Annotated in this window: 55 protein-coding genes (2 of these 55 only partly in view); 33 read left to right on the top strand and 22 right to left on the bottom strand. The window is 63.6% G+C overall.

Annotation, left to right across the window (positions count from 1 at the left end):
* On the top strand, nt 1–349 hold the final stretch of the coding sequence (locus AC25Z0_RS07260; protein WP_488132721.1) for an HAD-IC family P-type ATPase. It extends 2,078 nt beyond the left edge of the window; only the last 349 of its 2,427 coding nucleotides appear in the window; its start codon lies beyond the left edge, outside the window; it ends in the stop codon at nt 347–349.
* Here AC25Z0_RS07260 and AC25Z0_RS07255 read toward each other — a convergent pair.
* The 3 genes from AC25Z0_RS07255 to AC25Z0_RS07245 form a co-directional block, all read right to left on the bottom strand.
* Complete coding sequence (locus tag AC25Z0_RS07255; RefSeq protein ID WP_488132720.1) at nt 330–2,696, bottom strand: arylsulfatase; 2,367 nt, start codon at nt 2,694–2,696, stop codon at nt 330–332. The genes AC25Z0_RS07260 and AC25Z0_RS07255 overlap by 20 nt on opposite strands.
* A 16-nt stretch (nt 2,697–2,712) precedes the next feature.
* Nucleotides 2,713–3,114, bottom strand: a complete 402-nt coding sequence (locus tag AC25Z0_RS07250) for a DUF7144 family membrane protein (protein WP_488121448.1) — start codon at nt 3,112–3,114, stop codon at nt 2,713–2,715.
* 146 nt (nt 3,115–3,260) lie between these two features.
* Nucleotides 3,261–3,743 carry an NINE protein gene (locus AC25Z0_RS07245; protein ID WP_488121449.1) on the bottom strand — a complete coding sequence of 161 codons (483 nt, stop codon included), beginning with the start codon at nt 3,741–3,743 and terminating at the stop codon, nt 3,261–3,263.
* Nucleotides 3,744–3,842: 99 nt separating this feature from the next.
* Between AC25Z0_RS07245 and AC25Z0_RS07240 the strand changes: the two genes are divergently transcribed.
* Nucleotides 3,843–4,499, top strand: a complete 657-nt coding sequence (locus AC25Z0_RS07240; RefSeq protein ID WP_488121450.1) for a pyridoxine/pyridoxamine 5'-phosphate oxidase — start codon at nt 3,843–3,845, stop codon at nt 4,497–4,499.
* Nucleotides 4,500–4,567: 68 nt separating this feature from the next.
* Here the strand turns inward: AC25Z0_RS07240 and AC25Z0_RS07235 are convergent, their stop codons facing one another.
* Nucleotides 4,568–5,506, bottom strand: coding sequence for an NAD(P)/FAD-dependent oxidoreductase (locus AC25Z0_RS07235; protein ID WP_488132719.1), 939 nt, complete (start codon nt 5,504–5,506; stop codon nt 4,568–4,570).
* Between the two features lie 50 nt (nt 5,507–5,556).
* Between AC25Z0_RS07235 and AC25Z0_RS07230 the strand changes: the two genes are divergently transcribed.
* Entirely contained in the window at nt 5,557–6,147 is a 591-nt protein-coding gene (locus AC25Z0_RS07230) for a helix-turn-helix domain-containing protein (RefSeq protein ID WP_488121452.1), read from the top strand.
* A gap of 29 nt (nt 6,148–6,176) precedes the next feature.
* Here the strand turns inward: AC25Z0_RS07230 and AC25Z0_RS07225 are convergent, their stop codons facing one another.
* Complete coding sequence (locus AC25Z0_RS07225) at nt 6,177–6,752, bottom strand: TetR family transcriptional regulator C-terminal domain-containing protein (protein WP_488132718.1); 576 nt, start codon at nt 6,750–6,752, stop codon at nt 6,177–6,179.
* A gap of 123 nt (nt 6,753–6,875) precedes the next feature.
* On the opposite strand from AC25Z0_RS07225, the gene AC25Z0_RS07220 reads away from it, so the two are divergent.
* Complete coding sequence (locus AC25Z0_RS07220; RefSeq protein WP_488132717.1) at nt 6,876–7,634, top strand: CPBP family intramembrane glutamic endopeptidase; 759 nt, start codon at nt 6,876–6,878, stop codon at nt 7,632–7,634.
* A gap of 114 nt (nt 7,635–7,748) precedes the next feature.
* On the opposite strand, the gene AC25Z0_RS07215 is transcribed toward AC25Z0_RS07220, so the two are convergent.
* Nucleotides 7,749–9,617 carry a DEAD/DEAH box helicase gene (locus AC25Z0_RS07215; protein WP_488121455.1) on the bottom strand — a complete coding sequence of 623 codons (1,869 nt, stop codon included), beginning with the start codon at nt 9,615–9,617 and terminating at the stop codon, nt 7,749–7,751.
* Between the two features lie 181 nt (nt 9,618–9,798).
* Here AC25Z0_RS07215 and AC25Z0_RS07210 point away from each other — a divergent pair, with 181 nt between their 5' ends.
* From AC25Z0_RS07210 to AC25Z0_RS07170, 9 genes are all read left to right on the top strand, one after another.
* On the top strand, nt 9,799–10,452 hold the full coding sequence (locus AC25Z0_RS07210; protein ID WP_488132716.1) for an IMPACT family protein: 654 nt from the start codon (nt 9,799–9,801) through the stop codon (nt 10,450–10,452).
* An 84-nt stretch (nt 10,453–10,536) separates the two neighbouring features.
* The gene (locus tag AC25Z0_RS07205; RefSeq protein ID WP_488132715.1) at nt 10,537–11,508 is read left to right on the top strand and encodes an NAD(P)-dependent alcohol dehydrogenase; all 972 of its coding nucleotides are present in this window, start codon (nt 10,537–10,539) and stop codon (nt 11,506–11,508) included.
* Nucleotides 11,509–11,658: 150 nt separating this feature from the next.
* A complete protein-coding gene (locus AC25Z0_RS07200) occupies nt 11,659–12,009 on the top strand; it encodes a cupin domain-containing protein (RefSeq protein ID WP_488132714.1) in 351 nt (116 codons plus the stop codon).
* A gap of 89 nt (nt 12,010–12,098) precedes the next feature.
* The gene (locus AC25Z0_RS07195) at nt 12,099–12,584 is read left to right on the top strand and encodes a DUF6325 family protein (RefSeq protein WP_488121459.1); all 486 of its coding nucleotides are present in this window, start codon (nt 12,099–12,101) and stop codon (nt 12,582–12,584) included.
* A gap of 1 nt (nt 12,585) precedes the next feature.
* The gene (locus AC25Z0_RS07190) at nt 12,586–12,747 is read left to right on the top strand and encodes a hypothetical protein (protein ID WP_488121460.1); all 162 of its coding nucleotides are present in this window, start codon (nt 12,586–12,588) and stop codon (nt 12,745–12,747) included.
* A gap of 50 nt (nt 12,748–12,797) precedes the next feature.
* On the top strand, nt 12,798–13,235 hold the full coding sequence (locus tag AC25Z0_RS07185) for a DoxX family protein (RefSeq protein WP_488121461.1): 438 nt from the start codon (nt 12,798–12,800) through the stop codon (nt 13,233–13,235).
* A gap of 96 nt (nt 13,236–13,331) precedes the next feature.
* Entirely contained in the window at nt 13,332–14,396 is a 1,065-nt protein-coding gene (locus AC25Z0_RS07180) for a diguanylate cyclase domain-containing protein (protein ID WP_488132713.1), read from the top strand.
* A 38-nt stretch (nt 14,397–14,434) separates the two neighbouring features.
* Nucleotides 14,435–16,129, top strand: a complete 1,695-nt coding sequence (locus tag AC25Z0_RS07175; RefSeq protein WP_488132712.1) for a long-chain-fatty-acid--CoA ligase — start codon at nt 14,435–14,437, stop codon at nt 16,127–16,129.
* A 48-nt stretch (nt 16,130–16,177) separates the two neighbouring features.
* The gene (locus AC25Z0_RS07170) at nt 16,178–16,759 is read left to right on the top strand and encodes an NADPH-dependent FMN reductase (RefSeq protein ID WP_488121464.1); all 582 of its coding nucleotides are present in this window, start codon (nt 16,178–16,180) and stop codon (nt 16,757–16,759) included.
* Nucleotides 16,760–16,817: 58 nt separating this feature from the next.
* On the opposite strand, the gene AC25Z0_RS07165 is transcribed toward AC25Z0_RS07170, so the two are convergent.
* A complete protein-coding gene (locus tag AC25Z0_RS07165; protein WP_488132711.1) occupies nt 16,818–17,456 on the bottom strand; it encodes a phosphoribosylanthranilate isomerase in 639 nt (212 codons plus the stop codon).
* Between the two features lie 287 nt (nt 17,457–17,743).
* On the opposite strand from AC25Z0_RS07165, the gene AC25Z0_RS07160 reads away from it, so the two are divergent.
* Nucleotides 17,744–17,935 (top strand): DUF2795 domain-containing protein, encoded by a 192-nt coding sequence (locus AC25Z0_RS07160; protein ID WP_488132710.1) that lies wholly within the window; start codon nt 17,744–17,746, stop codon nt 17,933–17,935.
* 144 nt (nt 17,936–18,079) lie between these two features.
* Nucleotides 18,080–18,253, top strand: a complete 174-nt coding sequence (locus tag AC25Z0_RS07155) for a CsbD family protein (RefSeq protein WP_488121467.1) — start codon at nt 18,080–18,082, stop codon at nt 18,251–18,253.
* A 174-nt stretch (nt 18,254–18,427) separates the two neighbouring features.
* Here AC25Z0_RS07155 and AC25Z0_RS07150 read toward each other — a convergent pair whose 3' ends face one another.
* Entirely contained in the window at nt 18,428–19,378 is a 951-nt protein-coding gene (locus AC25Z0_RS07150) for an MBL fold metallo-hydrolase (protein WP_488132709.1), read from the bottom strand.
* Nucleotides 19,379–19,645: 267 nt separating this feature from the next.
* Nucleotides 19,646–20,125 carry a GNAT family N-acetyltransferase gene (locus tag AC25Z0_RS07145; RefSeq protein ID WP_488132708.1) on the bottom strand — a complete coding sequence of 160 codons (480 nt, stop codon included), beginning with the start codon at nt 20,123–20,125 and terminating at the stop codon, nt 19,646–19,648.
* A 414-nt stretch (nt 20,126–20,539) separates the two neighbouring features.
* Between AC25Z0_RS07145 and AC25Z0_RS07140 the strand changes: the two genes are divergently transcribed.
* Entirely contained in the window at nt 20,540–21,895 is a 1,356-nt protein-coding gene (locus AC25Z0_RS07140; protein WP_488132707.1) for an HNH endonuclease signature motif containing protein, read from the top strand.
* Nucleotides 21,896–22,030: 135 nt separating this feature from the next.
* Here the strand turns inward: AC25Z0_RS07140 and AC25Z0_RS07135 are convergent, their stop codons facing one another.
* Nucleotides 22,031–22,702 carry an alpha-ketoglutarate-dependent dioxygenase AlkB family protein gene (locus tag AC25Z0_RS07135; RefSeq protein ID WP_488132706.1) on the bottom strand — a complete coding sequence of 224 codons (672 nt, stop codon included), beginning with the start codon at nt 22,700–22,702 and terminating at the stop codon, nt 22,031–22,033.
* Entirely contained in the window at nt 22,699–23,259 is a 561-nt protein-coding gene (locus tag AC25Z0_RS07130; protein ID WP_488132705.1) for an NUDIX hydrolase, read from the bottom strand. Before AC25Z0_RS07130 ends, AC25Z0_RS07135 begins: the two co-directional genes overlap by 4 nt.
* A 120-nt stretch (nt 23,260–23,379) precedes the next feature.
* Here AC25Z0_RS07130 and AC25Z0_RS07125 point away from each other — a divergent pair, with 120 nt between their 5' ends.
* The 7 genes from AC25Z0_RS07125 (at nt 23,380) to AC25Z0_RS07095 (ending at nt 33,994) form a co-directional block, all read left to right on the top strand.
* Entirely contained in the window at nt 23,380–24,882 is a 1,503-nt protein-coding gene (locus AC25Z0_RS07125; protein ID WP_488132704.1) for a DUF3375 domain-containing protein, read from the top strand.
* On the top strand, nt 24,875–25,693 hold the full coding sequence (locus AC25Z0_RS07120; RefSeq protein ID WP_488132703.1) for a DUF4194 domain-containing protein: 819 nt from the start codon (nt 24,875–24,877) through the stop codon (nt 25,691–25,693). The genes AC25Z0_RS07125 and AC25Z0_RS07120 overlap by 8 nt, the downstream gene beginning before the upstream one ends.
* On the top strand, nt 25,690–29,079 hold the full coding sequence (locus tag AC25Z0_RS07115; RefSeq protein WP_488132702.1) for an ATP-binding protein: 3,390 nt from the start codon (nt 25,690–25,692) through the stop codon (nt 29,077–29,079). Before AC25Z0_RS07120 ends, AC25Z0_RS07115 begins: the two co-directional genes overlap by 4 nt.
* 230 nt (nt 29,080–29,309) lie before the next feature.
* Entirely contained in the window at nt 29,310–30,749 is a 1,440-nt protein-coding gene (locus AC25Z0_RS07110; RefSeq protein WP_488119486.1) for a lipase maturation factor family protein, read from the top strand.
* The gene (locus tag AC25Z0_RS07105; protein ID WP_488119485.1) at nt 30,742–32,184 is read left to right on the top strand and encodes a phytoene desaturase family protein; all 1,443 of its coding nucleotides are present in this window, start codon (nt 30,742–30,744) and stop codon (nt 32,182–32,184) included. Before AC25Z0_RS07110 ends, AC25Z0_RS07105 begins: the two co-directional genes overlap by 8 nt.
* Nucleotides 32,185–32,269: 85 nt before the next feature.
* Complete coding sequence (locus AC25Z0_RS07100; protein WP_488119484.1) at nt 32,270–32,626, top strand: zinc ribbon domain-containing protein YjdM; 357 nt, start codon at nt 32,270–32,272, stop codon at nt 32,624–32,626.
* 456 nt (nt 32,627–33,082) lie between these two features.
* Nucleotides 33,083–33,994, top strand: a complete 912-nt coding sequence (locus AC25Z0_RS07095; RefSeq protein WP_488132701.1) for an aggregation-promoting factor C-terminal-like domain-containing protein — start codon at nt 33,083–33,085, stop codon at nt 33,992–33,994.
* A 108-nt stretch (nt 33,995–34,102) separates the two neighbouring features.
* On the opposite strand, the gene AC25Z0_RS07090 is transcribed toward AC25Z0_RS07095, so the two are convergent.
* The 3 genes from AC25Z0_RS07090 to AC25Z0_RS07080 all read right to left on the bottom strand — a co-directional run bounded on the left by AC25Z0_RS07090 (nt 34,103) and on the right by AC25Z0_RS07080 (nt 38,031).
* A complete protein-coding gene (locus tag AC25Z0_RS07090; protein WP_488132700.1) occupies nt 34,103–36,538 on the bottom strand; it encodes a penicillin-binding protein in 2,436 nt (811 codons plus the stop codon).
* Nucleotides 36,539–36,878: 340 nt separating this feature from the next.
* Nucleotides 36,879–37,364, bottom strand: coding sequence for a hypothetical protein (locus AC25Z0_RS07085; protein WP_488119481.1), 486 nt, complete (start codon nt 37,362–37,364; stop codon nt 36,879–36,881).
* Nucleotides 37,365–37,428: 64 nt separating this feature from the next.
* Nucleotides 37,429–38,031, bottom strand: coding sequence for a hypothetical protein (locus AC25Z0_RS07080; protein WP_488132699.1), 603 nt, complete (start codon nt 38,029–38,031; stop codon nt 37,429–37,431).
* A 156-nt stretch (nt 38,032–38,187) separates the two neighbouring features.
* Between AC25Z0_RS07080 and AC25Z0_RS07075 the strand changes: the two genes are divergently transcribed.
* The 3 genes from AC25Z0_RS07075 (at nt 38,188) to ligD (ending at nt 40,757) form a co-directional block, all read left to right on the top strand.
* Nucleotides 38,188–38,691 (top strand): MarR family winged helix-turn-helix transcriptional regulator, encoded by a 504-nt coding sequence (locus AC25Z0_RS07075; protein WP_488132698.1) that lies wholly within the window; start codon nt 38,188–38,190, stop codon nt 38,689–38,691.
* A gap of 5 nt (nt 38,692–38,696) precedes the next feature.
* Nucleotides 38,697–39,557: a 3-hydroxyacyl-CoA dehydrogenase gene (locus AC25Z0_RS07070; RefSeq protein ID WP_488132697.1), complete on the top strand. Its 861-nt coding sequence runs from the start codon at nt 38,697–38,699 to the stop codon at nt 39,555–39,557.
* Between the two features lie 177 nt (nt 39,558–39,734).
* On the top strand, nt 39,735–40,757 hold the full coding sequence (ligD, locus tag AC25Z0_RS07065) for a non-homologous end-joining DNA ligase (protein ID WP_488132696.1): 1,023 nt from the start codon (nt 39,735–39,737) through the stop codon (nt 40,755–40,757).
* A 54-nt stretch (nt 40,758–40,811) separates the two neighbouring features.
* Here ligD and AC25Z0_RS07060 read toward each other — a convergent pair whose 3' ends face one another.
* Together AC25Z0_RS07060 and AC25Z0_RS07055 are read right to left on the bottom strand one after the other, a co-directional pair.
* Complete coding sequence (locus AC25Z0_RS07060; protein WP_488119476.1) at nt 40,812–41,480, bottom strand: TetR/AcrR family transcriptional regulator; 669 nt, start codon at nt 41,478–41,480, stop codon at nt 40,812–40,814.
* 75 nt (nt 41,481–41,555) lie between these two features.
* Entirely contained in the window at nt 41,556–42,134 is a 579-nt protein-coding gene (locus AC25Z0_RS07055; RefSeq protein ID WP_488119475.1) for a TetR/AcrR family transcriptional regulator, read from the bottom strand.
* Nucleotides 42,135–42,197: 63 nt separating this feature from the next.
* Between AC25Z0_RS07055 and AC25Z0_RS07050 the strand changes: the two genes are divergently transcribed.
* The gene (locus AC25Z0_RS07050; protein ID WP_488132695.1) at nt 42,198–43,085 is read left to right on the top strand and encodes an oxidoreductase; all 888 of its coding nucleotides are present in this window, start codon (nt 42,198–42,200) and stop codon (nt 43,083–43,085) included.
* Nucleotides 43,086–43,090: 5 nt separating this feature from the next.
* Here AC25Z0_RS07050 and AC25Z0_RS07045 read toward each other — a convergent pair whose 3' ends face one another.
* From AC25Z0_RS07045 to AC25Z0_RS07035, 3 genes are all read right to left on the bottom strand, one after another.
* On the bottom strand, nt 43,091–44,107 hold the full coding sequence (locus AC25Z0_RS07045; RefSeq protein ID WP_488132694.1) for an LLM class flavin-dependent oxidoreductase: 1,017 nt from the start codon (nt 44,105–44,107) through the stop codon (nt 43,091–43,093).
* Nucleotides 44,108–44,206: 99 nt separating this feature from the next.
* A complete protein-coding gene (locus AC25Z0_RS07040) occupies nt 44,207–44,509 on the bottom strand; it encodes a hypothetical protein (protein WP_488119472.1) in 303 nt (100 codons plus the stop codon).
* 114 nt (nt 44,510–44,623) lie between these two features.
* Nucleotides 44,624–45,112, bottom strand: coding sequence for an FBP domain-containing protein (locus tag AC25Z0_RS07035; RefSeq protein WP_488119471.1), 489 nt, complete (start codon nt 45,110–45,112; stop codon nt 44,624–44,626).
* A 530-nt stretch (nt 45,113–45,642) separates the two neighbouring features.
* Between AC25Z0_RS07035 and AC25Z0_RS07030 the strand changes: the two genes are divergently transcribed.
* From AC25Z0_RS07030 to AC25Z0_RS07020, 3 genes are all read left to right on the top strand, one after another.
* Nucleotides 45,643–46,128 carry a CarD family transcriptional regulator gene (locus tag AC25Z0_RS07030; RefSeq protein WP_488119469.1) on the top strand — a complete coding sequence of 162 codons (486 nt, stop codon included), beginning with the start codon at nt 45,643–45,645 and terminating at the stop codon, nt 46,126–46,128.
* 235 nt (nt 46,129–46,363) lie between these two features.
* Nucleotides 46,364–47,677 (top strand): threonine/serine exporter family protein, encoded by a 1,314-nt coding sequence (locus tag AC25Z0_RS07025; protein WP_488119468.1) that lies wholly within the window; start codon nt 46,364–46,366, stop codon nt 47,675–47,677.
* 152 nt (nt 47,678–47,829) lie between these two features.
* Complete coding sequence (locus AC25Z0_RS07020; RefSeq protein WP_488119467.1) at nt 47,830–49,077, top strand: coiled-coil domain-containing protein; 1,248 nt, start codon at nt 47,830–47,832, stop codon at nt 49,075–49,077.
* Here AC25Z0_RS07020 and AC25Z0_RS07015 read toward each other — a convergent pair.
* The 3 genes from AC25Z0_RS07015 to AC25Z0_RS07005 form a co-directional block, all read right to left on the bottom strand.
* Nucleotides 49,074–50,831 carry a collagen-binding domain-containing protein gene (locus AC25Z0_RS07015; RefSeq protein WP_488119466.1) on the bottom strand — a complete coding sequence of 586 codons (1,758 nt, stop codon included), beginning with the start codon at nt 50,829–50,831 and terminating at the stop codon, nt 49,074–49,076. The two genes, AC25Z0_RS07020 and AC25Z0_RS07015, sit on opposite strands and share 4 nt — an antisense overlap.
* Nucleotides 50,832–51,033: 202 nt before the next feature.
* A complete protein-coding gene (locus AC25Z0_RS07010) occupies nt 51,034–52,674 on the bottom strand; it encodes a collagen-binding domain-containing protein (protein ID WP_488119465.1) in 1,641 nt (546 codons plus the stop codon).
* Nucleotides 52,675–52,726: 52 nt separating this feature from the next.
* The gene (locus AC25Z0_RS07005) at nt 52,727–53,806 is read right to left on the bottom strand and encodes an FUSC family protein (RefSeq protein ID WP_488119464.1); all 1,080 of its coding nucleotides are present in this window, start codon (nt 53,804–53,806) and stop codon (nt 52,727–52,729) included.
* Between the two features lie 120 nt (nt 53,807–53,926).
* Between AC25Z0_RS07005 and AC25Z0_RS07000 the strand changes: the two genes are divergently transcribed.
* From AC25Z0_RS07000 to AC25Z0_RS06990, 3 genes are all read left to right on the top strand, one after another.
* On the top strand, nt 53,927–54,400 hold the full coding sequence (locus AC25Z0_RS07000) for a VOC family protein (protein ID WP_488119463.1): 474 nt from the start codon (nt 53,927–53,929) through the stop codon (nt 54,398–54,400).
* A gap of 73 nt (nt 54,401–54,473) precedes the next feature.
* Nucleotides 54,474–54,881, top strand: a complete 408-nt coding sequence (locus tag AC25Z0_RS06995; protein ID WP_488119462.1) for a hypothetical protein — start codon at nt 54,474–54,476, stop codon at nt 54,879–54,881.
* Nucleotides 54,882–55,049: 168 nt separating this feature from the next.
* Nucleotides 55,050–56,352 carry the 5' portion of a transglycosylase domain-containing protein gene (locus AC25Z0_RS06990; RefSeq protein ID WP_488119461.1) on the top strand. Its footprint extends 878 nt past the window's final position, so only the first 1,303 of its 2,181 coding nucleotides appear in the window; the start codon lies at nt 55,050–55,052; the stop codon falls past the right edge of the window.

The raw sequence follows: 56,352 nt of genomic DNA, 5'->3' as shown, positions 1-56,352 counted from the left end.
AACATCGATCGCTGAGATTCGCACCGGCACGACGCTGCTCCTCACCGTCATCGGATTGTGGATTCTCGTGGTGTTGTCACGGCCCATCACCCTGTTCAAAGCTGTCATCATCGCTGCCATGGTGATCGGGCTGGTGCTCATCTATGTGGTGCCCCTCATTGCGAACTTCCTGCAGCTCGTTCACCTCTCGACGCAGACCCAGGTTCTCGTGGCCAGCGTTGCGGCGGCATCCGTTGCCCTGCTCGAGGTCGTGCGCTTCGTGCACAGGCGCGTGGCACGAGAAGACCGCGCCAGCCGAGAGCGGGCGCGGTCCCTCACGAACGGCAGGCCTACTGCCGGGCCATCGTGATGCGGAATTGCTCCTCTGGGTCGATGAAGTGGTCGTGGTCGTCGTCGCCGAGGTCTATCTGCACCCAGCCGATCTTGCCCGTGAAACGGCTGCGTGCCGGCGTGTAGTCGGCGGAGACCGCGGTACCGGACTCGAAGCCGACATCGGTCGTCTCATCGGCGGAGAAGATCATGGCTTGGGTGGCGCCGACGCGGCCAGACCCGACAAGCGTGCCGTCGTAATACAGCGTGACGTCCCCGCCCTTGCCCAGCCCTCCGCCGTCATAGACGAACTCCATCCGCACCTGATGCTTGCCGGCAGGAATCGCTTTCTCAGCTTCCGTTGCAAACTCCTGGATGCCGAGAACGTTGTAGACGAATTTCGCCTTCCCCTCTGTGGCGTAGAGGCTCCACCCGCCAAAACGGCCGCCCTGGGCAATGATCACGCCCTCAGCTCCGCCCTCTGGCACAGTGATCTCCGCCGTCACCGAGAACGACTTGTTCTTGATGCTCACCACGCTGTTCTCCGACAAACGGCCCATGCCGGCGAACAGCAATTGGGTGTTCCCCCTGATGAGCGTTGGTCGACCTGCGACCTCCGGAGTTGCGCGTTCCACCCCGCGGTCATCGATCGGAAGCACGTTGTACTTGGTGGCTTCAATGAGCCAGAGCCGCTGCAGCTGCGCGAGCCGTTCCGGATTCTCTGCGGCCAGGTCGCGGGCCTGACTGAAGTCGGAATGACCGTCGTAGAGCTCCCACACGTCGTCGTCGAATGCCGGAAGCTTTCCGCCGACCATCACCCACGGAGTGCGGTGCTTGGTGACGGCGCTCCAGCCCTTGTAATACAAGCCACGGTTGCCGAACATCTCGAAATACTGCAGGTCATGCCGCTCAACGGCCTCCTTGTCATCGAAGGTGTACAGCATGCTGGTGCCCTCCATCGGGGACTGCTGCACGCCGTTGACCATTGTCGGTTCCGGAAGTCCTGCTGCCTCAAGAACGGTGGGGGCGATGTCGATGACGTGGGTGAACTGCGAGCGCAGCCCGCCCTTGTCCGTGATTCCATTCGGCCAGGTCACGATCGTGCCGTTTCGGGTACCGCCCCAGTGCGATGCGACCTGCTTGGTCCATTGGAACGGGGTGTCCATCGCCCAGGCCCAGCCGACCGCGTAGTGGTTGTACGAGGTCGGGCTCCCGAGTTCATCTATTTTGGATGCCATGAACTCCGGTGTTTCAAGCGCGGCCATTCCGTTGAAGTTGGCCATTTCATTGAACGCTCCATTGAGCGTTCCCTCTGCTGAGGCGCCGTTGTCACCGACGATGTAGTAGATGAGCGTGTCATCGAGAATGCCGAGGTCTGTGATCGTGTCGATCACGCGGCCGATCTGGTAGTCGGTGTGCTCCATGAACCCGGCATACACCTCCATTTCACGCTCAAGCACGGGCTTCAACTCGGCGGGCATCTCATCCCAGGCGGGAATCTCCGCGTGGCGCGGGGTGAGTTCTGCGTCAGCCGGGATCACCCCGAGCTCCTTCTGCCTGGCGAACGTGCGCTCACGCAGCGAATCCCAGCCATCGGCGAATGCGCCAGCGTACTTGTCGGCCCATTCCTTGGGAACGTGGTGCGGCGCGTGGGTTGCGCCTGGGGCGAAATAGACGAAGAAGGGCTTGTCGGGCATGAGGGCCTTCTGCGTGCGCATCCAGTTGGTGGCGTGGTCGGCGAGGTCCTCTGTCAGGTGATAGCCCTCCTCGGGGGTCGCCGGCGGTTCGACAGGTGTCGTTCCGTCGTAGAGCGCCGGATCCCACTGGTTGTTCTCGCCGCCGATGAAGCCGTAGAACGTTTCGAATCCGCCGCCGGCTGACGGCCATGCGTCAAACGGACCCATGGGGGAGGACTGCCAGACCGGCACCTCGTGGCATTTGCCGAACTGGGCGGTGGAATACCCGTTCAGTTTCAGGGTCATCGCCAGCGGCGCCTTCGTGTTCGGGCGCACAGAGCTGTTTCCCGGCGCAGAGGTCGCTGTCTCAGTGATGCTGCCCATGCCGACGGAGTGGTGATTGCGGCCGGTGAGCAGCGCTTGTCGGGTGGGGGCGCAGAGCGCTGTGGTGTGGAACCGGTTGTAGCTGAGACCGCCGGCGGCGAGTTTCTCGGCGTTGGGGGTCGCGCAGGGCCCGCCGAACGCGCTCGAGGCACCAAAGCCCGCATCATCGATGAGGATGACGAGCACGTTGGGCGCACCGGCCGGTGGGCGGAGGGGCTCGATCGGCGGGTAGTGAGTGTCGGGATCCTTAGCGTCATAGGTCGTGAGACCAGGCGCTGGTCGGTCAGGAATCGGCAGCATGGAGCGCGCGTGGCGATCAGGATTCATGTCAGGTTCTTCCCGGCTAGATGTCGGACTCGAGTTCACGGCCGTGGGCCGTGAGCGCATAAATGACGAGGATGTCAACGGCGATGATGATCAACGCCCACCATGGCTGCACCGGGATGAGAAGCAGCTGCGCGATCGCGCTCAGAGAAGCGAGGATGATCGCGATGACGCGTGCCCACATCGCTCCGGTGAGGAGCGCGGCTCCCGTGGCGATGAGCAGAATGCCGATGATGAGCGACCACCACCCCCACCCATCGAGATCCAGGATGAAGAGAGCGCCCCCGCCAGTCGCGAAGTAGCGGTCGGGGGCCAAAATCGCCACGATTCCGTGCATCAAACTGAATGCGCCATTCAGGAGCAGGATGACGGCCGCGAACCGACCCCAGCCCACCCAGCCCGTTTGCTTGACTGTGCTCATTTCTCTGTCCTCCACCTGCCTGTGCGTCGGCGTTGCGTCGTGAATGCGTCGCACACCGTAGCGCGGGCTGGTGGAGTCGGCGTCATCCTATTCGGATGAAGTGCGTGTGGCTGATGAAGTCGGTGTGGCTGATGAAGTCGGTGCGGTTAGTGCGGCACCATGTCATACCAGCGATCGAACCCGGCCTGCAGCGCGGTGGAGATACTGGAGAAGATAATCGACACGGCGATTCCGACAGCGGTGACGATCCAGGCGACCTTCTTGTTCTCTTCGTAGCCGACGAGCGGTCGGCCTTGCTTGTCATGCTGGCTCCCAGCCAAAACGAGGATCAGGTCGACAAGCCACCACACGCCGAGCCCGGAGAGCGTGATCAGTTTGAGTATGCCGGTGCCGATCTTGCCCAGATAGAAGCGATCGACAGCAATGAAGCCGAGTAGCCAGGCGAAGAGCCAGGTAGCCACGAACGACTTCTGTGGCGTACCAGCGGTCGATTCACCCGGGCGGGCGGCGTGGCCGGCCCGTGGTGACGTGTGCTCCGTCCACTGGGTGCCGTCCCAGTAACGCCACAGTGCTGCGTTGAATGGGTCGGTGTACCATCCGGCGGGGGGAAGATGCGAAGTGTCAGACATGTGAACCTCCCAGGGTGGGACTACCCCGAGGCACGAGGTTTACCCACGTTGCGGCTAGCCCCGACTGTAGTCGCCTACGGCGTGTGCGACTATCAAGAAATGACGGATTTGCGAGCAGAACTGAGCGCTGTGAAGAGCCTGGTTGGAACCGCGCCAGCCTTTGATGTGGAGAGCATTCCAGCGGATCCCCTTGAGCTGTTCGTCGCCTGGTTCAGGGAAGCCGTTGCCGCTGGAGTGCCGGAGCCTCATGCGATGACGCTCTCCACCGTTGGGACCGACGGCATGCCAGATGCTCGAGTCCTGATACTGAAGGACGTGACGGATGACGGACTGTGGGCATTTGCGAGCGGACGAAACAGTGAGAAGGGGCGGCAGCTCCAGGCGCATCCGTCGGCCGCTCTGACGTTCTACTGGTCGCAACAGGTGCGATCAGTCCGTATTCGCGGGCGGGTCGAAGCCGCGCCGCAGGCCGAAAGCGCTAAGGACTTCCGTGAGCGTGGAACGACGGCCAAAGCGCTTGCGCTCGCTGGAACGCAAAGCGAGCCCTTCGGCGATGCCGCAGAGCGTCATGATTTGCTGGAGGCCGCCCGTGACCGCCTGGAGCGAGAGCCCGATCTGGCTGTCGGGGACTGGGTCGTGTGGCAGCTCCGGCCGGAGTCCATTGAGTTTTGGCAGGGTGACCAGAGTCGCAACCACCTTCGGGTGCACTACCAGCGTGGTGACGATGGATGGGCCTCGCGTCGCCTCTGGCCGTAGACGCCCCTGTCGGCATCCGCTGCATTCTTCAGACCCGGCTTGCCGCCGCCCTGCACCACAGTCTCAGGTCAGGCGCTGACCAGCCGAAGCGCGGCCTCGATGTCATCGGCGACGAGTGACATATTGAGCCCGGCCCCTGCCGTGACGCCCTCGGCGATCGCCGAGGCAACGGCCCCGGCCGGGTTCGTCACATTGCCGGCGGCGTAGACGCGATCGACGCTCGTCTTTCCCATTCGGTCGACGGCGATGAACGTGTCGAACGGCGCTTCCGCGCGCTCGACATCCAACCGTGCCAGAAAACCGTCGTTTGGAACGAAGACTCCAACCGTCGCAATGGCGTCGACGTCGATGACCCGCCCGCCGTCGACTTCGAGGCCCACCAGGATGTCATCCCGCACGATGACCTGCACGGCCGGCTCCGTCTCAATTGTGATCCCGCGCGCAACGAGCGCGGCTCGGTCGTCATCCGAGAGATCCCCGCCGCGGCTGCTGAAGTAGGTGATCCGGTCGCTCCACTGGCGGAGCAGTTGCGCGTGATGCACGCTGGCAGGGCTCGTGGCGATGACGCCGATCCGCTGGTCGCGCACCTCATAGCCGTGGCAGTACGGGCACTGGAACACATCCCTTCCCCAGCGAGCGTCAAGGCCACGGACATCCGGAAGCCGGTCGCTCAGCCCGGTGGTGATGAGCACCCGGCGAGCAATGAATCGCTCACCGCCCTCGGTGAGCACCGTCGCGTGCGTGTCGTCGATCGTCACGTCGCGCACAGTGCCCGGGTGGATCTCCACACCGTACTCGGCCACTTCCTTGCGTCCTCGGCTGAGCAACTCCGAGGGCGGCAATCCGTCATGACCCAGCACTCCGTGCATGTGTGCGGCGAAGCGGTTGCGCGGGTATCCGGCGTCGATCACGACGACGCGTCTGCGTGCGCGTCCCAGGGTCAGGGCCGCGCTCAGCCCTGCCGCTCCGCCACCGATGATTACGACGTCCCATGTGTTTGATTCCATGTCACCAACTTTGCGCATAGGATTACGAATGAGCAAATAGGTTTGCGGAAATGGCAACAGGAGGACCGGTGGATGCTGTGCTGGAGCAAGTCGGACCGCGTCTCCGTGCTGCCAGGGTCAAGCAGGGTCTCACCCTGGCGGAGCTCGCGACGAGAGCCGGGCTGTCGGTCAGTACCCTGTCTCGGTTGGAGAGTGGAAAGAGACAGGTGAACCTGGAACTGCTGCTGCCCATTGTGCGCGAGCTGCGTATCAGCCTCGACCAGTTGATCCCCGCCGCTGTTCCTGACCCGCGGGTACTCCAGAAGCCGGTCCGGCGTGATGGTGTTCAGTTCACGGCGCTGTCGCCGGCGAGTTCTCCGGCACACACGTACAAGATGGTCTTTCCCGCTCAGGAGCACCCGCCTGAACGCCGGGTGCACGACGGATACGATTGGATCTACGTCATTTCTGGCCGCCTTCGGCTGAGGCTTGCTGAACACGACCTCATCCTCGAGCCCGGGGAGGCGGCTGAGTTCGACACCCGCGTTCCGCACTCGCTGAATGGCGCGGGGCCAGGCTCAACCGAGATTCTGGGCATCTTCCATAAGGATGGCGTGCGCATCCATACCAAGGCGACGTCGGGTGCGGCCCACTCCGACTAGCTGCAGCTGCCTGAGCACCCGGCCAGCGCCTACGCCGACAGCAGCGCGCCGATCGTCTCTGAGACGAGTTCCTCCACCTCCGGAGCCGGCTGCGGGTCATAGAGGAGCTGCCCGGCCAGTCCCGCCGCGAAGGCCAGGATGGCACGGGAGAGGGAGAGGTCATCCAGCCGTGCGGTGAGCTCTCCCTCGGCCCTCCGCCAGGCGAAGAGCCGAGCGAGCAGAGCGCGAATAGCCTCATCCGATGCCGTCAAACGCTCGGCGATCGTCTGGTCGAACGGTGCCCGGTCAGCGAATGCGGCGCCAACGATCACAGCAGCGCGCCTCTCGGCGTCAAGCGGGAGGGTCGCGGTGACGAGGCCGACGAGCCAGCGCTCGAGCGTCGGCTTCGCCGGTTCAGCGGATGCGACGCTCGTGACCTGTTCCTGCGCGCGTTCGAGCGTGGCCAGCAAGAGCGCACCCTTGGTGGCGAATGCCTTCTGCACGGCGCCAAGTGACCAGCCCGATTCGCTCGCCACCGCTCGGAAGGACAGCGCCGCAAGGCCGTCGCGCGCAACGATTCGGAGCGCGGCATCGGCAAACTCCGTCTGGCGGGGACTGCTCGTCATCTGTGCCTCCGAGAAATGTGCGGGGTGGATCGCGGCAAAAAACTGGGGGTTGCAGCGACGTGAATACAACTGTATCTTCTCAATTGCTGAATACAGTCGTATTCGCAGAATTTAGGAGTTCAGTTGTCTCACACGCGCAGCACGGCCAGGCCATACCTTCTGCTTGTTGGCATCACGCTTGGCCTCGTGGTTCTCATGGGACTGGTCGGCACCGTCTGCTACCTGATCGGTCTCGACGGATACGCGCCACTCGCCTTCGGCTTCGTCCCGGTTGCCATCGTCATCGCGACCGTCCTCACCCGGCGTCGCGCCTGGGGAGCCGTCGGGTTCCGGCCCGTGCAACGGAACCGGACCGCGCTCGTCGCGATGGCACTGGCTGCCGCTCTGCCCCTGAGCGTGCTGGTCACCGCCGGCGGCGTGTCTGCGCGAGGCACGGAGATCCTCATGTTCGCGGGATTCGCGATCCTGGTGGCCTTCGTGGAAGAGACGCTGTATCGCGGTGTGCTGTACAACGCATTCCGTTCACGCAGCGCGCTCGTGTCTGTGCTCGTGCCATCGGTGGGGTTCGCCGTCGCGCACGTTGTGACGGCGTTGGCTCCCGATCAGGACTCCATGGCCATTGCCCGCACCGTGCTCTTCGCGCTGCTGTTCGGCATTGTGGCGTCGCTCGTCGTGCGACTCACCTCCAGCATCTGGCCGGCCATCGTGCTGCACGCCGTCTTCGACTTCGCCGGATTCATCCTGATCCCGCGCTCTGCCGCCGCCGGTGACATTGTCAGCATCGTCGTGGCACTCATCGTGGTCGTCGCCCTCGTAGTGCTGGCGCGCCGTATCGCACAGCCTCGCACCAGCACGCTGGTCGCGGCGGCACCTGCCGCATAGGGCGCCCGGCGACAGGATGCCGCGCCGAACCGCCACGACGACAAAAAACCGCTCCCGGACAATCCCGGGAGCGGTTTCTGTGGTGCGCCTAGCTGCGAACCCTAGCTTCGAGCGCTAGTTGCGGTCGTACTCGCGACGCGGTGCGCGCTCGGTGCGCTCTGCACGCTCTGCGCGCTTCGGCCCACCGGTGGTGTCTGGCTGCATCTCAATGAGCTTGCCGCTGATGCGGGTGTTCTCCAGCTTGGAGAAGACGTCCTTCGGCATGTCGACGGGCAGCTCAACGAGCGAGAACTCAGGGAGGATCTGAATCGCTCCGAAGTCTTCGCGGCTCAGGCCACCCTCGTTCGCGAGCGCTCCAACGATCTGGCGCGGCTCGACCTTGTGGCGCTTGCCGACCTCGATGCGGTAGGAGGCCATGGGACGTGAGTGGTCGCGCGAGCGACGCTCAGGACGCTCGGCGCGCTCTGGGCGTCCACCGCGGTCACCGCGGTCACCGCGGTCTGATCCACGGTCGTTGCGGTCTCCCCAGCGGTCGTCGCGGCTGCGAGCCGGGCGGTCGTCGCGTGCTTCGCGCTGACGGTCGCGCTCTTCGCGGTCGACGCGCTGTGCGGCGCGTACGTCCTCAGCAGACAGCAGCAACGGGGTCTCACCCTGTGCGACGAGCGCGAGGGCTGCGGCCACATCGGCCTCAGGAACATCGTGGTGCTGGATGTAGTGATTGACGATGTCGCGGAACATGTCAAGGCGCTCGGACTGTCCGAGTGCCTCGGTGATCGCGTCATCGAAACGAGCCAGGCGGGTGACGTTCACGTCTTCGACGCTCGGCAGCTGCATCTGCGTCAGCGGCTGGCGGGTTGCCTTCTCAATAGCGGTGAGGAGGCGACGCTCGCGCGGCGTGACGAAGCTGATTGCAGCACCACTGCGGCCAGCGCGGCCGGTGCGGCCGATGCGGTGCACGTACGACTCGGTGTCGATCGGGATGTCGTAGTTGACGACGTGGCTGATGCGCTCGACGTCGAGGCCGCGAGCTGCGACATCCGTTGCGACCAGGATGTCGAGCTTGCCGTTCTTGAGCTGCTCGACGGTGCGCTCGCGCTGCACCTGGGGAACGTCACCGTTGATCGCGGCAGCAGAGTAGCCACGCGCACGCAGCTTCTCGGCGAGCGTCTCTGTCTCGTTCTTGGTGCGGGTGAAGACGATCATGCCCTCGAAGTTCTCCACCTCGAGGATGCGGGTCAGCGCATCGACCTTCTGCGGGTACGACACCATCAGGTAGCGCTGGGTCGTGTTTGCAGAGGTCGTGGTCTTGTTCTTGACCGTGATCTCTTCTGGATCGTGCAGGTACTGCTTGGAGATGCGGCGGATCTGTGCCGGCATGGTTGCCGAGAACAGTGCGACCTGCTTGTCTTCTGGGGTGTCGGCGAGAATGGTTTCGACATCCTCGGCGAAGCCCATCTTGAGCATTTCGTCGGCTTCGTCGAGCACCAGGTACTTCAGCTGCGACAGGTCGAGCGTGCCCTTTTCGAGGTGGTCCATGATGCGGCCGGGCGTACCGACGACAATGTGGACTCCGCGACGGAGGGCCGACAGCTGAACGCCGTAGCCCTGTCCGCCGTAGACCGGCAGCACGTGGACGCCCTTCATGTGTGACGCGTACTTTTCGAACGCCTCACAGACCTGGAGTGCGAGTTCGCGCGTAGGTGCGAGCACGAGAGCCTGAGGGCTCTTCTGTGCCATGTCGAGGCGCGACAGGATCGGCAACGCGAACGCTGCAGTCTTGCCGGTTCCAGTCTGGGCGAGTCCTACGACATCGCGGCCAGACAGAAGGGGAGGAATAGTGGCGGCCTGAATGGCCGAGGGGGTCTCGTAGCCGACGTCTTTAAGCGCCTTCAATACTGCGTCGGAGAGCCCGAGTTCGGAGAAGGGCTTCGCTTCGCGGGCAGTTTCTGCCTCGCTCTGCGGGGATGTTTCGGGTGACGTCATCCTCTAACGGTAGCCGACGCAGGTGCGCGTATACCTCCTAATGACCAACATCACAACATATTCCCCGAAATAAGCACGAAACACCCCCTCTATTCGGGTGATTTTGGCCGAGATTCGCCGTCGAATCGGCCGGAGCGGTGGGGCCAGCACTCGGTGAGAGCGGATGCGCGAGACTGGGACGATGGCAGACCTGACACTTTTCGGTGAAATTGGCAGCCGGGTCGACGCCGAAATCGAGATCAAGCGCTCACGGTTTCTGTGCCGGCTGGTGCGGGTGGACACAGAGGACGCCGCCCGTGCCGCGATCGACGACGCGCGCAAGCAACACTGGGCTGCGCGGCACCATTGCTCTGCCTTCGTGATCGGTCCGTCATCCGCCCCAGAACAGGTCCGACGCTCCAACGACGACGGCGAACCGTCAGGCACCGCTGGCCGACCCATGCTCGAAGCGCTCACCGGTCGCTCGTTCGTGGACTGCGTCGCGGTGGTCAGCCGCTATTTCGGGGGCACGCTCCTTGGCGCAGGGGGCCTGGTTCGGGCGTACTCCGAGGCCGTCCTCACGGCGATCGACACCGCGCAGGCTGACGGGCTGGTGGTGGCGCGAGAGCGGCGGGAACTCTTCACACTCTCACTCGGCCACGCGGATGCCGGTCGTATCGAGTCAGAGTTGCGACAGCGTGGCGTGCTGGTGCTCGGCACCGAGTACGGCAGCGACGCCGTACTTCAGCTGGCCACAGCGGATGCCGGCCAGCTGGCCACGATCGTCGCCGGCGTCACGGCCGGGGGAGCGTCGCTCGAGGCCGCCGGGTACGAGTGGATCGACGTCCCGGCGTAGGTTCGTGCCGCAGTGAGTGGCGCTCACTCACACGCGTTCCCTCTGGCGCTGCCCTGCGAACGCTGGCCGCAGTAGATTGTGCGCATGCGAGCAGCGATTCATACGCGGTACGGGTCACCCGATGTGCTTCGGGTCGAGGATGTCGAGATCCCGAGTCCGCAATCCGGTGAGTTGCGCATCCGGGTATTCGCGGCATCCGTCAACCGCACCGATTGCGGATTCCTGCGGGGCAAGCCGGCGATCGTCAAGCTGTTCAGCGGCCTCACAGCGCCGAAGCAGCAGACGCTCGGCAACGAATTTGCCGGTCGCATTGACGCGGTGGGGGATGGCGTGACCGAATTCTCGGTCGGCCAGGACGTCTTTGGCTACGACGGGGTGAACTTCGGCGGCCAGGCCGAGTACACCACGATCCGCGAGACCGGCATGGTGGCGCTCATCCCCGCAGGCATGACCTACCTCGAGGTCGTTCCCAGTACCGAGGGCGCCCACTATGCACTGAACATCATTCGAGCAGCCGGCATCGTCGCTGGGCAGAACGTGCTCATCTACGGTGCGACCGGCGCCATCGGAACGGCGGCGGTGCAACTCGTCAAGCACCTCGGTGCGCGCGTCACTGCCGTCTGCGACACGAAGAACCTCGACCTGGTGACGTCGCTCGGTGCAGACCGGGTCATCGACTACACCCGGGAGGATTTCACCCGTATCGACGAGCAGTTCGACGCGGTGCTGGATGCCGTCGGCAAGAGTTCATTCGGCCGGTGCAAGGCATTGCTGAAACCGCGCGGTTACTACGTCTCAACGGATCTCGGCAGAGGGTGGCAGAACCCAATACTCGCACTCAGCACCCCACTGTTCAGGCGCAAACAGGTGCTCTTTCCGATCCCGAAAGACACAAGGGACGACATCGTTTTCCTGAAGGGTCTGATGGACATCGGCGCATTCAGGCCGGTCATCGACCGCGCATACTCACTGGATGAGATCGCCGAGGCCTACCGCTACGTGGAGTCGGGAGTGAAGGTCGGCAACGTCGTCATCCGGGTGGCTGACCCAGGCTAGCCAGGCTGCCCCAGGCAGACAGGCATCGGCAATCTCACCCGATGCCTGCGCGTGATGATTGACGACGCCCATTGTTTGCCTGATTGTGTCTGCTCAGAACTGCTGCGCCGGATCTAGGCCCGGCGGCCAGGTGGCGAGTAGTGTCATCGCATGATCAGCGACGATCCGACGGTGACGAACCCCGACCACTGTCGGATGCTCTGGGAGAACGAATTCGTGCGGGTATTGGAGTACACCGATGACCCGGGCGACAAGACCAGCCCGCACGAGCATCCGAACAGCGTGATGGTAACGCTCTCCGCGTTTGATCGGCGGCTTTCATTGGACGGTCGCGAGTTCGAAACCTCACTCGCTGCCGGCCAGGCCGTGTGGCTTCCTGCCCAGCGCCATACGGGTGAAAACATCGGCCAGACGCCCACGCACACCATTTTCATAGAACTCAAGGGCGCTGCGGCCGGTGAGCCGACGGGGATCGCGCTGGGTCCCATTACCGATGATTGACTTTTTCGGCCTCGCGCCGGCGATCCCGGCGTACTGTGGCCCGCAGACTCGGCCAACCAGCGTGAGTCACCCAGGCGAAGGGACGAATCATGGCGGAGAAATCACTGGATGAGTTGGGGCCGATTGACTTCATCATTGTTGAGTTTCCGGCGGGCGAGTCCCGTTTCAGCGGTGAAATGGCGGCCGAACTCCTCCGTCTTGTCGACGCCGGAATCATCCGAGTCATCGACCTCCTGATCGTTGCCAAGGACGCAGACGGCGGCATTGAGGTCACCGAGCTCGCTGACCTCGAGGAGCTAGAGGGTCTTGAAGTCCTGGAAGCCGAGCTGGGGGACATGCTGGCAGAAGCAGACATCGATCACCTTGCAGCTGCGCTTGAACCAGGTAGCGTCGGCGGCGTTCTGGTGTACGAGAACCAGTGGGCAGCGCCATTCGCATCCGCCGCGCGCCGCGCAGGCGGCCAGCTGATCGCCAACGGCCGAATTCCCATCCAGGCCATCATCGCCGCCGTCGAAGCGGATGAAGCTGATGAAGCGGATGACGTCCTCACGGGCACCGAGAGCAGAGGAGACTGAGATGCCATTGAGAGCTGCACGAGTAGGCCGCGTCGGAGTCATTGGTGCGCCCGTCGCACGCGCGGCAGTAGTGGGAGCGGCTGTGAGCCCAGGGCCATCGCCGATCGCCAAGACCGCTGTCGTCGCGGCGGCTGTCACGCCGGGGCGACGACGTCGTTTTTAGATCCCTCGCTTGGCTATTCCCTCGAGCAAGTGCGGTGTTACCCTCCGTAGATGAGTCGAACGCACCGTACGACAGCCCCCGCACGCTCAGTCCCGCGCACCATTGGCCGGGTGGTCCTCGGCGTGTTCCTGGTGTTCGCAGGGATCAGCCACCTCACCTTCGCTCGGCAGGAGTTCACCGCTCAGGTACCAGAGTGGCTTCCGGCCAACGATGACGTCGTCGTGGTCGGGTCGGGTGTCGTCGAGATCTCGCTCGGGGCAGCCCTCCTGTTGCTCCGGCAGCGCCGGATTGGCGTTGGCTGGGTGGTGGCTGCCTTCTTCGTTGCGGTGTTCCCCGGCAACATCTCGCAGTACGTCACGCACAGCGATGCGTTCGGTCTCGACTCTGACCGCGCTCGCGGCATCCGCTTACTGTTTCAGCCTCTTCTCGTAGCGTGGGCGCTCTGGAGCACTGGGGCATGGAAGGCCTGGCGCACCCGCAAGCACTGAGCGCGCCCGGCATCTGTGCTCCGGCACCCGTGCTCCGGCATTCGGGGCGGCGGGGTCTCATCGCGGAGTGGGTGAGGATTGAGCCAGAATGGAAAGATGGATTCACTGCTCGCCCAGATTTCTGAAACTGTCTCTGCTGCACAGTCGCTGGAGGACCTCACCCGCCCGATGCTTGAAATGCTCGAGGCGGTGACCGGGCTCGAATCCACCTACCTCACCACGATCGATCGCAGCGCTGGCGTGCAACACATCCTGTACTCGCGGAACGTCGGACTCGTGCAGATCGCCGAAGGCCTTGATGTGCCGTGGGAAGACACCCTGTGCAGCCGCGCCTATGACGAGAGGCGCGTGTACTGCGATGACGCAGCGACGCGGTGGGCCGATGCCGGCCTGGCCGTGGCGCTGAACATCCAGACCTATTTCAGTATGCCGATCACCACCGAGAACGGTGACCTCTACGGAACCCTGTGCGGGGTCAGCACCTCGGTGCTGCCAGAACAGTCCAATGCTGAGCTTGTGCTCACGCTGTTCTCCAAACTGATCGCCCAGCACATTGAGCGCGAGCACCTCATGCAACGGCTGCAGGACGCCAACGCTGAACTGGCGTCGCATGCCTCAACTGACATGCTCACAGGCCTGGCGAATCGACGGTCACTCCTCACTGCCCTGCGACGGATGCTGGCCATCGGTGAACGAGACGCTCGATGCATTCTCGTCGGCTTCATCGACCTCGATGGCTTCAAGTCGATCAACGATCGGCACGGGCACGAGGCCGGCGACGACTTCCTCGTGTCGATGGCGCAGCGACTCGGCACGATCCTTCGCGAGGGCGACCTGCTGGCCAGGATCGGCGGCGACGAGTTCGTCGTGATCGGGTTCGGTCCGATGCCAGGCGGCGCAGAAACCTCCGATCAGGAGGCCGCGGCAGCACTGGCCACGCGCCTCGAGGATTGCACCATTGGTGTGTACGAGCTGAACAGCCACACCGTCGACTACTCCGGAGCCAGCGTTGGCGTTGTCGCGGTGAACTCGGGGACGGCGGAAGACGCACTCCGTCTCGCGGATGCGGAGATGTACCTGGTGAAGCGAGCACGGCAGGCACGGCAGGCGCAGCAGGCGTATGAGACGCAACAGGCGGAACAGGCTCTCGCTGAGGCGTAGCCGGAGTCACCCGTCCCGGCAAGTGGCAGGATATAACAATGGCGATTACAGATGAGCGGCCCTGGCTGAAGAACTACCAGCCGGGTGTCCCCGCCGATATTGAGCTGCCGACGGAGTCACTGGTTGACATGCTGGAACGGTCAGTGGCCGAGGCTGGCGACCACCCCGCACTGGAGTTCTTCGGCCGTCGGACGACGTATACAGAGCTGGGTGATCAGGTCGATCGCGCAGCAGAAGGTTTGCGTGCCCTTGGCGTGCGCGCCGGTGACCGGGTAGCGCTCATCCTGCCGAACTGCCCCCAACACGTGGTCGCGTTCTACGCGGTGCTCCGGCTCGGAGCCGTCGTCGTCGAGCACAACCCGCTCTACACTGCGCGGGAGCTGCGTCACCAGTTTGAGGACCACCAGGCCCGCGTGGTCATCGCATGGGACAAGGCTGCGGCATCCGTTCGTGCATTCCCCGGCGATATCAGAATTGACCACGTCGTCGCGGTGAACCTTCTCGACGCGTTCCCGACGATCAAGCGCCTCGCTATGCACCTTCCGGTGAAGAGCCTCCGCGAATCGCGGAAGTCACTGACAGCGGCGGCCCCGGGGGCGATCCAGTGGAAGGATCTGCTCAGTCACGGGCCCATCGATCCGGAGCACCCGCGTCCGAGCGTGGACGATCTGGCGGCGATCCAGTACACGTCGGGAACGACGGGCCACCCCAAGGGCGCCATGCTCACCCACTTCAACCTCTACTCGAACGCCCTGCAGGGTGAGGCGTGGATGCACGGGGCCGAGTATCGCAAGGAGATCTTCTATGCGATCCTGCCGATGTTCCACGCGTTCGGCATGACGCTCTATCTCACGTATGGCATCCGCAAGCAGGCCATGCTCGTGCTGTTCCCGAAATTCGAGCCCAAGCTCATTCTCGACGCCATGAAGAAGTCGCCGGCGACGGTGTACTGCGCCGTGCCGCCCATCTATGAGCGCACAGCGCTCGCGGCGAAGGAACGCGGCGTCTCGCTGCGCTCGTGCAAGTTCTGCATCTCAGGTGCGATGAACCTGCCTGACCACGTTGTCGAGCTATGGGAATCGGTGTCTGGCGGCCTGCTCGTCGAGGGGTACGGCATGACGGAGTCGTCGCCGGTTGCCATGGGAAATCCGTTCTATCACACGCGTCGCACCGGCACGATTGGCGTGCCGTTCCCGTCGACCCTGATGAGAGTGGTCACACTCGACGACCCCACTGTCGACGTGCCGCAGGGAGAGCCAGGCGAACTGTTGCTCAAGGGGCCGCAGATTTTCCAGGGCTACTGGAACAACGCTGACGAGACGGCGAAGACACTTCTGCCTGGGGGATGGCTCCGCACGGGAGACATCGTGACGGTCGACGAAGACGGCTTCACGACGATCGTCGACCGTGCGAAGGAACTCATCATCACGGGCGGCTTCAATGTGTCGCCCTCTGAGGTCGAGGCAGCGCTGCGTCTGCACCCCGACGTCGTGGATGCCGCTGTCTTCGGCAAGCCGCTTGAACGCGGTGGTGAAATGGTCGTCGCAGCCGTTGAACTGATGCCGAATGTCACCCTCGACGAGAAGGCACTGCGCGACCACTGCCGCGAATTCGTCGCCGCGTACAAGGTGCCGCGTCGAATCGTGCAGATCGCCGACCTGCCGCGCTCCATGCTCGGCAAGGTCTTGCGAAAGACCGTGCGCGACGAGGTGCTCCCGCAGCTGGAGAGCTAGGGCCCGCTGCCCGCGGTAGTGAGAGCGCGGTGTGGGAGGAGTGGCATAGTGACTGACCATGCAGTGGCTGGAAGCCCGGCATCCACTGGGGTGATTATCGGCAGCACTCGACCGGATCGCATTTGCGTCGATATCGCCGAGTGGTACCTCCGCGTGAGCCAGCCGAACACCGCTCTCGCCTACGACCTCATCGATCTCGCCGAGGTCGGCCTGCCATTCCTCGACGAGCCGATGATGGCATCCACTGGCGTCTATGTCCACGAGCACACCAGAGCCTGGAGTGCACAGGTGAACTCGTACGACGCGTTCGTCTTCGTCTTCCCGCAGTACAACTGGGGGTACCCCGCCGTACTGAAGAACGCTCTCGATTTTCTGTATGCGGAATGGGCGGGCAAGGTCGGCGGGATCGTCACGTACGGAACCCACGGGGGCGGCAAGGCGGCTATCCAATTGCACACCGTGCTCCAGGGGCTGCACATGAATCGTGTCGAGACCGACGTGAAGCTGAGTATCCCGGGTCACGCGAAGGATGACAGGGGCCAACTCATCGACATCGATGGAACCCTGGCCTCGTTTGTACCCGACGTCATCCAGCTGGATGCCGAGCTGACCCAGCTGCTCACGAGTTAGCGCGCGGCGGTCACAGTCGCCGTCACCGCTGCAGTCACCGCTGCAGTCACCGCTGCGATCAGCGGACCGCCTGGACGAAGTCGCGGATGAGTGCGAGGTCTTTGACCCCGCGGCGTGACTCAACGCCGCTGGACACATCGACCCCACCAGGGCGCAGACTGCTCACGAGAGCGCCGACGTTGTCTGGAGTGAGGCCGCCGGCCAGGATCCAGAAGCCGGCAGGCGGCGTGGTCTCCAGCTCAGACGTGTCGAAGAGGGTTCCGCCGCCGGGGGAGACGGCGTCGATGAGGATTCGCGTCGGATCTGTCTCGCCTTCGGTCCTGCCGGTTGTACCGCTCTCTTCACGAGAGCGCAGCGCACGATACGCGTCGATGGAGACCGCACGAATCGTGCGAAACCCTGCAGAGCGCAGCACGTCGACGTCGCTGTCTGGTTCATCCCCGTGGAGCTGGACAGTGGTGAGCGCGGCCAGGTTCGCGGTTCTGAGCACCTCGTCGATGGGCTGGTTGCGAAAGACGCCAACGGTTTCCAGCTGGCCGGCCACGGCGGCAACCAGGGACGTGGCCTGCTCGGCACTGACCGCGCGCGCACTGCCGGGTGCGAACACGAAACCGATCGCGTCTGCGCCGGCCTCTGCGACAGTTTCGGCGGCATCCGTCGTGGTGATACCGCAGATCTTCACGAATGTGTGGGGCATGTGCTCTTCCTGGTTGCGCGAACTGCCGTGAGCGGCGTCGAACACGCCCAGACCAGCTTAGAGACACACGATATATCTCGGTTGCTGTATCTCAACTGACAAGAAGCGGCAACCCCCTAACGCTCGGCTCGGAGTCCGATTACTGTTCTTGTCGTAAAGGGCTATGCCCCCACGCTTGGTTCCCGACGCTGTGAGATTCTCCGGCGCGGTTGAACAATTCGTGATGGTGCATGCCCCCGAGTATCAAGTGCGAACTGAAAGGTCGTTCGATGAAACCAGGCAGCCGTTTGAGTGCGTTTTTGTGGACCATGGAGTACCCGGCGCATCCTGATGATCTGATTCGGGAAGCGCTTCGCGACGGGTTCCACGATGACGATGTGGTTGTTTTTGCGATGCTTCCTGAGCGTGCATACGGCGGCGCAGAGGACGTGCGTCGTACCTGTGCGGCCGGCACTGCGATCCTGCCCCAAGTGGCGTGACACGGGCATCGCCGGCGCCGACCGGCTGTCGGAGACGCTCTGCCACACGAACGCAAGGCGTCTGGGCCAGTTGAATCCGCCTGGTGGACTCTGACCACTGGCTCGGGCCAACAGGCCAACCAAGAAAATGAAAAGGAGCACGTCATGAGCGGAACGGACAAGATCAAGAACGCGGCCGAAGAGCTGAAGGGAAAGGCCAAGGAAACAGTCGGCCACGTCACGAATGACGATTCCAAAGTCGCTGAAGGCAAGGTCGATCAGGCGAGCGCGAAAGTGAAGAAGGCCGGCGAAGACATCAAGGACAAGCTGACCGACTAACGTCTTTTCGACTCTTCAACGAATCAGCTGTGCGCACGCCACTGTGGCGTGCGCACAGTGCTGCGCGTACGGGGCCGCCCTGCGGGTGAGATGCGGGTGAGACGCGGGTGAGACGCGGGTGAGATGCGGGTGAGATGCGGGTGAGATGCGGGTGAGATGCGGGCGAGACGCGCGCTACAGCGTCAGCCGCATTCCGTCTTCACCGGCGATAACACTGCCGCTGAAGCCTGCGGAGGCTCGCGAGGTCCAGGCGTCGGCCGGGACCGTCCCTGGCATAGCAGGCAGGTAGTGGTTGAGGACAACAGTGGCGACGCCCGCCCGTTCCGCAATCGCGCCGATGTCGTTGACGTCGGTGTGCAACCGCTTCAGCAACGCGAGACCGGCAGGAGGGGTACCGTGCTCGGCCAGGAAATCGAGGTCAACTACTTCGTGCACCAGGATGTCGGCTCCCTGGGCGAGCGTGACGAGGTTGCCATGAGCGCGAGTGTCGCCAGAGAAGACCACAGAGCCGCCGGCTGTATCGAAACGGTAGGCCAGGGCTGGGTGGGCGTGACCGTGGGCCACCGTGATGGCGCTGATAGTGACGGCATCCGTTTGCAGGATCACCTGGGCTTCCTCTGATCCGTCATCGGCAGGCTCGTCCGGCCGATCAGTCAGGATCTCGTGGGCCTGCACGAGTGCGGCTGCATCAGGCAGCTGAAGATCAAGGGGCATGACGTTCAGGTGATAGCTGTAGGCCGCGAGGATTCCGGCGACGAGCTCACTCGTACCCGGCACCGGCTGGTCAGGAGTCATCAGCGTGTGACGGATGAAAGGCGGCTCGCCTTGTGGGAGCGTCTTCGGGCTGCCGGGACCCCATACCGTCACGGGCGTTGGCGACGTGCCCCATGGGTAGAGCAGCATGCCGGGGAGGTCGCCCACATGATCGACGTGCAGGTGCGTCAGGAAGATGCCACCCAGGGCGGTGAAGTGCAGACCGGCTTCGGCGAAGCGGGTGGGGGAGCCGCGGCCGCAGTCAACGACATAGACGACGCCATCAACGACGAGCGCTGAGGATGTGCCAGCCCTGTGCGGAATGGGGACTGGTCCGCCGGCGGTACCGAGGAGTACGAGTTCCGTGGCCATGTACTCGTCCTTTCGGATGGCGTGCGCTCGATCGCCTGCAAGCGGATGCGGGCCCGCGTGCTGCTGCTGTCTGCGTACTGCTGCTGTCTGTGCCGCCCCAATCAACGTTACAACTGTGCCGCGTACCGGAACAGGCCGCGGCGCTCGCCGCCCCCGCTGGTCGAGGAGCGAGCGCCAGCGAGCGTCTCGAGACCCTCCTCCCAGTGCCAGCCAGCCTGCCAGCCAGCCTCCCAGTGCCAGCCAGCCTCCCAGTGCGAGCCAGGCAGGCTAGTGCGCCATCCACCGCATGAAGTAGTTCGTGAGGGACGCGCCTCGACGTTCGACGCGCTGCGCACGCACCACCTCGAAGCCGTGATGCTCGAAGAAGGGGCGCGCTGTGACGCTCGCTTCGACGGTGAGGGTGGTGATCCCATTGGCGTGTGCAATTGACTTCATGCGGGCAAGCAACGCGCTGGCGACTCCACGTCTGCCGGCATCCGGGTCGACGAACATCATGTCGATATGCCCGGCGTTGTCGATATCGGTGAAACCGATGACCGATCCTGCTCGCTCAGCGACCCAGGTGTTCGAGGCTGACCGCCTCGTCGTCCAGACGACCTGATCGATGTCGTCAGAGGCCCACGCCGCGATCTGCTGCGCGTCGTAGTGCTCAGAGGCCGACACCCTGATCGCGCGCAGGAAGACACCGAGCGTCGCAGCGCCGTCGGCAGCGACGAACGGCCTGATCGAGATGGGGGAGTCATTCATATCGGGCAACGCTATCGTGCGCCCCGCTGGTGGAAGAGTCCGCCCGATGTCACTTCGGGCGGAGTCTTTGCGACACGCCGGGTGCAACCGGCACCTGCGCGCGGCGTGTCACATTTTCTCCGCTTGAACCCACCCCCGGTGGTCGAGGAGCGAGCGCCAGCGAGCGTCTCGAGACCTCCCGCGCCCAGAGAACCTCCCCGCACGTCGAGCTTTCCCCCACCCGACCGACCGATCTGAACCCACCCCCGCTGGTCGAGGAGCGAGCGCCAGCGAGCGTCTCGAGACCTCTCAGCCGGCGCCAGAGAGGCTCCTCAACAGGCCGCCCCTCGCGGCAGTTATCCACAGTGAAATACCCAGATCAGGGCATATTTCTGACCCATAAGAATGTCGGTGGTGCCGAGGATAATTCAGGGTATGAACCCCCTCATGAAACAACTCGGCATAGAAGTCGAGGAGGCCGCCCGATTACATCGGAGCCTCGCGACGATCGCCGCGGCAGAGGCCGTCGCGATCGACCGGGCCCGCCTGACCAGCGAGTCCATGACCACCGCCCCGGTCACCGTGCCCCAGGCGGAACAGGCCTGGGCGAACGAGCGACTGCTCGTCACCGAACTGGCCTGCGCATTCCGAGTGCCAGAGCGCACCATGGAAACGACGATCGCCGTCAGCAAGATCCTCGTGCACCAGCTGCCCACCACCTTGGCCGTGTTGCAGACCGGGGACATTAGCTATCGGCACGCCACCACCCTCGTCGACCAGAGCATCGGGCTGTCCCCGGAGAACACGGCTGCCCTTGAGGCGGCGGTGTTGCCGGATGCGGGTCGGCTCACCGTGGCGAAGTTCGCCCAGAAGACCCGAAAGGTGCGGGAACGGCTCGACGCGGAATCGATCACCGCTCGGCATGAGCGCAGCGTCGCGGACCGGGCGGTGTTCTTCGAACCCGCCAAAGACGGCATGTGCTGGGTCAGCGCATTCCTTCCGGCAGCGAAAGGACAGGCAATCGTGAGCCGGATCACGAACTTCGCGATGAGCCTGCAGGGTTCGGATGAGTCCCGCACGCTGACGCAGTTGAAGGCTGATGTGTTCGTTGACCTGGTCCTCGACGCGGGCAACGGTAACGGTGGCGGCAGCGGTAGTAGTGGCGGTGATGGCATCTCAGGCTCGGTGACGGGTGGCGGCAGCCGCGGCATCAAAGCTGATGTCGTCATCCTGGTTCCGGCCTTGACGCTCCTCGGTCGCAGCGACGAACCCGCCGTGTTGGAAGGCTACGGGCCGATCGACCTCGACACCGCCAAAGAACTCGTCGGCGACGCGACGAGCTTCCTCCGCATCCTCACCCACCCCGAGACCGGAGCGTTCCTGTCCGTGGGGCGGGATCGCTACCGGCCACCGGCCGATCTCCGCACGGTGTTGCAGCTACGGGACGGCACCTGCCGGTTCCCCGGCTGCAACCGGGCGGCCAGGCAGAGCGATTTCGATCACACGGTGCCGTTCACGGAGAACGGTCAGCAGGGTGAGACGAGGCTGACGAATATGGCCTGCCTCTGCGCGAAGAACCACCGCGACAAACACGAAATCGGCTGGCAGGTCAGCCAGGCAGACGACGGAATCCTCCACTGGACATCACCAACCGGCAACAAGTACGACACCGAACCTGAGAACGAGATCGGGCCGACCGCTCTGCCTACGGTCTCGGTCTCGGCGCCGATCCTGGTTCCGGTCCCGGTCCTGGTCTCGGTTGAATCGGACACCAGTCTCCCGCCGTTCTAGGCGCTCGGCGGGTTGAAACCCATTCCGTTGTCGAGGATAGGGTTCCAGCCAGTCGAGCAGGATGCGAGTTCGGTGAGGAAAATGAGTCGGTTTGAGCAGGATGTGAGTCGGTTGATGAAGCGAGTCGTGCGCGGCTCAGTCGCTGAGGCCCGTGACCCGCATGGTGATGTTGATTCGGCCGCTCTCGAGGCCGCATCCGCTCGGTGCCGTGCCCGGATAGACCCGCGTCACGCCGTGGTACGCGAGTCTGGATGCGCCGCCGAAGACGAAGAGGTCGCCCGATGCCAGATCGATGTCCTCGTACGGCTTCGTGCGGCTCTCGGTGTTGCCGAAGCGAAATTGGCAGGTGTCGCCAATCGACAGCGACACGACGGGAGCGAGTGAACGCTCGTCCTTGTCCTGGTGCATGCCCATCCGGGCGTCGCTGTCATAGAAGTTCACCAGCGCGGTATCCGGCGTGTAGTTGTCTCCGGCATGAGGGTCTCCGGATGCCGCCACAAGTGCTTTCCGGCCGAGCCGCACCATCCAGTCTGGAAAGTCGAGCACTCGGTTGCCGTTGACGTCGACGGCATCCCGCGAGTATTGGTATGGCCGCCAATGCCAGCCGAGGCACACGGTCTTCACGCTCATCTCGTGGCCCCGAACGGCAGCCGATCGGATCGGCACAGGGCCGGCCACCCACTCATGGAAGCGCGCAACAGTCCACGCTTGCTGTTCCAGCGTCAGCCAGTTGGGTACCCAGGTGGCGCCGGGGGAGAGCTCGCGGCGCGGGCGCTCAAACAGGTCGTCGCCGAACAGCGTGGTCACGGCCGGTACTCCCTACTGAGCGCCGCCTGCCGTGCCCGTTCGATCCGTCGGGCCAACCCGGGAGGGGTCGCGGCAGGGAGAGCACCCACCGGCCACCACTGCACGTCTTCGCTTTCGTCGCTCACCGTCACGGCCGACGCATCATCGGCGATCGCGATGAACCCGACATCGAGGTGCTCCTGGCAGAGCCCGAAGGCCGAGGCGAGGGCATGCCGGTCGACGTCGACGACATCCTCGGTGAGGAGCGTGAGCGCGGCGATCCCGCTCTCCTCCCGCGCCTCGCGAAGCCCCGCCACGGCCAGCGACTCGTCGGTGCGCTCAAGGTGCCCGCCGAACTGCACCCAGAACTGGCCCTTACGGTGAAAGCACAGCAGCACGCGCTCGAGGTCTGGTGAGAACACAAAACAGCTCGCCGTGAGGTGCGCAGGCAACAGTCCCTTGTAGAGGGCCGCATCGCCCTCAGCGCTGAGATGCTCGAGAAATCCAGTGCGGATGGCGAGCTGATCCTGCGGCGCACCTGTCCACTCGGTGAGAGTTCGGGTCGCAGAACTGAGCATCGGCCAAGTTTACGCCGGGGTCGCTTGTGGATGACGAGTCGCTGGCGCGCGTCGTGTGCGTACGCGCCGTGCCCCCACTGGCAGGTACGGTTGATGAGGTCCAGGAAAGGGGCATCCTCGTTGAGTGAAATTGCAGGCGAACTAGCGCGCGTGCGCGAAGCCTTCGACAAACCGACGCTGCGACTGCTCGACCGCAAATGGGCCCCGTTCGTCCTTGCCGTCTTCAAGAGCGCATTCAGTCGCGATCGGCGCAGCGTCCAGGCCGACAGGCTGCACATCCAAGTGGATGCCTACCTCGCCGACCTGCGTTCAGCCGGCGTTTCGACGCCGAACGGCAATGGCCGCGCCCTCTGCGTGCAGTGGATGAACGACCAGTGGCTGTACCGCGAAACCGGTGAGGACGATGCGGAGCAGTACTCGCTCACCTCGCATGCTCTCGAGGCGCTCTCGCTCGTCGACAGCCTGTCCCGCAGCAGGGCGCTGATCAGCGAATCACGGCTCACCATGATCGTTGACACGGTGCGCAATCGCGCAACGCAGGCCAACCCTGATCGGGAGGACCGCATCCGTCGCCTCGATCAGCAGATCGCTGAACTCTCCAGCGAGCGCGATCGACTGGCGAACGGTGGCGAGGTCGCCGCCGCATCGAACGAGCAGATGCATGAGGGGTACGCGAACCTCATCGACCTCATCGGTCAACTGCCGAGCGACTTCAAGCGGGTCGAAGAATCGGTGGCCGGCATGCACCGGCAGATCGTGAACGACTTCCGGGCCGAGGATCGGCCCATCAGCGAGGTGCTCGACGAGTACCTCTCCAAGACGGATGCCCTCATGTCGTCAACCGCTGAAGGTCGCGCTTTCGAGGGCGCATTCGTGCTGCTTCGGAACGACGCCCTGCTGCAGGAACTCAAGAATGACCTGGAGACGATCCTGCTGCATCCGTTCGCCGACACCCTCTCGGCCACGGAACGACGAGCATTCATGGCGACGGTCGGTCTGATTCGGAAGGGCATCGACGACGTGCTCACCCAGCGCAACGGACTGACCACCACGCTTCGTGAGCACATCGTGAACCACGACGTCGTCAAAGACCGCGAGCTTGAGTTGCTGTTGCGTGAGATCAACAAGGAACTGGCGACGTGGATGGAGACGGCCGGCCCGCGCTCTGTGGTCACCGCAGAGCTGATGCCAGGCTCGCTCGACGCCCCGCACCTGCGGGAGAAGTTCTACGACGCCGACCTGCACACGCCGCCGCCGCCGCTCGATGATGTCTCCGACGACGCCCCTCTGCCACCAAGCCTCGACGATATGCGCAAGCAGGGCGGCCCCCAGCTGCGCCAGATGCAGAACGCACTGGTGAGCGCGTTCGCCGATGGCGGCGCTGAGTCGATCGGCGACGCCTTCAACGAGCTCGACGCCGACCTGCGGAGGCCCGTCGAGATTCTGGGCCTGATGCAGATCGCGACGCAGATCGACGCGGTCAACCGCACCGGCTTGCTGGAGACATTCGAGGCGGTGCGCCCCGATGGGTCGCGGCGCACATTCACCGTTCCGCGCATCACGTTGAACGACGACGAGACGGCGGCCCTGGCCGCCCTGGACTACGGAACGAACATTGACTGACGAGTGGCAGGACGCCGGAACGAACAACTTCTCCGACGCTGAGAACGAGACGGATATCACCGAACTGGACGAGGGCACGGAGAGCTTCTCGCTGTTCGAGGGCGACGAGGGCGGACTCACCGTTCAGCAGCGCAAGACGCTCGTGCTGCTGCTCAAGCACCGATACATTTCGGCGGCCAGCCAGCCGACGGCCTGGCGCACCCTGCTCGAATCGACGACCCTGCTGAAGTCGCGTCTCAACGATCTCTTCCTCGACCTGCACGTTGACTACAACTACGAGGTTGCGTTCAAGCGCCAGGCGGTGCCGGAGGGCGGGCAGTCATTCCCGACCCTGCTGCACGATGTCGCGTACACGCGCGAGGAGACGATTCTGCTCGTGCTGCTGCGCCAGCGTTTCCGCAGTGAGCGCGCAAACGGCCAGGAAATCGTGCTCGTCGACCGCGACAACCTGCAGGCCAACGTTGCCCACTTCCGCCCAGAGCACGCCACCGACCGGTCAGGAGACGCCCGCCGCACGGCCGGCGCCATCGAGAGCCTGGTCAAGGCGCGCGTGCTGCTGAAGACGAGCGACCCCGACCGGTTCCGCATCTCACCCGTCATCGAGGTACTGCTGCCCGTTGAACGCCTGGCCGAACTGCTGGAGTGGCTCGTCACCGAGAACGCCAGCAGCGAGAGCAGCGACAGCGGCGACAGCAGCGACAGGAGTGTTGAAACCAGCCCTGACGCCAGCGCTGACGCCAGCCTTGCCACCAGTACCGAGTACACCCCTGCCGATGCGGCGACTGAGCCCGAACTGGAGCCCGCCTCATGAGCGATTCCCCGCTGTTTTACGTTGACGGCCTGACGGAAGGCACCACGCAGTGGAAGGCCGAGACCTTCCAGATGGTCAACTGGGGCGGATTCCACGGGCACCACGAGATCGCGTTCGCATCGACGGCGACGCTGGTGTCCGGCGCATCCGGTACGGGCAAGAGCACGCTGCTCGATGCCTACCTGGCGCTCATGATGCCCTCAGACACCCCGTTCAACGGCGCATCCAACGACGCAGGCTCTGGCAGGGCACGGAGCGCCGACCAGCGCAACCTGATGACCTACCTCAAGGGCAAGACGGACTCCAACCGCGAGGCCGACACCGGCGCACTGCACGACCAGGTGCTGCGCGGCGCGGATTCGTCGACCTGGGGCGCCATCGCCATGACGTTCATCGACGACAACCAGCGCCGGTTCACTGTGCTGCGCACGTATTTCGTGCCCCGCGGCACCAACAAGTTCACCGACATCTCCATGAAAATGGCCACCGTTGACGGCGCGCTCGACCTGCGCGACCTCGGTGACGTCGTCGACTCCAAGTTCGACAAGCGCGCCCTGAAAACGCGTTTTCCTGAGCTGGATGTCTTCGACACCTACGCGGCATTCGCCCAGACCCTGCACACCAGGCTCGGTATCGGCGCGAACGGTGACGGCAGCAAGGCACTTCGCCTGCTGGCCCGCATCCAGGCCGGCCAGCAGGTCAAGACGGTCGACGGCCTCTACAAGTCGATGGTGCTCGAGGAGCCGGCCACCTTTGCCGCGGCAGACAAGGCCGTCGCCCACTTCGAAGACCTCGAGCGGTCATACGGCGCCATGGTCACAGAAGCGCAGAAGGCCAAGGTCTTGGAGCGCTTGCCTGAGCTCTTCAGCGAGTTCGAATCGTCGAGCGCGAAGGCCGCCCTCATTGACACGTTCGGCGTGCACCGCACCGGTGACACGCCATTACTCCTGTGGCAGCTGAGCGCTGAGCAGCGCCTGCTCGCTGCGGCAGCGGATGCCAACCGGCTGCAGCGCGCGGACGTCCAGGCCGAGCTCACCCGAGCCAGGAACGCTGAGAAGGACCTCAAGGCACGTGTTGCGGAGAGTCAGTCACGCCAGCGGGACAACGGCGGCGACGTGCTGGCCGGCCTGCAGGGCGAGCTCGCCCAGCTGACTGACAAACGCGATGAACTGGCGAGGGAGCGCGCTCGATTCGACGAGCGGATCGAGCTGCTGGCCGCCGCGATCGAGACTCGCGACGACTTCACCGCTGCGCAGACAGCGGCCGCCGGGTCACTCGCCGGGTTCGCCGCGAACGAGCGCGCCCTCGACGAGTCGCGCGCAGCCCTGCTGCGGGATGCCTATCCGATCGAAGACCAGATTCGCGTCCTCAAGCAGGAACGCACGTTCCTCAGCGGCCGCGAGAGCCTGGTTCCCCAGCACCTGCACAACGCGCGGTTGCTGATTGCTGAAGCCGCGGGCATGACCGCAGACGAGCTGCCATTCCTCGCCGAACTCATCGACATCGCGCCGGGCGAAGAAGTGTGGCGGCAGGCCGCGGAGGTGAGCCTGGCATCCGTTGCCCGTGTGGTGCTCGTCGACGAGACCCGCCTCGCCGCGCTCAGCCAGGCGATCGATCCGCTGCACCTCCCGGTGCGGATTCACTTTGAGGGCGTGTCCCTCGGCGCGCTGGCCGGGTCGTCAGCAGGAGGCCCGAGCGACACTCGCTATGTGTCTGGGAAGCTGGTCTTCAAAGACTCGCCGTTTTCCCCCTGGGTGCAGCGGCGGGTGCAGTCTGCCTCGCTCGATGCGCTGTGCGTCGAGTCACCGGCCGCGCTGCAGGGCGACGGACCGCGTGTGACCGTGAGCGGCCAGACCCGCAACGGCAACCGTGGCGCCCACGGCGTCAACAAAGACCAGAAGCCGATCATCGGATACTCCAGTGCCGTGCGCCAGGCAGAGATCGATAGCGAGCTGGAGCGCCTCACCGCGAAGGCCGCTGCGCTGGCCGCAGAGGTGTCCTCGCTCGGGACAGCGCTGGCAGCGCTGCGCGCAGAGAAGGATGCCAGCCAGTTCCTCGTCGACACCGCATGGGCGTCGATCGACGTAGCTGCCGCAGAGGCCAGGGTCGCCCAGAAGCACGCTGAACACCAGCGCGTGCTCGCCACCAGCGACGTGTTGCGCACCCTGAAGGATGACGAAGAGCGGCTGAGCGCCGAGCTCGAGGCCGCCCAGCTGCAGAAGTTCGCGGCGGATCGCGATGCCCAGCACCTCGCGGCAGAGCAGGCGGCAATCGTCGACCGCGAAGACGAGGTCACCACCCAGCTGGAGCGCATTGAGCGCGACCAGACGGTGACGCTCTCCGAGGAGCAGGCCTCTCACCTCGACGCGCAGTTCGCTGCAGTGGGCGACCCGACAGACCTCACCGCGTTCGACGCCGGTGTGCGCCGGTTGCGGGAGCGACTCATCGAGCAGTCTGCGAGCGACAGGGAAAGCGCAACGAGTGCACGCGACGCACTCATCGGAATCTTTGAGGCCTTCCAGAGCCGCTGGCCAGACCCGAATATCGGGGTGTCGATGGAGTCGTACACCAGCTACCGCGACATCCTCGACTCCGTCCTCACGCTCGGCTTGCATGAACGCCGCCAGGAGTGGAAGCGCCGGCTGGCAACATGGAGCGGCCAGGACCTCGTTCCACTTACCGGAGCATTCAACACCTCGATCGAGGAGATCGAAGACCGGCTGCGTCCCATTAACGAGATCCTGTCGTCGCTGCCGTTCGGAGCCGGGCACGATCGCCTGCAGATCTCGCTGCGGCGCCTGCACCGCGACGACTCGGTGAAATTCCGCGCAGAACTCAAGGCGCTCTCCAACGGATCAACCGACAACCTCACCGATGACGAGACCGAGAACCGATTCCGGCGCCTGCAGCAGTTCATGGGCCAGATCCGGAAGCCAGAAGACGAGTCCAAGCCATCGCTGACCCGCGAGGCGCTGCTCGATGTGCGGAAGCACGTGGAGATCACCGCGGTGCGCACCACGCTCGACGGCCAGGAGATCAGCACGTACTCCTCGCTCGGCGGCAAGAGCGGTGGAGAGACCCAGGAGCTCGTCGCATTCGTCGTCGGAGCAGCACTGCGCTTCCAGCTCGGCGACGAGAGCCGCACACGCCCCCGGTTCGCACCGGTATTCCTCGACGAGGGATTCGTGAAGTCGGACTCCGAGTTCGCCGGGCGCTCGGTTGCCGCCTGGAAGGGTCTCGGATTCCAGCTCATCGTCGGCTCGCCCCTCGACAAGGTGACGGCGCTGGAGCCATACATGGACCTCGTGCTCTCGATGACCAAGAACAACGCCACCGGCTACTCGTATATCACGCCGCTGTCGACCCCAGTACCGGTGCCCGCCTAGTAGTCACCACCTCGCTGGTTGAGGAGCGACCGAGGAACGAGGCCGCGTCTCGAAACCGCCGCACGTCGGCTTCGATATCGCCTCACGAGGTTTCGAGGCGGCCGCGAGCGGCCTTCCTCAACCAACGGAGGCAGGGGTTCCGGTGGTTGAGGGCGCCCGCCAGGGCCGTCTCGCAACCTACGTGCGCGACCATTGACGCCCCGTGACAGCGGCCTAACGTTGGCTGCGAGATGGACTGGTTCGGGGGCAGTTACGAATACGCTCGGGAGATCCTGCAGCGGGGGATAGGCGCGTGCTACCTCATCGCCTTCATCTCTGCAGTGAACCAATTCCCTGCCCTGCTCGGCGAGCACGGCCTGCTTCCGGTGCCGCGGTTCGTGGCGCGCATCCGCTATCGACAATCGCCGAGCCTGTTCCACTGGCGATACAGCGACCGGATGCTGCTGACGCTGGCCTGGTGCGGAATCGTGCTGTCGGCATCCGTTGTGATCGGTCTGCCGCAACTCGGCCCTCCGTGGCTGCCGCTGCTGGTCTTCCTGCTGCTCTGGGCCGGATACCTGTCGATCGTGAACGTTGGGCAGACCTTCTATTCGTTCGGCTGGGAAAGCCTGCTGCTCGAAGCGGGGTTCGTGGTGGCGTTCCTCGGCTCGAACGAGGTGGTGCCTCCGCTGGCGATTCTGGTCTTCCTGCGCTGGCTGGTGTTCCGGCTGGAGTTCGGGGCCGGCATGATCAAGATCCGCGGTGGCAGCGAGTGGCGCGACCTGACAGCGCTCTACTACCATCACGAGACGCAGCCGATGCCGAATCCGGTCAGCTGGTTCGTGCACCATGCGCCGAAATGGTTTCACCGCACCGAAGTCGTCGGCAGCCACTTCGCGCAGCTCGTCGTGCCGTTCTTCCTGTTTGCGCCGCAGCCCGTGGCATCCGTTGCGGCCGCGATCATCATCCTCACCCAGCTGTGGCTGGTGTTCACTGGCAACTTCGCCTGGCTGAACTGGATCACCATCGTGCTGGCCTTCTGCGCCGTCGATGACGAGTCGCTGCGCTTCGTCCTGCCGTTCCTGCCGGAGCCGGGCACCGCTGGGCAGACCTCGCCGCTCTGGTTCACGCTGCTGGTGCTCGCGGCAACCGTGTTCCTCCTTGTGCTGAGCTACCGTCCGCTTCGCAACCTGTTCAGCCACCACCAACTCATGAATGCGAGCTTCAACCGCTATCACCTCGTCAATGCGTACGGCGCATTCGGCACGGTGACCAGGGATCGGTTCGAGGTGATCGTCGAGGGCAGCGACGCTGATATCCCCGAAGCGGATGCCGACTGGCGCGAGTACCAGTTCAAGGGCAAACCGGGGGAGCTCGCATACCGGCCGCGGCAGTTCGCGCCGTACCACCTGCGGCTCGACTGGCTGATGTGGTTTCTGGCCCTCGGGTCGCCGGACACCCGCTGGTTCGAGGTGTTCATGGTGCGGTTGCTGGAGGGTGACAGGCGCACGCTGAAGCTGATGCGCGTCAATCCGTTCCCCAGCGCCCCTCCGCAATGGCTGCGTGCCCGCATCTACCTCTACCGCTTCTCAACCAGGGCGGAGCGGCGTAGAACGGCAGAGTGGTGGGTGCGCATCGAAATGGGTGACCTGGCCGGACCCGTCGGATTGGGAGAGCGACCGCATGCCTGACGTGAACATTGTGGGAACGGGGCCGAACGGGCTGGCGGCTGCCGTCGTGTTCGCCCGCGCTGGGCTCTCTGTACACATGAGCGAGCGTGCGGGGCTGGCCGGCGGCGGCCTGCGCACGGCTGAGCTGACGCTGCCTGGCTACCGGCATGACGTGTGTTCTGCGGTGCACCCAGCGGCGCTCGCATCGCCCTTCTTTCGGGAATGGGGTCTGACCGAGCGCGTGGAGTTCATCATCCCAGACGTGTCGTACGCGCATCCGCTCACGGCAGGGCATGCCGCCATCGCCTATCGTGACCTTGATCGCACGGTGGAACGTCTTGGCGTTGATGGTCCGGCATGGAGGCATTTGATCGAGCCGCTCCTCGGCCGTCTTGAGGGCGTCCTCTCGTTCACAGGCTCCCAGCTGTTGCAGTGGCCGGATGTCCCGCTCGCCGCTATCGAGTACGGCCTCCGCACCCTCGAGCAGGGCTCAGAGCTGTGGCGTCTGCGTTTTCGCCGCGCGGATGCCCCTGCCCTGTTCGCCGGTGCCGCCGCCCACGCCGGGGGACCCCAGCCGTCGCTTGGCACGGCGGGCGCCGGACTGTTGCTGGCCGTGCTTGGCCATGCAGCAGGTTGGGGTTATCCCCGCGGTGGTTCGCAGATGATTGCAGACGCGCTGGTTGCAGACGTGCTGGCGCACGGGGGACAGATCGAACTCGACCGAGAGATTCGCTCGCCGGCCGATCTCGAACCCGCGCGGGTGACCATGCTCGACACCTCACCACGCTTCTTGGCCAGCTTTGCCGGTGCAGCCCTTCCGGAGCGCTATCGACGCGCGCTTGGCCGCTACCGCTACGGCAGCGGGGTTGCGAAGGTCGACTTCGCGCTGAATGGCCCTGTGCCGTGGGCGAACCCGGAGGTCGCACTCGCCCCGACTGTGCACCTGGGCGGGGACCGGCCAGAGCTGACCGAGGCGACACGGGTGGTATTTCGGGGGCAGCACGCGCGGCATCCGTTCGTCCTGGTCACGCAGCCCAGCATCCTCGATGACTCACGGGCGCCGGCCGGTCACCAGGTGCTTTGGACGTACGCGTACGTGCCCGCCTACTCAGACGTGGACATGACAGAGACGATCATCCGCCGCGTTGAGCAATTCGCCCCCGGGTTCAGGGACACGATCGTGGGCTCGTCCTCGCGGTCGGCACTCGCCATGGCCGAGCATGATCCGAACTTCGTGGGTGGCGACATCCTGGGGGGAGCCGTCACACTGCGGCAGCTCGTGAAGCGTCCGGTGGTGTCGCCGAAACCGTGGAAGACGCCGGCTCCCGGGGTCTACCTGTGTTCGGCGTCGACACCGCCTGGCCCTGCCGTGCAGGGAATGAACGGCTGGTTCGCCGCACTCATAGCGCTGCACGACGAGTTCGGCATCGCCGAGGCACCGCGGCTTGCCCCGTAGGCGCCAAGCAGGAGCCAGGGGGAGTTGCCCCACCACGCTGCGAACGCGAAGGCCTGCCTGTGTGGTGGCCCACTACGGTTGGAAGGTGAACGAGACCCTCCCGCCCTGCCCAGCATGCTCCAGTGACCTGACCTACGAGATGGGTGCCCTGCTGGTCTGCCCGCTCTGCGCCCACGAGTGGGAGAACGTCCCCACGGAGCAGGTCGACGACGTGGTGGACGAGTTCGTCATCACGGATGCCTCCGGCAGCGTTCTCGCCGACGGCGATACCGTCACCGTTATCAAGGACCTCAAGGTCAAGGGCAGCTCCACCGTTGTCAAGGTCGGTACCAAAGTGCGCAACATTCGCCTGATCAACGGTGTTGGAGATCACGACATCGAATGCAAGATCGACGGCATCGGAGCGATGCAGCTGAAGTCAGGATTCGTCAGAAAGGTCTAGCGGATCGCGGGGAAGCCTCCGGACCCAGCGGCCCGCGCATCCCGCCGAATGGGGGAGCTGCACAGTCCTTACTACTGTTTTCCGTAGAAGCGTGGCTACTCCGTCGATGCGACCGAGCGAGCAGATGGGCATGTTCGCTGCCGCGGTGCAAAAAAGCCAGAGCACTGATGACTTTGGCAGGAAAGCGTGAGAAACCGCCCAGAAAAACTTTGCATAATTGCAACTTCGCCCGCGCGGTAGCCCGCCCGTGGATTGTCTAGTACGAATCGTTGGACTCATGTCCGAGCGGTTCATTTTGTGAAAGTTATGCTTACCTCTCTAAAAAATCGCTTCCGTTCGTCCAACAGCGTCCCCGGCGCTGACCGTTCCTCACCCGAAACCGCAGTCCTCGATACCGACACGAGCGCTACTGCCACAAGCCCCATCTCCATAAGCGCCACCACGAGAAGCGCTGTTGTGCGGGAATCCCGCCAGCTTCGCATTCGTAAGCGCATGCTCACGGCCGGCGCCATTGTCGCCGCAGGCGCGATCGTCAGCACCGGATTCGGCGTGCAGACCGCGGTCGCCGAGCAGCGCGAGGCCACCGCAACCGTCAACGCAATCTCGGAGAACAACCGGGTTCTGGCCACGAAGCTGACCGCGTACACGGAGACCGTTGCAGAGCACGCCGCGCACAACGCCACAACCGCCATCGCCGGCGCGAACGTCGTCCTCGCCGCGGCAGCGGGCAAGACGGATGCCACGCCGCTGACCGAATCCGTCACCGCCCTGGCCGATTACACCGCGCTTGAGACACCCCGTGTCTACGAGCTCGTCGATGAGACCGAGGCCAGGAGCGACGAAGTTCGCGCCGCAACGGCTGAGGTCGATCGCCTCGAAGCGGAGTCAGCCGCAGCGGCCGCTGCCGCTGCTGAGGTCGCTGCCAAGGCCGAGGCCGCTGCCAAGGCAGAAGCCGCCGCAGCTGCCAAGGCAGCGAAGGACGCTGCCGCCGCAGCGAAGTCATCGTCATCATCCGCTGCTCCGAAGGCCTCGACGTCGTCGCGTCCGGCTGCTCCGACTGACCCGTCGGGTGCGCAGGCCATTGCCCGCGACCTCATGGCCTCCCAGTACGGCTGGGGCGCTGACCAGTTCGGCTGCCTCGTGAGCCTGTGGAACAAGGAGTCAGGCTGGAACGTCAATGCCTACAACGCCTCGAGCGGTGCCACAGGCATCCCGCAGGCGCTGCCGGGCAGCAAGATGGCATCGGCCGGCTCTGACTGGGCCACCAACCCCGCAACGCAGATCAAGTGGGGCCTTGGCTACATCTCCGGCAGCTATGGCACGCCGTGCGCGGCCTGGGACAAGTCGCAGTCAAGTGGCTGGTACTAAGAAGCAGTAGCACGCAGATTCACCTGCAGCGAGGTGCGTTGGCCCAGAGCCACGCACCTCGCTGCTTTTCTGTGTGCCCAGATCAGTCTGCGCTCAGCGTCTCAGCGCCTAACGGTTGCCCGGTCCGCCATTGTTACCGCCATCGTTGTTGCCGCCACCGGGGTTGGGGCCAGGTGCCGGAACCGGTACAACGGGAGGCACCACGATCTTGACGCCGTCGCTCGAGAAGATGGTCACGGTAGAGCCGCGCCCGGTGCTGGTGCCACCGGCCGGGTCGCTCTTGGCCACGGTTCCCACCGGCATCTCTGATTGGGTGATTCCGCCATCCACGACGTTGAAGCCGGCGGCTTCGAGCACGGATTTCGCGTCGGCCATCGTCTTACCGCGGAGGTCTGGCACATTCACCTGCGGAGCCTGGATGAGATCCCACGTCGCCTCGGCGAAGTCATCTCCTCCGTACTTCGCGTTGGCGACGGACATTACGACGGGCCACATCCGGTGCCTGGCCGTGGCAGCTTGTCCGCTGTCGAAGTAGGTGTTGCGCTGGTCGATATCGCCGTAGACGCTGACCACGCCGACAACTGTCGCCACCTTGCTGCTGGCGCCACTCATCCAGGTGTCCTTGTTCCCGTCGGTCGTTCCGGTCTTGCCGATCATGGGCACTCGGGGAGACGTCGCCCCATAGGACTTCGTGCCAGATCCTGAGGTCAACACTCGCTTCATTGCGTAGACCATTCCGGCAGCTATGCGAGGTTCGACTGACTGGTCACAGGACGACGCTGGGACTGCGATCTCAGTGCCGTCAGGGCCCACAATCTTGTCGATGGCGATCGGCGAGCACGTTGTGCCATTGTTGGCGATCCCCGCGAAGGCAACAGCCATCGACAGCGGAGCGACCTCTTCGGTGCCGAGGACGGTACCCGCGCTGTGTTTCAACGGATCTCCGTCTGCGCGGTGCACCTTGAACGCCGCGGCCGTGTTGCCGATGCCGCACAGGTCGAGCTGCTTGGCCATGCCGATGAAGCCAGTGTTGATCGAGTTGATCGTCGACTCCAGGGCGCTGTAGTTCACGCCGGCCTCACTGGAGTCATTCTTCGGGTTGAAGTCCGAGTAGCTCTGCGGCCCATCGCAACTGTCCTTGAACGTTCCCCAATCGGACTTGCGCCTGGAGTCGACGCGCTCGTTGAGCGTGTGTCCTTCCTTCAGCCATTCGGCGAGGGTGAACACCTTGTATGTGGAGCCGGGCTGGAAACCACCGGAGTTGCCCTGGTTGTAGTCGGTGTTGTAGTTGATGGCCTCGTACTGCGGTCCGAGGGCCAACACTTCGTCGTCCTGGCTGTAGATCTTGTTCTGAGCCATCGCGAGCACGCGTCCGGTGCCCACCTGCACACTCGTGATGACCGCGCCGACATCCCAGCCGTCGTATGTCTGCGGCACGTTGTCGCGGATTGCGCCCTCTGCAGCGATCTGCAAGTCGAGGTCGAGTGAGGTGTACACGTCATAGCCGCCACGGCGGAAGTTCGTGAGTCGGGTGTCTTCGTCGTCCCCGAACGTGGGGTCGGTCTTCAGGAGATAGGTGACGTAGTCACAGAAGTACGCGCTGCCGCCTGCCGTCTGGCATCCGGTGCTCGGCTCCTTGATCGTGGGTTCCACCGGCGCGGCGACTGCGGCTGTGTAGTCTTCGGCGGTGATCTTGCCGAAATTCAGCATCTTCTTCAGGATGTAGTCGCGGCGCTCCTTGTTGGCGGCGTAGCCGTTGGCGGCACCGTTCGTCTCGCTGTCGGGCTTATCGAGCTGGCGCTTGGCGGGGTTCTGTACGATCGCGACGAGGCTGGCGGCCTGCGGCAGGGTGAGGTTCGCGGCCGTCGTACTGAAGTAGTAGTTGGCGGCGGACTCGATGCCATAGACGGTGCCGCCGTAGCCAGTGATGTTCAGGTAACCGCGCAGGATGTCGTCCTTGGAGTAATTCTTTTCCAGTCCGATGGCCCAGCGCATTTCCTTGATCTTGCGGCCGGGGTTTGGGTCGGTCGCGTCCTCGATGCAGTCGTCGAGCTTGTCCTGGTCGACGATGAGCTCGCACTTCTGCACGAGAACGTTTTTGACGTACTGCTGGGTGATGGATGATCCACCGCGCAGCTCCTTGCCTGCGAACGATGTGACCGCGCCCTTGACGGTTCCTTCGAGGTCGACGCCACCGTGCTCGTAGAAGCGGGGATCCTCGGCCGCGACGGCGGCATCCTTCACAAAGGGGCTGATCTCGCTCGACGCGACTTCAACGCGATTCTGGTCATAGAACGATGCGAGCAGCACGGGGGACCCGTCGCCGCCCGTTGCGAAGATATTGCTCTTCTGGGAGAGCTCATCGATGGCTAAGTACTCGGGGAGTTTCTCAAAGACGTTGATGGTGTTACTGACCGCAATGCTGCTCACGGCGAGTGCCGGAGTAACCCCCACAGCAACCAAGACCCCCGCTGCCGCGCTCATTGCAATCACACCAAGGAAGCCCCCGACGAATTCTCGCGCCGTTCCGTTATTGGCAGACATAGCGAAGAGACTAGCCTGATCAGGGAATTCCCGGCCACACAATTTCGGACAGGGCGTGTCGTTGGCGCCGTCGGCGCTGCTTCACCACCCCGCCCGACTGGCTGCCCCTCCGCTCTCGCGGTACGCTGGCACCATGCGCTGAGGCGAGCGTTGACCACTCGGTCCGCACGCACTCTGCCACGAACGGAGCAAAAACCTCATGGCCGGTGTCCTGATTGGCATTCTTCTTACCTTCGCTGCTATCGGCGGCGTGCTGATCATCGCCTGCGCCGTCGCTCTTGCCAAGTCAGCGAACACCCACAAGTAGCACGCTGCTCCGCGCCCTGCGTGAGTCATCGCGCTAGCGCAGGATCTCGACGAGAAGCACCCAGGCGTTCACCACTGATCCGATGAAGACCAGGATCACACCGGTGGCGATCCAGTAAAGCCCGACCGGATTGTCAGCGGACAGCAGCGCGCCGCCGACCAGGAATGGTGCAATCTGGACCGGACCGAGGATCGCCTTGACGACGCTTGGTGCGAGTGGCCAGTCGCCGCGCCGCGCGATAATCCGCCAGCCTGCGTCGATGTAGAGTGCAGCGGCGCCGGCGGCGAAGGCGAGGATTTCCAGTCCGAGCGCGAGGTTGGCCTGGCGGGGAATCAGCGCTGCCCCCGACGCCACCACGATCAGCACGAGCGAACCGATGGTTGCGCCGGCGCGTGAGGTCATCGTGGGGATCGCGATGATCTGTCCGATGTTGACCGACATCGCCACGATGATCAGCCCGGCCAGCGCTGCGCCTGCACCGGCCGCCGCAACGAAGAAGTCATGCCAGTCGGCCGTCATGGCACGATCTTGACCGGGGGAGCGCCCGTCGTCAAGAAGCGGTGAGGGGTCAAGCGGCCAGGAGTCAGGCGGCGAGGGCGGCGAGATCCTCGCTGATCAAGAGCTCGATGCGGCGGTCGCGGTCGTGCTGATAGTCGTCATCGGAGGCGGGGGGCACGTAACCGCGCAGAAGTGACGCCTCAATCGAGGCAGCGATCTCTCCCCAGGCATTGTCCCTGGCTCGCCTTACCAGCCTGGACAGGTACTCGTCGTCGGTGCAGCGTTCGCGCAATACCTGGGCCATGGATCGCGAGGCCTCTTCCCTGCGCTCCAGGTTGTCTATATCGGCTACGCGATAGTCGTGCACGTGGTCGGCTTCGCCCTTGAGCGCACCGGTCATCAGGCGGGTCGCCTCGATGCGGTCGGCCACGCCGTCAGCCTCCGCTGCGAGAGATTCCAGCACATCGCGGGCGGCAGCACGGTAGTGGGCCTCACTGTATGGCTCCGTTCCGGTGAGAGCGCCGACAACCACGCTGTTCTTCAGCGACATGCGGCAGGCGTACTCAGCAAGCAGTAGGCCCTCTTCTGTTGCGTCTTCGAGGCTGGCCAGTTCTGGATCGGGAAGCGCGGCAAGGTCGAACGGTCGCTGCACGACCTTTGTGCGACGACGACCCCGAAACCACATCATTCCTCGCTCTCGATTAGCTGCGACGCGTGGCCGGCGCGACCACTCTTTCGAGCCTAGTCGCCAGCGAATTTCGCACCACAGGCATCCGCTCAGGAAGGCCGTGAAATCAAGCCGAGGCAATTTGAAAATTGTGCAGCCGAGGCATATCGTTGCATTATGCAACAAAGCAGTTCCGACGCCTCCGCACGCACGGCGGCCGCCGCAGAGATCGTGCACGAGCTGGTCTTGATCTCCCGGCGCGGTGTGGCTGACGTCCGATCGTTTGACGCCAGGATTTCGCTGGCCGAGCAGTCGATACTCATGCACATCGCGATCAACCCCGGCTGCCGCTCCACCGACATCGCGGCCGAATTCGCGCTCAACCGCTCAACGGTGTCGCGCCAGCTGAGCGGTCTCATCCGCTTAGGCCTGGTCATCGAACAGGGGAGTGCCGCGGGCCGCGGGAGGCCGCTCGAACTCAGCGTTGAAGGCCGGAAGCACTACAACGCCGCCATCGATTCGCTCCAGGTGGGTGTCGACACGCGTCTCTCTGAGTGGGCAGATGCCGATGTCGGGGCCTTCGCAGAAGCACTTGCGCGATTCAATCGCGCTCTCGCCGTTGCTCCACAAGAGCACGCACCGAAACAGTCACCACTCGTGACGAGCGAAGAAAAGGAATGAACCACATGGGATCGCTGAAGAACATCACGGTACTAGGGACAGGCGTCCTTGGCATGCAGATCGCATACCAGACCGCATACAACGGATTCCCCGTTGTCGCGTATGACATCAACGACGACGCGCTGGCCAAGGCGAAGGCCCGCTCGCTCGAACTCGCTGCCACCTACAAGGAACAGGTAGCCGGCGCTGCAGATGGCAAAGCGGATGCCGCCATTGCCCGCATCACATTCAGCGCCGACCTCGCCGACGCGGTGAAGGACGCCGACCTCGTGATCGAAGCAATTCCAGAGAACATCGACATCAAGAAGGACACCTACACGAAGCTGGGCGCCCTCGCCCCTGAGAAGACGATCTTCGCCACGAACTCGTCGACGCTGTTGCCGAGTGACCTGATGGAGTTCACCGGGCGCCCCGACAAGTTCCTGGCCCTGCACTTCGCCAACAAGGTCTGGATCTTCAACACCGCCGAGGTGATGGGCACAGAGAAGACCGACCCCGCCGCCTACGCGGCGGTTGCCGAGTTCGCCGGCGAAATCGGAATGGTTCCCATCGAGATCAAGAAGGAGAAGGCCGGTTACCTGCTGAACTCCCTTCTCGTCCCACTGTTGAACGCCGCCAGTGACCTGCTCATCGACGGCATCGCCGAGCCGGAGATGATCGACAAGACCTGGCGCATCGGAACGGGTGCGCCGTTTGGCCCATTCGAGATCTTCGACGTCGTCGGCCTCACCACTGCGTACAACATCTCCTCCGTCGGCGGCCCGAAGCAGCAGGCATTCGCCGCGTACATCAAGGAGAACTACATCGACAAAGGCAAGCTTGGCGTCAACTCTGGCGAGGGCTTCTACACCTACCCCGCCAAGTAGACGATGCGCTGACGGCGGCACGCGCCCGCCTCGAGAGCTCGGTGACACTGGACCGCTAGATGACTCTGATCTGACACTGGCCTGCCCTGGTCGGTTCAGTGACACTGGTCGGTTCAGTGACACTGGTCGGTTCAGTGACACTGGTCGGATCGGGCGCCCGGGAATAGCGTTGTCTTCATGAAGAGCGAGGCTGTGGCGGTTGAGGTTGCCGGCCCGCACGGGGTTCGCCAGGTTCGGCTGACCAGCCCCGGGCGGGTGCTCTGGCCAGAGCTCGGCATCACCAAGCTCGACCTGGCGAACTATGTCGTGGCCGTTGGGGATGCCTTCGTGGCGCAGAACGGCGATCGACCCGTCTCGCTGCAACGGTTTCCAGACGGAATCGAGGGCGAACAGTTCTTCTCGAAGAACCCGCCGCGTGGCGCACCAGACTATGTGCGGTCCGTGATGGTGGTTTACCCGAGCGGCCGAACGCATCCGCAGCTCGTCATCGACGAACCGGCCGCGATCGTCTGGGGCGTCCAGATGAATGCGATTGTGTTCCACCCGTGGCCGTCGCGTGCGGGGAACCCGGATTTTCCAGACCAGATGCGCATCGATCTCGACCCGCAGCCGGGCACCGACTTCGCCGACACCATCCCGGTGGCGCAAGAGTTGCGTCGGCTGCTGGGCGAGGTTGGGCTGACCGGGTACATCAAGACCTCCGGAAACCGCGGGTTGCACGTCTTCGCCGCGATCACGCCAACGCACGAGTTTCTCGACGTGCGTCATGCGGTCATCGCGCTGGCGCGCGAACTCGAGCGACGGATGCCGAAGCAGGTCACGACAGCCTGGTGGAAAGAGGAGCGGGGCGAGCGTATTTTCATCGACTTCAACCAGGCCAACCGCGACAGGACCATGGCCGGCGCCTACAGCCCGAGGGCCTTGGCTCACGCGCCCGTGTCGTGCCCCCTCGACTGGGACGAGCTAGAGAACGCCGACCCAGCCACTTTCACGATCGCCACAGTGCCGGAGCGGCTGGCCACGACGGGTGATCCGTGGGCGACGCTCGGCGACAATCCGGGCATCATCGACGAGCTGCTGGGCTGGTGGGACAGGGATCTGGCCGCCGGTCTCGGCGAACTACCGTTCCCGCCCGACTTCCCGAAGATGCCGGGGGAGCCCCCGCGGGTGCAGCCGAGCAGGGCCCGCACCGCGTATTAGTCCGAGTGTCCGAGGGGCCGAGCATCCAGTCGGCCTCGGCGGTCCAAGAGTCGGCTAGAAGTCGGAAACCGGCTGATGAACGTCGAGTTCTGCCTGGTACGTGCGCTCCAGGAAATCGACCAGGTAGTCGCACGCCACTCGGGTGCACTCGTCGATGAAGAACTGGTCGCCATCGGGGTTGGTCGCGAATGCCCTGGCGATGAGCCCGTCGACGACTTCGACGACGACCTCGACGTGCAGGTTGAGATTCTCGCGTTCGTGGACTCCGAACCGTACGACGAAGATCTCAGCCAAGACGGATGCCGCGAAGCTGCGATTGCTCACCTCGTTGTTCAAGAGGTTCGTGTCAACGGCGTCGCCCAGTCGAAGCCACCGGAAGCCGGGTTCTGTGCGACAGAGTTCGGCGTACACGCCAATGACCCTGGACAGCAGGATCGTCCAATCGCCGGCCTGTGCGCTCAGCGCCTCCTTGGTGCTGGCGATGAAGCGTTCGAGGTTGCGGGCTGCAAGTGCGCGGGCCACAGCCTCAAGGTCGCTGAAGTAGCGATAGATGCCAGGGCCGGACATGCCGGCTTTTCGCGCAACCAACGTCATCGTGACGTTGCGGTAGCCCACCTCGTCGATGAGCGCTGCCGCTGCGTCGAGTATCAATCCCAGTCGCGCGTTGCTGCGATCTTGCTGGGGTACACGACGTAGGCTCGCTGTGCCTTGGTTGCCAACCATTTCATCCCCCATAGTTCGCTTACAAGGATATCGACACGCGACGCCTCGTTGCGAACGGCACGCACAGCGCACAGACTAACTCGCGATAAACCGAGGAATCGCGTCATCAACAAGGTCCGCGGCGCTTTCGCGCGCGACCACGCCGCAGTTGACGAGTGCCGCGATCCCCTGACACGTCGCCAGGAACAGTGTCGCCGAAATCTCGGCGCCTGCCCCTGTCACGAGTCCTTCGGCTTCGCCACGCGTGAATAGTTCTCGCAGAGGGGCGAACGCTTCACTCGCACCTCTAGCGATCGCGTCGGTGGCGCCCGGTGCCTCGTGTCGGTACATCACGTCGACCAGGTTCGCGTTATTGGTCGCAAATGCGACGTACGCGTGTGCGACGAGAGCCGCCTGGTCACGCGGACCGGGCGTCGACGCGACTGCATCCCTAATTTGTGCGGCAAGCAGGGCGAACCCCTCGACGGCCAGCGCTTCCATGAGTCGCTGCCGGTCGGCAAAATGACGGGCGGGAGCCGCGTGGGATACGCCGACCTCTCGCGCGAGTTCTCGCAGCGAGAGAGCGCCAGCCCCACGCTCGCCCAGAACGCGCAGCGCACGCTCGAGAAGGACGTCCCGAAGATTGGTTCGTTGATAGCTCAATCGCTCATCCATTGATGCAGTCTATCAGGACCGTTGTCATTGACATCAATGTAGGCACTGACTACAATATTGATCATGATTACACTCACTTCGTCGTCGCAAATTCCGGATCAGGCCGGCCGAACCGCCATCATCACAGGTGCAAACAGCGGCATCGGCTTGGCCGCCGCAGCCGCGCTAGCCGCCAAGGGCGCGCGAGTTATCCTCGCCGTCCGCGACCTCGATAAAGGCCGCGCCGCTGGGGAATCGATTGGCTCCGGAGCGGAGGTAAGGCATCTGGACCTGTCGTCACTCGAGTCGGTGCGGCGTTTCGCGGCCACCATCGACACCTCGTTCGATTACCTCATCAACAACGCGGGCGCGATGACCGCCAGTCGGCAGCTCACCGGCGACGGTTTCGAAAGCCAGTTCGGGGTCAACCATCTTGGCCATTTCGCACTCACGAACCTTCTGATCGACCGCGTCACCAGCCGCGTCGTGACGGTCACATCGAGCGCGTACAGTTCAGCCACGATTGACTTCGCAGATCTCCAATGGGAGCGACGTGCGTACAGCCCCTTCGGTGCGTACGGACAGTCGAAGCTGGCGAATTTACTCTTCACTACTGAACTTCAACGTCTCCTCGTCGAGTCGGGATCCTCCGTACGTGCCGCTGCCGCCCATCCTGGCTGGGCGTCAACAGGCTTCACGATCAGAAGCGGCAACCGTCTCCTCGACGCGCTTAGCGCCCTGGCCACGCCCCTGATGGCTCACGGCCCCAATGGGGGTGCATTACCGACACTTCTCGCCGCCGTTGGGGACATCCCTGCGAACGCGTTCATCGGTCCGAGTCGGTTTGGAGTTCGAGGCCCGGCGGCGTTGATGGATCGATCAGCGAAGGCGATCGACCCCGTAGCCGCCCGACGACTCTGGACCGTGTCGGAGGAACTTACGAATACCGCGTTCTCCTTGAAGGCTTACTGATCGGGTCAGCGCCACCCTGCTGCGGGCGCGATGTGTTGTGCGATCGTCTCCAGCAGGCGCGCGTTGTACTCGACGCCCAGCTGGTTCGGCACGGTCAGTAGCACGGTGTCTGCTTCCTGCACGGCGGCGTCCGTGGCCAATTCCTCGGCGATGACGTCCGGATCGCCGACATAGCTCTTGCCGAACCGGGCGAGTGTGCCCTCCAGATAGCCCACCTGGTCTGCACTGTCACCGGAGCGCCCGCCGAAGTATGCGCGGTCCTCGTCCGTCGTGATGGGCAGCACGCTGCGGCTCACCGACACCCGGGGCTCACGATCCCAGCCAGCCTCGGCCCACGCCGCTCGATAGATGGCGATCTGTTCGGCTTGCAGCTCGTCGAACGGCACGCCGGTGTCTTCGACCAACAGTGTTGAACTCATCAGGTTCATGCCCTGCTCTGCGGTCCAGCGCGCCGTCTTGCGTGTCCCTGATCCCCACCAGATGCGGTCGGCAAGGCCCGGCGATTGCGGCTGCACCGGCAGCAGCCCCGGCGAGCGGGTCATCTGCGGGTTGGCCTGTGCAACGCCGGCGCCATCAATCGCCGCGCGAAACAGTTCGGTGTGCGTTCGCGCGAGGTCGGCATCCGTCATGTCCTCAGGGGGCACATGCCCGAATGCCTCAGAGCCGCGGAGAGCCGTTTCTGGTGATCCGCGGCTGATGCCCAGCTGCAGGCGGCCGTTGCTCAGCAGGTCAGTGGATGCTGCCTCCTCCGCCATATACAGCGGGTTCTCGTATCGCATGTCAATGACGCCGGTGCCGATGTCGATCCGGCTGGTCCGAGCTGCCATGGCCGCCAGGAGCGGGAACGGTGACGAGAGCTGGTTGGCGAAGTGATGCACCCGCACATATGCGCCGTTGATTCCGATCTCCTCGGCCGCGACGGCAAGTTCGACGCTCTGGATGAGCGCGTCGCGCGCCGTCGGGGTATGCGACCCACGAACGTCTTGCCAATGACCGAAAGAGAGGAACCCGATGCGTTTCACACGTGAGACAGCGCCGGGCGCGTGCCCGCTATTCCCGGCTGTGCATTGATTGGTGCGCTCCAATGTGCAGAGCGCATCCAGTGTGCCTGGTCTGTCGTCTTAGTCGTAGACGGCCAGGAGCTCCCATTCCCGGCGACCTGGCACGCGTTGAACGTCGAACACATGCGAGTTTCCCGCGCTGTCTGTTCCCTGGAAGCGCCACCCGGTGATCGGCGATGACGCCGGATGCGTGATCGCCGCGTGGAGGTCGACGATGTCGCGAATCGGGGTCGGCCGGTCTGTGACGGTGTACCTGACCCCGCTAACCACCAGCCGGACGGGAATTCCTCCGTCACTCCAGACCGAAATCATGGTCGTCGATGCCGTGATCATGCGCTGCCCCTGTCCCGCTCCATCGAACATGTGTTCGATGGTTAACGACAATACGTCGCGCGCGATCAAATCGCAAGACGCGAGTCAGTGCTCGAGTCAGTGCTGGAGTCAGTGCTCGAGTCAGTGCTCGAGTCAGTGCTCGAGTCAGTGCTCACGTACCTCAGAAATGAACCCGCGAACGCGCTCGCCCAAGCCAACGACTTGCTTCTCTTTGGCAGCCTCGACGTCGAAGCCGATGTACGCCATGGGTGGCCGCTTCCGCGCATTCGCGGAACACCCGAAATCCCCGCAGATGAGCGTGCCGACGGTATCGCCTCGTCTGCCCGCCTGGCCGGCTCGCTTTGCGCCGTAGAACACAACCTCGTTCGTCAGCGTGATGTCCTGGCACCACGAGCATTGCGCCCTGGCCCGTGGTGCTGTGTGAGCCCGAGTGAGAACGATGCCAACGAGGGTGTCTCCCTGCCATGCGACGACGTATGCGCGGCGGGGCGACTTTCGGTCTCGCCAGCCGAAGTGGTCGATGCGATCCCACGCGATTGCATCGAAGTCGAGGGGGAGAGTGAGGTCGTTGACCTCCTTGTGTGATGCATTGACGAAGGAAGCGCGAATCTGTTGTTCAGTCAGAGGAAGCAAAATGAGTCACCAATCGATCGGCCAGTGGCCGGTTGCGCCGCACCAGGGCGGCAATTGAAGGGGTGTCGATGAGCTGGTGAGGCTATCTCCTGTCGGCGAGAACGACGCCGACAACCTCCTGACGCCCTGAGGGCGATACAGAGAGGGAGTAGAACATCCCGGGAGCCTATCAAACGAAGCGGTGCTCAGGTTCGGAGCTGGTCGAAACCGTTCGGACCGATTTCACGGGATGAAGCCGTAGCCTCACGGCTGAAACTGAGCCTGCTTGACCTGCCATTGCGCGCCGATCTGCTGCGAGAACTGGTGCCACCGGAGCTGCGCAAACGATACGCGCGGGCATTCTCGCACAAGATTCACATGAAAAGTTGATAAAGTGCCAGAATATACCATCAGTCTGAGCTGGTCGCCGAGGTCGACCGCATAGCATTGACCGGTCACTGTGTGCATTCAGGAACGTGTTTCAGGACTCGCTCGACGGGCCGTCTGCGTCGATTCGTAGCCCCATACTCTACAAAAGAAGGAACCATCAATTGATTTTTGAGATCGGGGAAACGCTCGTCTACCCTCACCACGGTGCAGTGACCATCATCGACCTGGAGAAGCGAGTGGTCAACGGTGTCGAGAAGACCTACATGACTCTCAACGCTCACACCAGTGAACTGAAGATCAAGCTCCCCATCGAGAATGCCGAGCTCGTTGGCGTGCGCGATGTCATCGACAGCGCCGGCGTCGAAGAGGTGTACGACGTCCTGCGACAGGATGTCGTCGAGGAGGCCAGCAACTGGTCACGCCGCTACAAGTCCAACCAGGAAAAGATGGCAAGCGGCAGCGTCATCCGTATCGGCGAAGTTGTTCGCGACCTGTGGCGCCGCGACCAGGACAGCGGCGTTTCCGCTGGTGAGAAGCGGATGCTTCTGAAGGCCAGGCAGGTCCTGATCTCCGAGCTCGCCCTCGCGCTCAAGGCAACCCCCGAGAAGGCATCTGACGCCCTCGACGAGGTTCTCGCCACCGCGTAGGCACTCAACACGTAGTTTTCACAGGAACCGGGAAGAAGCAATTCTTCCCGGTTCCTTTGCATGTCCCCGGCTGTCAGACTGGGCGAACCAACACCAACACCAGTTCGCAGTCTGAGGGGTGAACGGTTGTGAGCCCAAGGTCTCTCTCGTATGGCATGAGCGCCCAAGCGCGATTCGTGGGACAGCAATGCGGCGTCCACGCTGGGTGAGGTCCGCCAGGACCCTGGCACGCAGCGTGATCAAACCGGTCCCCGACGCGGTGCCCGTAGAGACGCCAGATGACCATGCGGTGCTCGACATGATCAGCTCCATCGGTGTCGCCCTGCTCGATTCTCATCAGGCGACGTCAGATGTGTCAGCGACCCTCGTCCAGATAGCCCTGGCATACGACCTTGTCGATATCCAGGTCATCGTGCTTCCCACCATGGTCATCGTGCAGCACACGAGCGGCGATTATCGAGCCGAGATCAAGGCCTCGAAGGGCTCTGGCGTTCGTCTTGACCAGCTCGCAGCGCTCGATGAGCTCGTGCATCGTGCCAGGCTCGGCACGATTGCTCCCGCCGATCTCTTGACAGAGCTCGCCCGCGTGCTGCAGTCAGAACCGAGGTTCGGTCCGTGGCTGCGCATACTGGGGCACACCATCCTCACCCTGGGCCTCGGCTTCATGCTGAACCCCACCCTGAATGCCCTTCCCGTCTACATCGGACTCGGCGCGGCCGTTGGCGCGTTGATTCTGCTCGGTGACAAGGTACCGACCCTGGCTCTTGCGATGCCGGTATTCGCTGCCTTCACGGCTACTGCCCTCACCGCGTTGTTCTTTGCCGATTGGGCTGGCGAATCGCCGCTCCGCGTCATCACGCCGGCCCTCATCTCATTTCTGCCGGGAACAATGCTGACCGTGGCCGCGATTGAGCTCACAGCTGGCCAGGTCATTTCAGGGGCGAGTCGACTGGTCTATGGGACGGCCCAGCTGTTCCTGCTCGCGTTTGGGGTGGCAGCCGGATTCGCACTCGTCGGTGAGATCCCCGCGCACGTCGGTCGGACGAACAACCTGGGGATCTGGACACCATTCGTGGGGATCACCCTCCTCGCCATCGGGTACACACTCTTCTCCTCTGCCCGGCAGAAGTCATTCGTGTGGTTGTTGCTCAGCCTGCTCGCCACGTATGGCGCACAGTCCATCGGAACGCTGATCGTCGGCGCTGAGCTGTCGAGCTTTTTCGGCGCCCTCGTGGTCATTCCGTTTGCCAGGCTCGCTTCCCGTTTCAAGACAGCACCTCCTGAAGCCGTGCTCACTCTTGCCTCCTTCTGGATACTGGTGCCTGGCGCCTTGGGCTTCCTCAGCCTCGACGAAGCGAAATCGAGCGTGCCCCAAAGCGTTGAGGGACTGATCTCGACGGCGCTGTCCATGTTCGCAATCGCTCTCGGCATGCTGGTGTCCAACGCGATCACCACGAACGTCACGACGTTCATCGCCGCCAGGCGCCCTGTGGCACACAAGTCAGACCCTGGCAGTGCCTCTGAGGACGGGCGCATAGACCCCTCATAGGATTCGTTCCCCAGCGAGGGGTCGGGCCAGCGCACGTCTGTCTGGGGCAAGCCGTGAGGCTGCGCACTGCCTCCGGGTTGGCGCTCATGGGCGCGTGCTCCCGGCGACGCCGCTGACCGTACGTAAACTCGCAAGTCGGAAGGGCGACAAGAGTGCAGCGGAAAACTCGCGGATGGTGTGCGTCAGTTCTTGCGACCGCCCTGGTTGCTGCGACGCTGTCCGGATCGATGCCCCGTGTTGCATTCGCCGATGACTACCCGAGCTGGGCAGAGGTCGAAGCGGCCCGCAACAACACTGTGGCCACCCAGGCGCAACTCACCCGAATTGACACGGCGCTGGCTGCGCTCGAATCGCGCGCAGGAACCTTGGCCGACCTGGCCATTGCCGCCAGCGGCGCATCGGCGGATGCGAAGGCCGCACTGGCACGCGCTGCAACGCGTGCCGCCACAATTCAGTCGCAGCTGGAGCGCGCCACGAAACAGGCAGAAGCCGCTACGACTCAACTCGGCCTCCTGGGCGCCCAGCTGTACCGGTCAGGCGCGGGCGAGCTGGTGTACCGGATGCTGTTGACGAACGACCCTGACAGCGACCTGCTCTACGAATTGAGTGTGTCAACCCGGCTGAGCCAAACCACGCGCGGCATCGAGGAGCGTGCGCTCGCAGAGCAAAACCTGGTGCGCACACTGGGCGAGCAAGCGGATGCCGCGATCTCGGAGCGAGACCGACGTGCCAGCGAAGCACAGAGCAGAGTGGATGCCGCCCAGCGGGCCCAGCAGGCCGCCGAAGACGAGATAGCGACGCAACAGGCCGCGTCCGACGTGTTGTTCGCCCAGCTTGCGACGTTGCGGAACTCGACCGCTGAGACGGAGCGTGCCTATCGGTCAGGGGTAGCCGAAGCTGAGGCCTTCGCTGCCCAGCAAGCGGCCGCTGCAGCGGCCGCAGCGGAGAAGGCGGCTGGCGGCTCTGGCAGTTCCGGCGGTTCCGGCGGCTCTGGCGGTACAGCGAATCCCGGTACCGGTGGCACAGGTTCAGGCAGCTCAGGGGGTTCGGGCGGTGGCGCAGACACTGCTGCACCTCCGGCCGGCATGGTCGTCGATCCTGCGGGTGCTCGCGCATACGCGGCGACTGCCGTTGCCGCTCGCGGGTGGGGGAGCGAACAGTTCAGCTGCCTGGTGTCGCTCTGGAATCGGGAATCGGGGTGGCGCGCTGATGCCTACAACGCCAGCAGCGGCGCATACGGGATTCCCCAGTCGATGCCAGGAAGCAAGATGGCATCCGCTGGTGCCGACTGGCGCACGAGTGCAACAACCCAAATCAACTGGGGCCTCGGGTACATTTCGTCGCGCTACACGAACCCGTGCGGTGCGTGGGCCCACTCAGAGAGTCACAACTGGTACTAGTCGCTCAGCTTCTTCGGCCGACGGACGTAGAGGAGAATTGCCACCCCAGAGCCAAGCAGCAGCACTGAAGAGCCGATGGCTCCGGCGCTGCTGCTGCCAGTCGCCGACAACTGCGGTCCACAGCCGGGCTTGCGAGGAGCCGTTACACCACCACCACCACCGGGCGTTGGCCCGCCGGTCGGCGTCGGCGTTACTGTCGGGGTCGGGGTCGGGGTCGGGGTCGGCGTCGGCGTCGGCGTCGGCGTGGGTGTGGGCGTTGGTGTTGGTGTTGGTGTTGGTGTTGGTGTTGGTGTTGGTGTTGGTGTCGGCGTAGGCGTAGGCGTAGGCGTAGGCGTAGGCGTGGGCGTGGGTGACACGCAGCGCGCGGTATTCACGATTGTGCAGGTGACATCTGCGCCTTCTGGCACCGTCACCGTTGTCCCGCTGGAATCCAGGGTTCCTCCAGTACAGGTCCACGTGCCAGGAATGAAATTCTCTGGTCCGCCAGACTCGCTGAGCGTGTAGTCGCCGGGTGTGACGGTCGCATCCGTGACACTGGATGAATTTCCGGGGCCCGACACGGTGTCCGGCCCCGTCGCAGACAACGTCCAATCGGAGGGCGCCGCGGTGCCGGCGTCGGTCTGCACGACCTCTTTCACCAGGGTCAGGCTGCCGTCAACCACGGGGTTGCTGCACGAGATAGTCGTGCTGAATGGGTAGTCGTGAATCTCAATCGGTACCGGCCTCGCTACGGTGGGCCCGTGGGTGAAATTGGCAGCGATGACGGACCCCTCGATGTTCTGCGAGATTTCCCAGGTCAGGTTCGCGTATGGGGCGTAAATGCTGCCCTCGAGCGAATCGCCACCGGTTACGCGGACAGTTGTTGCATTGGGAAAATTCCAGAGCATGTATGGCGCCTCTGCCGACGAGGTCCCTGGCAAGTTGGGCATCTCGCCGTCAAATGACGTTCCCAGCACGTTGACGACGAACGGCGTATCAGCGGTCGGCGGCGTCCGGAACGTTATCTCCTGCAGAAGTGCGAGTTCCGTGGCCTGGATTGTCAAGAAATTGGTCACTCCCGGAGTGAGAGTGACAAAGACGTTGGCAGGCAGCGGTGATGACACCGGATTTCCCTGGGCATCGGTGAGAGTGACGTTGTTGGTGCACGTTGCAATCTGGGTGGATAGCGGTCGATACGCCGCGAATGCGGAAGGAATGTCAATGAGGGAACTGTCCACCGGCGTTGCAATGGACGCTGGAGTCTGCTGGTTTGTGGTGCCTTCGATGCGAGGCGCCGTGTTGTAGGCGGTCCCCGACGGAGTCAGCTGGTAATTGACCTGGGCGCCGTTCTGGTCAGTGTTGTGCGCGGTGTACGTGCTGGTGTCCGCAACTTTGGTGAAGCCGCCGTTCAGCACGCGGACGATCGACGAGTTTCCGGCGGCGGGAAACTGGATGCCGCCGCCGACGTAGAGGTAGGTAGGAGCGGCATCCCCCGGCGCGGTGAAGGTGGGCGTGATCGGCGTCGTGCCCGCCACGTTGTACGTGGTGTCGAAGCTCAGGTTTCCGCCCATCGCAATCGTGCCCTCTGTTTCGTCGGCATTGAGGAACACGTCGTTCTCGACGTAGACGAGGAAGTTGCTGTTGGCCGGGTGGCCATTCAAATCGAACGAAACGGGGTTGATCGGCGATAGTTCGCCATCAACCGCCATTGCGGCGCTCTGTGCCGACAGCCCGAGCAGAGCCAGGACGGCAACCATGGGCACTACCCGGGACATTCTCATCATTTTCTCCCTACAGCCTCATGAGAGGGTGGCCTGAGGCCGACTTGCGATGAGCCTAAGTCGCAACCAGTCAATGGGGAAGCCCGCGAATACGCTGTGCCCACGGGCAACGGATGGGTGGGGGCCTCGGCTACATCTCGGCGCACTACGCGAACCCGTGTGGTGCTGTAGGCCCATTCGAGAGCGTCAACGTGCACTAGTCGACGAGCTTCTTCGGCCGCCGGGCGTAGATGAGGATCGCCGTCCCCACGCCAAACAGCAGCAGAGCCGGCCCAACAACTCCGGCGGCGCCACTACCGGTTGCGGATAGCTGCGGTCCACATCCGGGCTGAGAGGGGTCCGTTGCGCCACCGCCGGGGGCGGGCTCGTTCGTCGGCGTCGGCGTCGGGGAAGGCGGAATCACGGGAAACTCCGGCTCAGGATTCGGAGTGACACAGCGCGCCGTATTCACGATTGTGCAGGTGACCTCCGTGGCTTCTGGCACGGTCACCGTCAGGCCGTCGGAGTGCAACGTTCCGCCGGTACAGCCCCACGTGCCAACGCCAAAGCCATCGGGTCCGCCAGACTCGGTGAGCGCATAGTCGCCGGGCGGGACAGTAACATCGGTGACGCTCGCTGTATTGCCGGGGCCGGAGACCGTCGTCGGACCGATCGCGGACAACGTCCAGTCAGAGGGCTGGGCGGTGCCTGTGTCAGTTTGCACGATCTGTTTGACCAGGGTCAGCCTGCCATCCTCCGTAGCGTTGGAGCAGGAGACCGTCGTATTGAAGGGAAAGTCGTGAAGCTCCCGCACAGGTGGTGGTGATGCAGAGGAGCCATGCGTGAAGTTGGCGGCAATGACGTTGCCCTCGATGTTCTGCAGGATCTCCCAGGTCAGGTCGGCGTATGGCGCGTAGATGGTGCCTTCAAGTGAATCGCCGCCCGTCACACGGATGGATAGTGCAGTGGGAAAATTCCAGAGCATGTACGGCGCATTGGCGGAAGACACTCCAGGCAAATTGGGCATCTCTCCGTCGAACGACGTGCCAAGGACGTTGACAACGAGTGGAGTATCGGCGGACGGCTCGCTTCGAAAGGTGATTTCCTGCAGGCTGCTGAGATCGGTTGCCTGAATGGTCAGGACATTGGTAACCCCTGGTGTGAGAGTGAGCCAGGCGTTGGGCGGCAACGGCGCAGCTAGCGGCACGTCTCGGCTGTCGGTCAGCTGCGCATTAGCCGTGCAGGTCGCAATCTGGGTCGAGAGAGATCGATATTCAGTGAATGCAGACGGAATGTCGATGAGCGAGCTGTCCACCGGTGTCGCGATCGACTCCGGTGTTTGCTGATTGGTCGTACCCTCGATCCGTGGCGCTGTGTTGTACGGCGTCCCGGTCGGAGTCAGCTGGTAATTGACCTGGGCACCGTTCTGGTCAGTGTTGTACGCGCTATACGTGGAGGTGTCTGCCACTTTGGTGAACCCCCCACTCAGTACCCGCACAACGGACGAGCTTCCTGTCGCGGGGAACTGGATTCCGCCACCAACATAGAGGTAGGTGGGTGCGGCGTCACCCGGTGCGATGAAGGTCGGAGCGATAGGTGTGGCGGCTGCAACGTTATACGAGGAGTTGAATCCAAAGTCCCCGCCCATCGCCACCGTGCCCTCGGATTCGTCGGCAGCGATGAAGACGTCGTTCTCCACGAAGACAAGAAAGTTGCTGTTGGCCGGATGGCCGTTCAACACGAATGAGACGGGATTGATCGGTGCCAATTCGCCATCGACCGCACGTGCGGCACTCTGCACCGATAGCCCGAGGATGGACACGACGGCAATAATTGGCACCACTCGTGACATCCGCATTGTGCTCTCCTTCGAGCTCAGGACGTGATCCGCTCGGATGCGAGCCAACTCATCACTCGGTCGCGATCGGAGCGTCCGGCAACTTATCCCGCCTGGCTATCGCGGCGGAGATCAGCTGCCCGGCTCCAATGACCAGGAGGATCAACACGCCTGCCACGAGCGTGTAGATGACCCGCTCCAGGTCGGTGTCGAAGACGCTGGTGCTGTTGCCTGATGAATTCATCAGCACGATGGTCGGGGTGATGACCGCTGACATCACGTAGTACGGCTTGCCGGTCAGAACAACCCAGAGCATCGCGAATCCGAAGACGGCACCGGCGAGCTGGAGGATCGTGGGGTTATGCACGAGAACCGCGAGCAGGGCAGCGGCCAGTCCACCCGCAATGGTGCCGAGGCTCCGATGCCAGACGCGTTGTGTTGTGGTCGAGTAGTCCGCCTTCACGACGAGCAGGATGGTCAGCAATATCCACCCAGCATGAGTGTTGAAGAACCACGTCATAGCCACGGCCGTTGAGAAACCAAGCAGGATGGCGAGGGCAACCCCGAAGGCGAATGCATCCCGGCCACCGACAGGAGTCGCCGGCTTGTCTGGCATCCCCTTCAGGAGCGTGCGCGACAGCAGGAGCGCCCAGAACCCTCCCACCAGCACGAGAAGAGCCGGGTACCAGAGTTGAAGTGACTCAGACGCCCCGCTGATATCCACATGTGGGGGTTTCGACGTCACTAGCAGGCCGGCCATGACGCCGACGTACATCAGCGGGCCGTTCCAGCCGCGCACTGAACTGAGCGCGATGATGACTGCCAGCAGAATCATGAGCAGCGTGCCAGACATGACTGACTGGCTCGACAGGATGGCAACGGGCACGACGAGGGCATTGAGGAAAATAGCCACGATGCTGACGCCGATATGGAGCGAGCGACTGAGCATGGCCGGCATCGTTCCGAGGAAATAGAGGTAGGCCTCGTGCTTGAGTGGGGTGAGCACGATGATGATCATGGGAAGCATCATCAGCACGATCAAGAGCCCCAGACGGATGCCCAGTCCCTTGGGCATCGCCGGCGCAGCGGGAGTGGGCTGTGGTGCAGCGTTCTGCGCATCCGCTGCAGTACTGCCATTTGTTGAGGCCGACATGCGATGAGCCTAAGTCGCAACCTGACAATGGGGAAGGCCGTGAACGCGCTGGGCCCACGCGCACCAGATGGGTACTGTGAGGATCACTCAGGCGTTTCGCCGAGATAAGGAGTGGATCCCATGCAGAAGATAAGCCCGTTTCTGTGGTTCGACAGCCAAGCGGAGGAAGCGGCAACGTTCTACGTTTCGCTCTTCGACAATTCGGAGATCCTCACCGTCTCCCGCTATGGCGAGGGCGCTCCCGTGCCCGCCGGAACCGTCATGTCGGTCTCGTTCGTGCTGGAGGGTGTCGAGTTCGAAGCCTTGAATGGCGGTCCGCTTTACGCGTTCACCGAAGCAATCTCGTTCTATGTCAAAGCAGAGACCCAGCAGGAGATTGACAAGTACTGGGATGCGTTGACCGCCGGTGGAGAACCGGGCCAGTGCGGGTGGCTCAAGGACAAATTCGGCTTGTCCTGGCAGGTGGTTCCACCGCTCCTCGGTGAGTTGCTGGGAGACCGCGATCCGGTGAAGGCCGGGAAAGTGATGCAGGCCATGCTGCAGATGAAGAAGATCGACATTGCCGGCCTGCGTGCGGCGTATGAAGCGCCGTAGCTCACGAAGCTCCGGCGATGAAGCGCGTGGCTGAAATCCCGCGTCGTGCCCGCTGAACGGATAGCATCACAGCATGATTCGCATACTGCTTCGGATTGTCATTTTCGTGGGCTCAGCAGCGCTCGGGCTGTTGGCCGCGTGGCTGATTCTTCCTGACTTCACGGTGACGTTCAGCGGCTTCATCGTGAGTGTGCTGATTTTCGCCCTCGCGCAGAGCATCCTGTCGCCGTTCGTCGCGAAGATGGTCGCGAGGAATGCGCCCGCCTTCCTCGGCGGCATCGGCTTGGTGTCCACCTTCGTCGCGCTCTTGATAGCGAGCCTGTTCACGGGCGGCCTCGTTATCAGTGGCGTGTCGACCTGGCTCCTGGCCACCTTGATTGTCTGGCTCGTGACGGCCATTGCCACGCTCTTTCTCCCCATGCTGCTCATCAAGGACAAGCTGGAGCGCCGGCGTGCAACACCCAAGGTTCACCTCGGGTAGTCAGAAACGCTTGCCCCATAGTCTCTGAAACGCTTCCCCCCAAACGATTGTGAAGCTCTGGACTTCTCGCTCAGTGTGAGGTTCGATTAAAGCTCGACTCAGACAGGGGTTCATCACCGAACCCCCGCAGACCGTGGCTCACGGACAATCACGCTGGGGGTGTTGATCATGAGCACCACTGGCGAGAGCGATCCTCCCACCACCAAGTCCAGAACCCTCTCTGGCGCGTTCGGCGGCCTGCTCGGGCTCGTCGCTCTCAGCTCTGCTGCCGGAATGCTGCTCACCGTCAGCATTGCTCCGGCACTTGCGCTCACTGGCATGGCAGCCACGAACACTATTGGCATCTTCGAGAATTTGCCCGACTACGTCTCGATCGGGCCTCTCGCCCAGCGGAGCAACATTTACGCGACGAAATCAGACGGAACCCCGGTGCTCCTCGCGTCGTTCTACGACCAGAATCGCGTTGAGGTCGGCTGGGACGACATCAGCCAGTACGTGAAGGACGCGGCGGTCGCGGGGGAGGACCCGCGCTTCTACGAACATAAAGGCGTCGATCTGCAGGGCACTCTGCGCGCGGCGACGTTGACGGCCGCCGGGCATGAGACGCAGGGAGGGTCGTCGATCACACAGCAGTACGTCAAGAACGTGCTGGTTCAGAAGTGTGAGGAGCTCCCGGACGAGAAGTCCAGAAGCGATTGCTACGACGAAGCAACGGCCACGACGCCGGAGCGCAAGCTGCGAGAGATGCGACTGGCGATCGGCGTTGAGAAGAAGTACAGCAAAGACGACATCCTCCGCCAATACCTGAACATCGCAGGCTTCGGCGGAACGGTGTACGGCATTGAGGCAGCGGCGAACTACTACTTCAGCACCACGGCTGCGAACCTCACCCTGTCGCAGGCGACCAGCCTGATGGCCATCGTGAACAACCCGGTGAAGTTTCAGCTCGATCGGCCAGACAGCGAGACCAACGGCGCCGCCAACGGGTACCAGGCCAATCTCGGCCGCCGCGACTATCTCCTCGACCAGATGTTGAAGTACGGGAAGATCACCGCCGCCGATCACGATGCGGCGATTGCAGCACCGATTCAACCCGCCATCAGCGAGCCGAGCACCGGCTGCCAGACAGCTGAGGACAAAGCGTATTTCTGTGACTACGTCACGCACATCCTGAAGAACGATCCGACTTTTGGAAAAGACCAGGAGACAAGAATCCTGAACTTCCGTCGGGGCGGCTACGACGTGTATACGACCCTTGATCTCGATCTCCAACACGCAGCGGTGAGCGCCATGTCGGCCAACGTGCCGCAGTCGTACCCCGGGTGGGACTTCGGCGCCGTCGTGTCGAGCGTGCAGGTTGGAACCGGGCGAGTACTCGCCATGGCGCAAAACAAGATCTACAGCCAGGATCCTGAGGTGCTGGCACGGGGCCCCAACTATACGAGCGTCAACTACAACACCGACTTCAACG

This window comes from Leifsonia sp. Y862, from assembly GCF_057669585.1.
Note: the sequence above shows the minus strand (reverse complement) of the source record. Positions and strands in the feature narration are given on the sequence as shown.

Excerpts from the sequence above, each read along its gene's own strand:
- AC25Z0_RS07255 (WP_488132720.1), bottom strand. The coding sequence starts at position 2,696 with ATGAATCCTGATCGCCACGCGCGCTCCATGCTGCCGATTCCTGACCGA.
- AC25Z0_RS07250 (WP_488121448.1), bottom strand. The coding sequence starts at position 3,114 with ATGAGCACAGTCAAGCAAACGGGCTGGGTGGGCTGGGGTCGGTTCGCG.
- AC25Z0_RS07245 (WP_488121449.1), bottom strand. The coding sequence starts at position 3,743 with ATGTCTGACACTTCGCATCTTCCCCCCGCCGGATGGTACACCGACCCA.
- AC25Z0_RS07240 (WP_488121450.1), top strand. The coding sequence starts at position 3,843 with ATGACGGATTTGCGAGCAGAACTGAGCGCTGTGAAGAGCCTGGTTGGA.
- AC25Z0_RS07235 (WP_488132719.1), bottom strand. The coding sequence starts at position 5,506 with ATGGAATCAAACACATGGGACGTCGTAATCATCGGTGGCGGAGCGGCA.
- AC25Z0_RS07230 (WP_488121452.1), top strand. The coding sequence starts at position 5,557 with ATGGCAACAGGAGGACCGGTGGATGCTGTGCTGGAGCAAGTCGGACCG.
- AC25Z0_RS07225 (WP_488132718.1), bottom strand. The coding sequence starts at position 6,752 with ATGACGAGCAGTCCCCGCCAGACGGAGTTTGCCGATGCCGCGCTCCGA.
- AC25Z0_RS07215 (WP_488121455.1), bottom strand. The coding sequence starts at position 9,617 with ATGACGTCACCCGAAACATCCCCGCAGAGCGAGGCAGAAACTGCCCGC.
- AC25Z0_RS07210 (WP_488132716.1), top strand. The coding sequence starts at position 9,799 with ATGGCAGACCTGACACTTTTCGGTGAAATTGGCAGCCGGGTCGACGCC.
- AC25Z0_RS07205 (WP_488132715.1), top strand. The coding sequence starts at position 10,537 with ATGCGAGCAGCGATTCATACGCGGTACGGGTCACCCGATGTGCTTCGG.
- AC25Z0_RS07200 (WP_488132714.1), top strand. The coding sequence starts at position 11,659 with ATGATCAGCGACGATCCGACGGTGACGAACCCCGACCACTGTCGGATG.
- AC25Z0_RS07195 (WP_488121459.1), top strand. The coding sequence starts at position 12,099 with ATGGCGGAGAAATCACTGGATGAGTTGGGGCCGATTGACTTCATCATT.
- AC25Z0_RS07190 (WP_488121460.1), top strand. The coding sequence starts at position 12,586 with ATGCCATTGAGAGCTGCACGAGTAGGCCGCGTCGGAGTCATTGGTGCG.
- AC25Z0_RS07185 (WP_488121461.1), top strand. The coding sequence starts at position 12,798 with ATGAGTCGAACGCACCGTACGACAGCCCCCGCACGCTCAGTCCCGCGC.
- AC25Z0_RS07180 (WP_488132713.1), top strand. The coding sequence starts at position 13,332 with ATGGATTCACTGCTCGCCCAGATTTCTGAAACTGTCTCTGCTGCACAG.
- AC25Z0_RS07175 (WP_488132712.1), top strand. The coding sequence starts at position 14,435 with ATGGCGATTACAGATGAGCGGCCCTGGCTGAAGAACTACCAGCCGGGT.
- AC25Z0_RS07165 (WP_488132711.1), bottom strand. The coding sequence starts at position 17,456 with ATGCCCCACACATTCGTGAAGATCTGCGGTATCACCACGACGGATGCC.
- AC25Z0_RS07155 (WP_488121467.1), top strand. The coding sequence starts at position 18,080 with ATGAGCGGAACGGACAAGATCAAGAACGCGGCCGAAGAGCTGAAGGGA.
- AC25Z0_RS07150 (WP_488132709.1), bottom strand. The coding sequence starts at position 19,378 with ATGGCCACGGAACTCGTACTCCTCGGTACCGCCGGCGGACCAGTCCCC.
- AC25Z0_RS07145 (WP_488132708.1), bottom strand. The coding sequence starts at position 20,125 with ATGAATGACTCCCCCATCTCGATCAGGCCGTTCGTCGCTGCCGACGGC.
- AC25Z0_RS07140 (WP_488132707.1), top strand. The coding sequence starts at position 20,540 with ATGAACCCCCTCATGAAACAACTCGGCATAGAAGTCGAGGAGGCCGCC.
- AC25Z0_RS07130 (WP_488132705.1), bottom strand. The coding sequence starts at position 23,259 with ATGCTCAGTTCTGCGACCCGAACTCTCACCGAGTGGACAGGTGCGCCG.
- AC25Z0_RS07115 (WP_488132702.1), top strand. The coding sequence starts at position 25,690 with ATGAGCGATTCCCCGCTGTTTTACGTTGACGGCCTGACGGAAGGCACC.
- AC25Z0_RS07110 (WP_488119486.1), top strand. The coding sequence starts at position 29,310 with ATGGACTGGTTCGGGGGCAGTTACGAATACGCTCGGGAGATCCTGCAG.
- AC25Z0_RS07105 (WP_488119485.1), top strand. The coding sequence starts at position 30,742 with ATGCCTGACGTGAACATTGTGGGAACGGGGCCGAACGGGCTGGCGGCT.
- AC25Z0_RS07090 (WP_488132700.1), bottom strand. The coding sequence starts at position 36,538 with ATGTCTGCCAATAACGGAACGGCGCGAGAATTCGTCGGGGGCTTCCTT.
- AC25Z0_RS07085 (WP_488119481.1), bottom strand. The coding sequence starts at position 37,364 with ATGACGGCCGACTGGCATGACTTCTTCGTTGCGGCGGCCGGTGCAGGC.
- AC25Z0_RS07080 (WP_488132699.1), bottom strand. The coding sequence starts at position 38,031 with ATGATGTGGTTTCGGGGTCGTCGTCGCACAAAGGTCGTGCAGCGACCG.
- AC25Z0_RS07075 (WP_488132698.1), top strand. The coding sequence starts at position 38,188 with ATGCAACAAAGCAGTTCCGACGCCTCCGCACGCACGGCGGCCGCCGCA.
- AC25Z0_RS07070 (WP_488132697.1), top strand. The coding sequence starts at position 38,697 with ATGGGATCGCTGAAGAACATCACGGTACTAGGGACAGGCGTCCTTGGC.
- ligD (WP_488132696.1), top strand. The coding sequence starts at position 39,735 with ATGAAGAGCGAGGCTGTGGCGGTTGAGGTTGCCGGCCCGCACGGGGTT.
- AC25Z0_RS07060 (WP_488119476.1), bottom strand. The coding sequence starts at position 41,480 with ATGGTTGGCAACCAAGGCACAGCGAGCCTACGTCGTGTACCCCAGCAA.
- AC25Z0_RS07055 (WP_488119475.1), bottom strand. The coding sequence starts at position 42,134 with ATGGATGAGCGATTGAGCTATCAACGAACCAATCTTCGGGACGTCCTT.
- AC25Z0_RS07050 (WP_488132695.1), top strand. The coding sequence starts at position 42,198 with ATGATTACACTCACTTCGTCGTCGCAAATTCCGGATCAGGCCGGCCGA.
- AC25Z0_RS07040 (WP_488119472.1), bottom strand. The coding sequence starts at position 44,509 with ATGTTCGATGGAGCGGGACAGGGGCAGCGCATGATCACGGCATCGACG.
- AC25Z0_RS07015 (WP_488119466.1), bottom strand. The coding sequence starts at position 50,831 with ATGTCCCGGGTAGTGCCCATGGTTGCCGTCCTGGCTCTGCTCGGGCTG.
- AC25Z0_RS07010 (WP_488119465.1), bottom strand. The coding sequence starts at position 52,674 with ATGCGGATGTCACGAGTGGTGCCAATTATTGCCGTCGTGTCCATCCTC.
- AC25Z0_RS07005 (WP_488119464.1), bottom strand. The coding sequence starts at position 53,806 with ATGTCGGCCTCAACAAATGGCAGTACTGCAGCGGATGCGCAGAACGCT.
- AC25Z0_RS07000 (WP_488119463.1), top strand. The coding sequence starts at position 53,927 with ATGCAGAAGATAAGCCCGTTTCTGTGGTTCGACAGCCAAGCGGAGGAA.
- AC25Z0_RS06995 (WP_488119462.1), top strand. The coding sequence starts at position 54,474 with ATGATTCGCATACTGCTTCGGATTGTCATTTTCGTGGGCTCAGCAGCG.